57 protein-coding genes (2 of these 57 cut by a window edge) are annotated in these 55,406 nt (G+C 64.1%); 32 read left to right on the forward strand and 25 right to left on the reverse strand.

Annotated elements, in window-relative coordinates:
- The 4 genes in view from AC0L21_RS25765 to AC0L21_RS25780 are tightly spaced (at most 4 nt apart) and all read left to right on the forward strand, a layout consistent with a single transcriptional unit that may run on beyond the window.
- On the forward strand, positions 1-1,421 hold the 3' portion of the coding sequence (locus tag AC0L21_RS25765; RefSeq protein WP_473264546.1) for an extracellular solute-binding protein. The gene continues 460 nt to the left of window position 1, outside the view; the window shows 1,421 of its 1,881 coding nt (coding positions 461-1,881); the start codon falls outside the window, past its left edge; its stop codon occupies positions 1,419-1,421.
- Positions 1,418-2,527, forward strand: a complete 1,110-nt coding sequence (locus AC0L21_RS25770) for a microcin C ABC transporter permease YejB (protein WP_473264547.1) — start codon at positions 1,418-1,420, stop codon at positions 2,525-2,527. Before AC0L21_RS25765 ends, AC0L21_RS25770 begins: the two co-directional genes overlap by 4 nt.
- Positions 2,527-3,708, forward strand: coding sequence for an ABC transporter permease (locus AC0L21_RS25775; RefSeq protein WP_473264548.1), 1,182 nt, complete (start codon positions 2,527-2,529; stop codon positions 3,706-3,708). Before AC0L21_RS25770 ends, AC0L21_RS25775 begins: the two co-directional genes overlap by 1 nt.
- Positions 3,709-3,712: 4 nt before the next feature.
- Positions 3,713-5,350, forward strand: a complete 1,638-nt coding sequence (locus AC0L21_RS25780; RefSeq protein WP_473264549.1) for an ABC transporter ATP-binding protein — start codon at positions 3,713-3,715, stop codon at positions 5,348-5,350.
- A 6-nt stretch (positions 5,351-5,356) separates the two neighbouring features.
- On the opposite strand, the gene AC0L21_RS25785 is transcribed toward AC0L21_RS25780, so the two are convergent.
- Together AC0L21_RS25785 and AC0L21_RS25790 are read right to left on the reverse strand one after the other, a co-directional pair.
- Complete coding sequence (locus AC0L21_RS25785; protein ID WP_473264550.1) at positions 5,357-6,211, reverse strand: C40 family peptidase; 855 nt, start codon at positions 6,209-6,211, stop codon at positions 5,357-5,359.
- Positions 6,204-7,577 (reverse strand): leucyl aminopeptidase family protein, encoded by a 1,374-nt coding sequence (locus tag AC0L21_RS25790; RefSeq protein ID WP_473264553.1) that lies wholly within the window; start codon positions 7,575-7,577, stop codon positions 6,204-6,206. Before AC0L21_RS25790 ends, AC0L21_RS25785 begins: the two co-directional genes overlap by 8 nt.
- A 194-nt stretch (positions 7,578-7,771) precedes the next feature.
- On the opposite strand from AC0L21_RS25790, the gene AC0L21_RS25795 reads away from it, so the two are divergent.
- Together AC0L21_RS25795 and AC0L21_RS25800 are read left to right on the forward strand one after the other, a co-directional pair.
- Positions 7,772-7,975 carry a hypothetical protein gene (locus tag AC0L21_RS25795; RefSeq protein ID WP_018454690.1) on the forward strand — a complete coding sequence of 68 codons (204 nt, stop codon included), beginning with the start codon at positions 7,772-7,774 and terminating at the stop codon, positions 7,973-7,975.
- 267 nt (positions 7,976-8,242) lie between these two features.
- A complete protein-coding gene (locus tag AC0L21_RS25800) occupies positions 8,243-8,875 on the forward strand; it encodes a metallophosphoesterase family protein (protein ID WP_473264555.1) in 633 nt (210 codons plus the stop codon).
- A gap of 331 nt (positions 8,876-9,206) precedes the next feature.
- Here the strand turns inward: AC0L21_RS25800 and AC0L21_RS25805 are convergent, their stop codons facing one another.
- The gene (locus AC0L21_RS25805) at positions 9,207-9,401 is read right to left on the reverse strand and encodes a hypothetical protein (protein ID WP_473264556.1); all 195 of its coding nucleotides are present in this window, start codon (positions 9,399-9,401) and stop codon (positions 9,207-9,209) included.
- A gap of 55 nt (positions 9,402-9,456) precedes the next feature.
- Between AC0L21_RS25805 and AC0L21_RS25810 the strand changes: the two genes are divergently transcribed.
- Together AC0L21_RS25810 and AC0L21_RS25815 are read left to right on the forward strand one after the other, a co-directional pair.
- On the forward strand, positions 9,457-9,675 hold the full coding sequence (locus AC0L21_RS25810) for a hypothetical protein (RefSeq protein WP_473264557.1): 219 nt from the start codon (positions 9,457-9,459) through the stop codon (positions 9,673-9,675).
- A gap of 202 nt (positions 9,676-9,877) precedes the next feature.
- Positions 9,878-10,627, forward strand: a complete 750-nt coding sequence (locus AC0L21_RS25815; RefSeq protein WP_473264609.1) for a tetratricopeptide repeat protein — start codon at positions 9,878-9,880, stop codon at positions 10,625-10,627.
- Positions 10,628-10,687: 60 nt separating this feature from the next.
- Here AC0L21_RS25815 and AC0L21_RS25820 read toward each other — a convergent pair whose 3' ends face one another.
- From AC0L21_RS25820 to AC0L21_RS25865, 10 genes are all read right to left on the reverse strand, one after another.
- Positions 10,688-11,662 carry a type II secretion system F family protein gene (locus tag AC0L21_RS25820; protein WP_473264558.1) on the reverse strand — a complete coding sequence of 325 codons (975 nt, stop codon included), beginning with the start codon at positions 11,660-11,662 and terminating at the stop codon, positions 10,688-10,690.
- 10 nt (positions 11,663-11,672) lie between these two features.
- Positions 11,673-12,659, reverse strand: a complete 987-nt coding sequence (locus AC0L21_RS25825) for a type II secretion system F family protein (protein WP_473264610.1) — start codon at positions 12,657-12,659, stop codon at positions 11,673-11,675.
- A 22-nt stretch (positions 12,660-12,681) separates the two neighbouring features.
- A complete protein-coding gene (locus tag AC0L21_RS25830) occupies positions 12,682-14,145 on the reverse strand; it encodes a CpaF family protein (protein ID WP_473264559.1) in 1,464 nt (487 codons plus the stop codon).
- A 21-nt stretch (positions 14,146-14,166) separates the two neighbouring features.
- Positions 14,167-15,435 (reverse strand): CpaE/TadZ family protein, encoded by a 1,269-nt coding sequence (locus AC0L21_RS25835; RefSeq protein ID WP_007605389.1) that lies wholly within the window; start codon positions 15,433-15,435, stop codon positions 14,167-14,169.
- Entirely contained in the window at positions 15,432-16,169 is a 738-nt protein-coding gene (locus AC0L21_RS25840) for a CpaD family pilus assembly protein (protein ID WP_473264560.1), read from the reverse strand. The genes AC0L21_RS25835 and AC0L21_RS25840 overlap by 4 nt, the downstream gene beginning before the upstream one ends.
- A gap of 17 nt (positions 16,170-16,186) precedes the next feature.
- Positions 16,187-17,662 carry a type II and III secretion system protein family protein gene (locus AC0L21_RS25845; RefSeq protein WP_473264611.1) on the reverse strand — a complete coding sequence of 492 codons (1,476 nt, stop codon included), beginning with the start codon at positions 17,660-17,662 and terminating at the stop codon, positions 16,187-16,189.
- An 11-nt stretch (positions 17,663-17,673) separates the two neighbouring features.
- A complete protein-coding gene (cpaB, locus tag AC0L21_RS25850; RefSeq protein WP_473264561.1) occupies positions 17,674-18,471 on the reverse strand; it encodes a Flp pilus assembly protein CpaB in 798 nt (265 codons plus the stop codon).
- Between the two features lie 128 nt (positions 18,472-18,599).
- Entirely contained in the window at positions 18,600-19,124 is a 525-nt protein-coding gene (locus AC0L21_RS25855; protein ID WP_473264562.1) for an A24 family peptidase, read from the reverse strand.
- Positions 19,125-19,240: 116 nt separating this feature from the next.
- On the reverse strand, positions 19,241-19,387 hold the full coding sequence (locus tag AC0L21_RS25860) for a hypothetical protein (protein WP_473264564.1): 147 nt from the start codon (positions 19,385-19,387) through the stop codon (positions 19,241-19,243).
- Positions 19,388-19,454: 67 nt separating this feature from the next.
- On the reverse strand, positions 19,455-19,619 hold the full coding sequence (locus AC0L21_RS25865) for a Flp family type IVb pilin (protein ID WP_007599783.1): 165 nt from the start codon (positions 19,617-19,619) through the stop codon (positions 19,455-19,457).
- A 258-nt stretch (positions 19,620-19,877) separates the two neighbouring features.
- Between AC0L21_RS25865 and AC0L21_RS25870 the strand changes: the two genes are divergently transcribed.
- From AC0L21_RS25870 to AC0L21_RS25885, 4 genes are all read left to right on the forward strand, one after another.
- Positions 19,878-20,705 (forward strand): sterol desaturase family protein, encoded by an 828-nt coding sequence (locus AC0L21_RS25870; protein WP_473264565.1) that lies wholly within the window; start codon positions 19,878-19,880, stop codon positions 20,703-20,705.
- Positions 20,706-20,858: 153 nt separating this feature from the next.
- Positions 20,859-21,353, forward strand: coding sequence for a pilus assembly protein N-terminal domain-containing protein (locus AC0L21_RS25875; RefSeq protein WP_473264566.1), 495 nt, complete (start codon positions 20,859-20,861; stop codon positions 21,351-21,353).
- Between the two features lie 289 nt (positions 21,354-21,642).
- Positions 21,643-22,215 (forward strand): TadE/TadG family type IV pilus assembly protein, encoded by a 573-nt coding sequence (locus AC0L21_RS25880; RefSeq protein WP_473264568.1) that lies wholly within the window; start codon positions 21,643-21,645, stop codon positions 22,213-22,215.
- Between the two features lie 23 nt (positions 22,216-22,238).
- Positions 22,239-22,853 (forward strand): TadE/TadG family type IV pilus assembly protein, encoded by a 615-nt coding sequence (locus AC0L21_RS25885; protein WP_473264569.1) that lies wholly within the window; start codon positions 22,239-22,241, stop codon positions 22,851-22,853.
- A gap of 99 nt (positions 22,854-22,952) precedes the next feature.
- Here AC0L21_RS25885 and AC0L21_RS25890 read toward each other — a convergent pair whose 3' ends face one another.
- The 3 genes from AC0L21_RS25890 to AC0L21_RS25900 all read right to left on the reverse strand — a co-directional run bounded on the left by AC0L21_RS25890 (position 22,953) and on the right by AC0L21_RS25900 (position 25,287).
- Complete coding sequence (locus AC0L21_RS25890; RefSeq protein ID WP_007599788.1) at positions 22,953-23,165, reverse strand: cold-shock protein; 213 nt, start codon at positions 23,163-23,165, stop codon at positions 22,953-22,955.
- A gap of 269 nt (positions 23,166-23,434) precedes the next feature.
- Positions 23,435-23,722: a translation initiation factor IF-1 gene (infA, locus tag AC0L21_RS25895; RefSeq protein ID WP_007599789.1), complete on the reverse strand. Its 288-nt coding sequence runs from the start codon at positions 23,720-23,722 to the stop codon at positions 23,435-23,437.
- A 23-nt stretch (positions 23,723-23,745) separates the two neighbouring features.
- Complete coding sequence (locus AC0L21_RS25900; protein WP_473264570.1) at positions 23,746-25,287, reverse strand: DEAD/DEAH box helicase; 1,542 nt, start codon at positions 25,285-25,287, stop codon at positions 23,746-23,748.
- 480 nt (positions 25,288-25,767) lie between these two features.
- Here AC0L21_RS25900 and urtA point away from each other — a divergent pair, with 480 nt between their 5' ends.
- The 15 genes from urtA to AC0L21_RS25975 all read left to right on the forward strand — a co-directional run bounded on the left by urtA (position 25,768) and on the right by AC0L21_RS25975 (position 39,784).
- Complete coding sequence (urtA, locus tag AC0L21_RS25905) at positions 25,768-27,090, forward strand: urea ABC transporter substrate-binding protein (RefSeq protein ID WP_007599797.1); 1,323 nt, start codon at positions 25,768-25,770, stop codon at positions 27,088-27,090.
- Positions 27,091-27,174: 84 nt separating this feature from the next.
- Complete coding sequence (urtB, locus tag AC0L21_RS25910; RefSeq protein WP_473264571.1) at positions 27,175-28,782, forward strand: urea ABC transporter permease subunit UrtB; 1,608 nt, start codon at positions 27,175-27,177, stop codon at positions 28,780-28,782.
- Positions 28,779-29,957, forward strand: coding sequence for an urea ABC transporter permease subunit UrtC (gene urtC / locus AC0L21_RS25915; RefSeq protein WP_473264572.1), 1,179 nt, complete (start codon positions 28,779-28,781; stop codon positions 29,955-29,957). Before urtB ends, urtC begins: the two co-directional genes overlap by 4 nt.
- The gene (gene urtD, locus AC0L21_RS25920; protein ID WP_473264573.1) at positions 29,954-30,715 is read left to right on the forward strand and encodes an urea ABC transporter ATP-binding protein UrtD; all 762 of its coding nucleotides are present in this window, start codon (positions 29,954-29,956) and stop codon (positions 30,713-30,715) included. The genes urtC and urtD overlap by 4 nt, the downstream gene beginning before the upstream one ends.
- A 3-nt stretch (positions 30,716-30,718) precedes the next feature.
- Entirely contained in the window at positions 30,719-31,414 is a 696-nt protein-coding gene (gene urtE, locus AC0L21_RS25925) for an urea ABC transporter ATP-binding subunit UrtE (protein ID WP_473264576.1), read from the forward strand.
- A 31-nt stretch (positions 31,415-31,445) separates the two neighbouring features.
- On the forward strand, positions 31,446-32,276 hold the full coding sequence (locus tag AC0L21_RS25930; RefSeq protein ID WP_473264577.1) for an urease accessory protein UreD: 831 nt from the start codon (positions 31,446-31,448) through the stop codon (positions 32,274-32,276).
- 24 nt (positions 32,277-32,300) lie between these two features.
- Entirely contained in the window at positions 32,301-32,603 is a 303-nt protein-coding gene (locus AC0L21_RS25935; protein WP_473264578.1) for an urease subunit gamma, read from the forward strand.
- Positions 32,604-32,612: 9 nt separating this feature from the next.
- On the forward strand, positions 32,613-32,918 hold the full coding sequence (locus AC0L21_RS25940; RefSeq protein ID WP_007599812.1) for an urease subunit beta: 306 nt from the start codon (positions 32,613-32,615) through the stop codon (positions 32,916-32,918).
- A gap of 57 nt (positions 32,919-32,975) precedes the next feature.
- A complete protein-coding gene (locus tag AC0L21_RS25945) occupies positions 32,976-33,515 on the forward strand; it encodes an HD domain-containing protein (protein WP_473264579.1) in 540 nt (179 codons plus the stop codon).
- A gap of 37 nt (positions 33,516-33,552) precedes the next feature.
- Positions 33,553-35,268, forward strand: a complete 1,716-nt coding sequence (gene ureC, locus AC0L21_RS25950) for an urease subunit alpha (RefSeq protein ID WP_473264580.1) — start codon at positions 33,553-33,555, stop codon at positions 35,266-35,268.
- Between the two features lie 140 nt (positions 35,269-35,408).
- Positions 35,409-35,708, forward strand: a complete 300-nt coding sequence (locus tag AC0L21_RS25955; protein WP_007599815.1) for a putative quinol monooxygenase — start codon at positions 35,409-35,411, stop codon at positions 35,706-35,708.
- 14 nt (positions 35,709-35,722) lie between these two features.
- On the forward strand, positions 35,723-36,346 hold the full coding sequence (locus tag AC0L21_RS25960; protein WP_473264581.1) for an urease accessory protein UreE: 624 nt from the start codon (positions 35,723-35,725) through the stop codon (positions 36,344-36,346).
- The gene (locus AC0L21_RS25965) at positions 36,327-37,055 is read left to right on the forward strand and encodes an urease accessory protein UreF (protein WP_473264612.1); all 729 of its coding nucleotides are present in this window, start codon (positions 36,327-36,329) and stop codon (positions 37,053-37,055) included. The genes AC0L21_RS25960 and AC0L21_RS25965 overlap by 20 nt, the downstream gene beginning before the upstream one ends.
- 151 nt (positions 37,056-37,206) lie before the next feature.
- A complete protein-coding gene (gene ureG, locus AC0L21_RS25970; protein WP_473264582.1) occupies positions 37,207-37,830 on the forward strand; it encodes an urease accessory protein UreG in 624 nt (207 codons plus the stop codon).
- Positions 37,831-38,125: 295 nt separating this feature from the next.
- A complete protein-coding gene (locus tag AC0L21_RS25975; protein WP_473264583.1) occupies positions 38,126-39,784 on the forward strand; it encodes a CHASE domain-containing protein in 1,659 nt (552 codons plus the stop codon).
- Between the two features lie 28 nt (positions 39,785-39,812).
- Here the strand turns inward: AC0L21_RS25975 and AC0L21_RS25980 are convergent, their stop codons facing one another.
- The 5 genes from AC0L21_RS25980 to AC0L21_RS26000 all read right to left on the reverse strand — a co-directional run bounded on the left by AC0L21_RS25980 (position 39,813) and on the right by AC0L21_RS26000 (position 43,934).
- Positions 39,813-40,421 carry a TetR/AcrR family transcriptional regulator gene (locus AC0L21_RS25980; RefSeq protein ID WP_473264613.1) on the reverse strand — a complete coding sequence of 203 codons (609 nt, stop codon included), beginning with the start codon at positions 40,419-40,421 and terminating at the stop codon, positions 39,813-39,815.
- Between the two features lie 88 nt (positions 40,422-40,509).
- Positions 40,510-41,652, reverse strand: coding sequence for an OpgC domain-containing protein (locus tag AC0L21_RS25985; protein ID WP_473264584.1), 1,143 nt, complete (start codon positions 41,650-41,652; stop codon positions 40,510-40,512).
- 187 nt (positions 41,653-41,839) lie between these two features.
- Positions 41,840-42,295 carry a hypothetical protein gene (locus tag AC0L21_RS25990; RefSeq protein ID WP_473264585.1) on the reverse strand — a complete coding sequence of 152 codons (456 nt, stop codon included), beginning with the start codon at positions 42,293-42,295 and terminating at the stop codon, positions 41,840-41,842.
- Positions 42,296-42,371: 76 nt separating this feature from the next.
- Positions 42,372-42,743 (reverse strand): ElaB/YgaM/YqjD family protein, encoded by a 372-nt coding sequence (locus AC0L21_RS25995; RefSeq protein ID WP_473264586.1) that lies wholly within the window; start codon positions 42,741-42,743, stop codon positions 42,372-42,374.
- Positions 42,744-42,821: 78 nt separating this feature from the next.
- Complete coding sequence (locus AC0L21_RS26000) at positions 42,822-43,934, reverse strand: AI-2E family transporter (RefSeq protein WP_473264587.1); 1,113 nt, start codon at positions 43,932-43,934, stop codon at positions 42,822-42,824.
- 208 nt (positions 43,935-44,142) lie between these two features.
- Between AC0L21_RS26000 and AC0L21_RS26005 the strand changes: the two genes are divergently transcribed.
- A complete protein-coding gene (locus tag AC0L21_RS26005; protein WP_473264589.1) occupies positions 44,143-44,946 on the forward strand; it encodes a L,D-transpeptidase in 804 nt (267 codons plus the stop codon).
- A gap of 15 nt (positions 44,947-44,961) precedes the next feature.
- Complete coding sequence (locus AC0L21_RS26010) at positions 44,962-45,630, forward strand: DUF2865 domain-containing protein (RefSeq protein ID WP_473264590.1); 669 nt, start codon at positions 44,962-44,964, stop codon at positions 45,628-45,630.
- A gap of 160 nt (positions 45,631-45,790) precedes the next feature.
- Here the strand turns inward: AC0L21_RS26010 and AC0L21_RS26015 are convergent, their stop codons facing one another.
- The gene (locus AC0L21_RS26015) at positions 45,791-47,884 is read right to left on the reverse strand and encodes a methyl-accepting chemotaxis protein (protein ID WP_473264591.1); all 2,094 of its coding nucleotides are present in this window, start codon (positions 47,882-47,884) and stop codon (positions 45,791-45,793) included.
- Positions 47,885-48,155: 271 nt separating this feature from the next.
- Here AC0L21_RS26015 and AC0L21_RS26020 point away from each other — a divergent pair, with 271 nt between their 5' ends.
- Positions 48,156-48,311: a Thivi_2564 family membrane protein gene (locus AC0L21_RS26020; protein ID WP_007599832.1), complete on the forward strand. Its 156-nt coding sequence runs from the start codon at positions 48,156-48,158 to the stop codon at positions 48,309-48,311.
- A 165-nt stretch (positions 48,312-48,476) separates the two neighbouring features.
- On the opposite strand, the gene AC0L21_RS26025 is transcribed toward AC0L21_RS26020, so the two are convergent.
- From AC0L21_RS26025 to cysD, 3 genes are all read right to left on the reverse strand, one after another.
- Positions 48,477-50,642 (reverse strand): malate synthase G, encoded by a 2,166-nt coding sequence (locus AC0L21_RS26025; RefSeq protein ID WP_473264592.1) that lies wholly within the window; start codon positions 50,640-50,642, stop codon positions 48,477-48,479.
- Positions 50,643-50,935: 293 nt separating this feature from the next.
- Entirely contained in the window at positions 50,936-52,852 is a 1,917-nt protein-coding gene (cysC, locus tag AC0L21_RS26030; protein WP_473264593.1) for an adenylyl-sulfate kinase, read from the reverse strand.
- A 19-nt stretch (positions 52,853-52,871) separates the two neighbouring features.
- The gene (gene cysD, locus AC0L21_RS26035; RefSeq protein ID WP_473264614.1) at positions 52,872-53,666 is read right to left on the reverse strand and encodes a sulfate adenylyltransferase subunit CysD; all 795 of its coding nucleotides are present in this window, start codon (positions 53,664-53,666) and stop codon (positions 52,872-52,874) included.
- Between the two features lie 245 nt (positions 53,667-53,911).
- Between cysD and cysG the strand changes: the two genes are divergently transcribed.
- Both cysG and AC0L21_RS26045 read left to right on the forward strand, forming a co-directional pair.
- Positions 53,912-55,336 carry a siroheme synthase CysG gene (gene cysG / locus AC0L21_RS26040; protein WP_473264594.1) on the forward strand — a complete coding sequence of 475 codons (1,425 nt, stop codon included), beginning with the start codon at positions 53,912-53,914 and terminating at the stop codon, positions 55,334-55,336.
- On the forward strand, positions 55,333-55,406 hold the beginning of the coding sequence (locus AC0L21_RS26045) for a DUF2849 domain-containing protein (RefSeq protein WP_007605455.1). It continues 244 nt past the right edge of the window; the window shows 74 of its 318 coding nt (coding positions 1-74); it begins with the start codon at positions 55,333-55,335; its stop codon lies off the right edge, out of view. Before cysG ends, AC0L21_RS26045 begins: the two co-directional genes overlap by 4 nt.

A 55,406-nucleotide genomic window follows, 5' to 3' on the forward strand; every position in this document is an offset into this window, starting at 1 on the left:
CGGCGTTTTCGCTGACGTCGCTGAAGACGAAAGGCCATCCGCTGATCATCGTGCAGATGCGCGACATGGTCAGCGCGGAAGCCGTTGACGATGCAACACTTGTTGTGACCTTCGCCAAGGGACGCGCGCGCGACGTGCCGCTCTATGTGGCGAGCCTGCCGATCTTCTCGAAAGCCTACTATGCCTCCCGTCCGTTCGATGAAACGTCGCTTGATATTCCGTTGGGTTCGGGCCCGTACAAGGTCGGAAAGTTCGAGGTCAACCGCTACATCGAGTTCGAGCGGGTGAAGGACTGGTGGGCTGCCGATCTGCCCCCCTGTCGTGGCAGCTACAATTTCGACGTCGTGCGCTACGAATTCTACCGCGACCGGGATGTCGCCTTCGAAGGTTTTACCGGCAAGAACTATCTCTACCGCGAGGAGTTCACCTCTCGCATCTGGGCGACGCGCTATGACTTCCCTGCGGTGAAGGACGGTCGCGTCAAGATGGAAGTCGTGCCCGACGACACGCCGTCTGGCGCGCAAGGGTGGTTCATCAACACGCGGCGCGACAAGTTCAGGGATCCTCGCGTGCGTGAGGCACTGATCGACGCCTTCGACTTCGAGTGGACCAACAAGACCATCATGTACGGTGCTTATGCCCGCACGGTGTCGCCATTTCAGAACTCGGACCTCATGGCGAGCGACGGGCCTCCGCCGCCGGAAGAGCTGAAGCTGCTGGAGCCGTTTCGCGGTCAGGTTCCCAACGAGGTGTTCGTCGCGCCGTTCACGCCGCCGGTCTCGGACGGCTCGGGGCAGGACCGCAGCCTGTTGCGCAAGGCGCAGCAACTGCTCAGCGACGCCGGCCTGCCGATCAAGGACGGCAAGCGGGTGCTGCCGAACGGTGAGATATTCAGGATCGAGTTCCTGCTGGACGAGCCTTCGTTTCAGCCCCACCATGCGCCCTACATCAAGAATCTCGCGACGCTCGGCATCGAAGCGAGCGTGCGCCTCGTCGATGCCGTGCAACACAAGGCGCGCCAGGAAGATTTCGACTTCGACATCACGATCCAGCGCTTCAGCATGTCGGCAACGCCGGGCGACGCCATGCGCGCGTTCTTTTCCTCGCAGGTCGCGGCAACGAAGGGCTCGTACAATCTCGCGGGCGTCGCCAGCCCGGCGATCGATGCCATGATCGAGAAGATCATGGCGGCCGACAACCGCGAGGATTTGACCGTCGCCTGCCGCGCCTTCGATCGCCTGTTCCGCGCCGGCCGTTATTGGGTGCCGCAATGGTATAACAAGACGCACCGGCTTGCTTATTGGGACCAATTCGGCCGTCCGCAGAAGCTGCCGCGTTATGCCAACGGCGTCGGCGCCCCCGACATCTGGTGGTACGATGGCTGCAAGGCCGCCAAGCTCGAGCAGGCGAAACAGCCATGAGCGCCTATATCGCCCGCCGCATCCTGCTGATGATCCCGACCTTGCTCGGGATCCTCTTCGTCTCCTTCATCGTCGTGCAGTTCGCGCCGGGCGGGCCGGTCGAGCGCGTGATCGCGCAGCTCTCGGGCGCCGATACCGGCGGGACCTCGCGCATCTCGGGCGGCAGCGACTTTGCGCAGCGCGCCCCTGGGCAGCTAGGGGCCGGTGGTGATGCCATCAACTCGAAATATCGCGGCGCGCAAGGCCTCGATCCCGATTTCATCAAGAAGCTGGAAGTGCAGTTCGGCTTCGACAAGCCGGCCCCGGAGCGCTTCGCGCTGATGGTCTGGAATTTCGCCCGCTTCGATTTCGGCAAGAGCTATTTTCGCGACGTCAGCGTCCTGCAGCTCGTCAAGGAGAAGTTGCCGGTCTCGATCTCGCTCGGCATCTGGCTGACGCTGCTCACCTACCTGATCTCGATTCCGCTCGGCATCCGCAAGGCGGTCAGGGACGGGACGCGCTTCGACACCTGGACGTCGAGCGTGCTCGTGCTCGGCTATGCCATACCCGGCTTCCTGTTCGCGATCCTCCTGATCATCCTGTTTGCCGGCGGTTCGTTCTTCAACTGGTTCCCGCTGCGCGGACTGACATCAGACGGCTGGTCGCAGTTTCCATGGTACTGGAAGATCATCGATTACTTCTGGCATTTGGCGCTGCCGCTGATTGCCATGGGGCTTGGCGCGTTCACCACCATGACGTTCCTGACCAAGAACTCGTTTCTGGACGAGATCCGCAAGCAATATGTGATGACCGCGCGGGCGAAAGGCTGCAGCGAGAACCGGGTGCTCTATGGTCATGTCTTCCGCAACGCGATGCTGATCGTCATCGCCGGCTTTCCCAGCACCTTCATTCACGCCTTCTTCTCGGGCTCGCTTCTGATCGAGACCATCTTCTCGCTGGACGGGCTGGGACTACTCAGTTTCGAGAGCGTTCTCAACCGCGACTATCCCGTGGTGTTCGGTACGCTCTTCATCTTTTCGCTCGTCGGCCTCGTGATCAACCTGATCTCTGACCTGACCTATATGTGGATCGATCCGCGAATCGATTTCGAGGCGCGGGAGGTCTGATGACGCTGGCCGCCCCCACCACGCCGATCGAAACCACTGCGAAGTCGCCGCTCGGCAATGCCGTGCCGATCACGCGCAAACCGTTCGTGCCATCGCCGCTCAACAGGCGCCGCTGGCAGAATTTCAAGGCGAACCGGCGCGGCTATTGGTCGTTCTGGATCTTCCTGATCCTGTTTGTGGTGTCGCTGTTCGCCGAGCTGATCGCCAATGATCGGCCATTCCTGATCAAATATGATGGCCACCTCTATTGGCCGTCCGTCGTCACCTATTCGGAAACCACTTTCGGCGGCGACTTCGAAACGGCAGCCGACTATCGCGATCCCTATCTGCAGAAGTTGATCAGGGACAAGGGCGGCAGCATCGTCTGGCCGCTGATCCGCTATTCCTACGATACCCACAATCTCGATCTGCCGACGCCGGCGCCGTCGAAGCCGACCTGGATGCTGACGGAAGCGCAATGCAAGCCTGTCGTCGAAAAGAAAGGCCTCAAGAGCTGCCGCGATCTCGAATACAACTGGCTCGGCACCGACGATCAGGGCCGCGACGTGGTGGCGCGGCTGATCTACGGCTTCCGCATCTCGGTGCTGTTCGGCCTCTGCCTGACCATCGTCTCCTCCGTCGTCGGCATCGCGGCCGGCGCGGTGCAGGGCTATTTCGGCGGCTGGATCGACCTGTTATTCCAGCGTTTCATCGAGATATGGACTGCGATCCCTTCGCTCTATCTGCTGCTGATCCTGTCCTCGGTGCTCGTGCCCGGCTTCTTCGTGCTTCTCGGCATCCTGCTGCTGTTTTCCTGGGTGTCGCTGGTCGGACTCGTGCGCGCGGAATTTCTGCGTGGGCGCAATTTCGAGTATATCCAGGCGGCGCGGGCGCTCGGCGTGTCGAACAAGGTCATCATGTTCCGGCATCTGTTGCCGAACGCGATGGTCGCGACGATGACGTTCCTGCCGTTCATCGTGTCGAGTTCGGTGATGACGCTGACGGCGCTCGATTTCCTCGGGTTCGGACTGCCGCCCGGCTCGCCGTCGCTCGGCGAGCTGCTGTCGCAGGGCAAGTCCAACGTGCAGGCGCCCTGGCTCGGCTTCTCCGGCTTCTTCTCGGTCGCAATCATGCTGTCGCTCTTGATTTTCATCGGCGAGGCCGTGCGCGACGCGTTCGATCCGCGCAAGACGTTCAGGTAAGCCAATGGACGCGATCAACCAACCCCTGCTCAGCGTGCGCGAGCTCTCGGTGGCCTTCCACCAGGGTGGCGCCACCACGCTCGCGGTCGACAAGGTCTCGTTCCAGATCAGGCGCGGCGAGTGCGTGGCGCTGGTCGGCGAATCCGGCTCCGGCAAGTCGGTCAGCGCGCTCTCGATCCTCAAGCTCTTGCCCTATCCGAACGCCTCGCATCCCTCGGGCAGCATCCGCTTTAAGGGACAGGAACTGATCGACCGGTCGGAGCAGGAGATGCGGGTGATTCGCGGCAGCGACATCTCCATCATCTTCCAGGAGCCGATGACCTCGCTCAATCCATTGCACACCATCGAGGCGCAGATCGGCGAAATCATCCAGTTGCACAATCCGACCAACAATGCCGAGGCGCGCCGGCGGACGCTGGAGTTGCTGACGCAGGTCGGCATTCCCGAGCCTGAAACGCGGCTGAAGAGCTATCCGCACCAGCTCTCCGGCGGCCAGCGCCAGCGCGTGATGATCGCGATGGCGCTCGCCAACGAGCCGGACCTGCTGATCGCGGACGAGCCGACGACGGCGCTCGACGTCACCGTGCAGGCGCAGATTCTGACGCTGCTTGCGGAGATCCGCGGCCGGCTCGGCATGAGCCTGCTCTTCATCACCCACGATCTCGGCATTGTGCGTCGCATCGCCGACCAGGTCTGTGTCATGAAAGGCGGCGAGATCGTCGAGCAGGGGCCGGTCGAGCAGGTCTTCAAGAGCCCGAAGCATCCCTATACGCGCGACCTGCTCGCCGCGGAACCGAAGCCCGATCCAGCGCCGCCGCAGCCGGATGCGCCGGTGGTGATGTCGGCCGACGACCTGAAAGTCTGGTTCCCGATCAAGCGCGGGTTGATGCGCAAGACGGTCGGCCACATCAAGGCGGTCGACGGTGTCAGCATCGCCGTGCGCAAGGGCGAGACGCTCGGCGTCGTCGGCGAGTCCGGCTCGGGCAAGACCACGCTGGGGCTCGCATTGCTGCGATTGATCTCCTCGAACGGACGCATCGTGTTCCTGGGAAAGGATATCCAGGGCCTGCGCTTCAAGGAGATGCGGCCGTTCCGGCGCGACATGCAGATCGTGTTCCAGGATCCGTTCGGCTCGCTCAGCCCGCGCATGTCGGTCGCCGACATCGTCGCCGAAGGCCTCACCGTGCATCAGCCGCAGCTCTCGCGCGGCGAGCGTGAGGAGCGCGTCGTCAAGGCGCTCGAGGACGTCGGACTGAAGCCGGATACCCGCCACCGTTATCCGCATGAATTCTCCGGCGGCCAGCGCCAGCGCATCAGCATCGCGCGGGCGGTGGTGCTGGAGCCGGATTTCGTCGTGCTTGACGAGCCGACCAGTGCGCTCGACATGCTGATTCAGGCGCAAATGGTCGATCTGCTGCGTGAACTGCAGCGCCGCCGCGATCTCACCTACATGTTCATCTCGCACGATCTGCGCGTCGTCGCCTCGCTTGCCAGCCATCTGATCGTGATGCGTGGCGGCAAGGTGGTTGAGGAAGGCCAGGCCGCCGAGCTCTTCAAGAACCCAAAGACGGATTACACGCGCGCGCTGTTTGCGGCGGCGTTCCGGCTGGAGACGGCGGGGAACGGGTCGGCGGCGACGTAGCCTCCGTCAGAGCCGCTTGATCGCGGTGACCTCGCTGCCGGCTTGCTTAATCCGTGCAATCGCCGGCTCGATCGGCTCGACCACCGTCGCCATGTGATGCGCATTGGCGTGAACCATGGTGCTGCCATTGCGGACGATGGCGACATGCCCCTTCCAGAAAATGAGATCGCCGCGCAGCAAGCTGCTCTGCTCATGCGGCTCCAGCGCGCGACCGAGGCCGGCCTGCTGCATGTCGCTGTCGCGCGGGCAGCCGATGCCCGCTGATGTCAGCGAGACCTGGACGAGGCCGGAGCAATCGACGCCGAGGCTGCTCTTGCCACCCCAGAGATAGGGTGTGCCGACGAAACGCTCGGCGACTGCGACGAAATCCGACTCACGATGATCAAGCGGGGTGAGATGGGCCTTGGGCAGATATTGTCCGTCGCGTGTCACGGCGAAGCTGCCGTCCTCGCGTGCAACCGCGATCTTCGATCCCATCACCAGCGTGTCCGCCGGCGGCAGCTTGATCGAGGGACCGGGGAAGGCAAAGGTTCGTAGCGCACTGACCATGTGGGTCGGCGCGGCCGCGGGCTTCATCAGCGCTGCATCCGGCAGCCAGCCGACATAGCCGTCAAGGGAGAGCTGACCCCACGCCCAGCCTTCGCCGTTGCGGTCGTAGACCGTGACGCGCTCGCCGCGCAACGCTTGTGTCATCAGCATCGCATTCGGCGACGGCTGTTCGCGCACGGGCGCGATCGCCTCGATTATCTCGAATTCCTCGCCCGTGACGAAGCGATCCGCCTGCACCTTGCCTTCGAGATACTTTGCGGCAAGGTCGCCGCGCGCCGGTGTCAGCCTCGAATCGAGTCCCGGATCACGCATAGCGCTCGCTCAGCAATGTGTAGATCGCGCGCGCGGCCTGGCACTCGCCGCCCTCGGGGCGTGCGGGCTTCGCCGACGGCGTCCAGCCGTAGATGTCGACATGCAGCCAGCTCCTGGCCTGTTCGACGAAGCGTTGCAGGAACAGCGCGCAGATGATCGAGCCGGCAAAGCCGCCGGATGGTGCGTTGGTGATGGTGGCCGTCTTGGAGTCCAGCCACGCATCGTAAGGCGGCCACAGCGGCATGCGCCACAACGGATCGTTCTCGCTCACCGCGCATCGTGCGACGTCGTCGGCAAGCGTCTCATCATTGGTGTAAAACGGCGGTAAATCCGGCCCCAGCGCGACGCGTGCCGCTCCGGTCAACGTGCCGAGATCGATCAGCAGGTCCGGCTTTTCCTCGTCCGCAAGCGCCAGCGCGTCGGCGAGCACCAGCCGCCCCTCCGCGTCCGTATTGCCGATCTCGACCGTGATACCCTTGCGCGAGGTGAAGATGTCGAGCGGGCGGAAGGCATTGCCCGCGACCGCGTTCTCCACGGCCGGTATCAGCACACGCAGCCGCACCTTCAGCTTCGCATCCATCACCATGCGCGCCAGCGCCAGCACGTTGGCGGCGCCTCCCATGTCCTTCTTCATGATCAGCATGCCGCTCGACGGCTTCAGGTCGAGCCCACCGGTGTCGAAGCAGACGCCCTTTCCGACCAGCGTCACCTTGGGATGAGCCGGGTCGCCCCAGCCCATGTCGATCAGCCGCGGCGCGCGGTCCGAGGCCATCCCGACGGCGTGGATCAGCGGAAAATTCGTCTTCAAGTCGTCACCGATGGTGCAGGCAAAGCTTGCGCCGAATTCGGCGGCGAGATCCTTCGCGGTTGCGGCCAGCTCCTCCGGCCCCATGTCGTTGGCCGGCGTGTTGATGAGGTCGCGCGCCAGCATCGCGGCGTCCGCGATGCGGTTGATCTCGGTCGCGTCGACGCCGTCGGGCGGCACGAGCCGGACCTCGGGGCGATCGGCCTTGCGGTACCGGGCGAAGCGGTAGCTGCCGAGCGCGAAGGCGAGTGCGGCGAGCCGTGCATCGTGCGGCGCATTGGCGAAGCGATAAATGCCCGGCGGCAGCAGGCCGGGCAGGGCGCCCGGTCGGAACAGGTCGCGCGATCTTGCACCCTCGTCCTCGAGTCCGAACAGCACTTGCGCGATCGCGCCATCGGGCGCGGGCAGCGCGAGATAGCCGCCCGGCTTTGCGGTAAAGGCGCTCGCAGTGGCGAACTGGCGTTGCACCGCGGGTAGCCGCCCGGCGACCTGATCCCAGCTCGACTTGGTGACGAAGGTGATCGGAATGGCGGTAGTCGACGTCTCGAAGACAGAAGGCATTGGCGGGTCCGGATCGTCAGATCGAGCGGGTCATACGAACGGACGAGATTTCGCAGAGTTTTGCCGCCGCTGCAATCCGCTTTGCTGCCATCGTTCAGTGATCCGCTACTCGCAGCAAAGGGGCCATGCTAGGTTCCGGCAACGGCCGTCGGTGCGAAGACCTCCGACGACAAAGCCGGCTGGGAGGAAATGCAATGGAATTTGTGTGGAGCGTGGTCACATTCATCGGCCAGGCGGTGGAGGCGATTTTTGGCTATGTCGAGCATCATCATTGGATATTCGCGTTCCTTGCCGGTGGTTACGTCTTCTATCTCCACGACCGCTCCGTTCACGCGCGGTTCGATGCTTTAGACAAGCGCATTGACGAAATCCGCAAGCGGCTCGCCATCGAATATTGATCGGGTGAGCGAAACCATCATCGGGAAGGCTCCGTATCTCATGCTGAGAGCTGCCGTTCACGCGAGCAGCCGCAGGGCTTTTCTAGCGTTGCGGTTGTGGCATTATTGGCCAATATTTTAGATTGTGTCGTGCGGTTCTGCACGTGGCGAGAGTCGATTCTTACCCCAGCTCATCTCGTCGCGGGCTGATACCGGACTGAACCTTATCGTCGAAGGCATTTCTCTCATCGTTTGCGCGGCGCGGCATTCGCAAATAAGCGACGCAAAATGGATAGATCGTTCGTCATCGTACGGATTTCCGACCTGCATCTGGACGGGTCGGGTCGGCTGCTTGCGACGATCGAGACGCTCAATGCCGCAATTCGCGAGAGGATGGCGGACTTCGCGGGCATTCCCGATCGCATCCTGCTGATCACCGGCGATATCGTGGACGACCCGACGCCGCCTGCGCTCGAGGAAGCGCTCGCCGTCATTGCGTCCTTCCGGCAGACTGGGCTGTTCACCGACATCCAGGCAATTGCCGGCAATCACGACGTCAAGCGACCGAGCCAGCGTGCAGGCCGCCACGACGTCTATGATTACCTGCATTTGCCGCAGACCTCGAAGAGCGTCTACTACCGTCAGGCCGGCCTCGATCTGGTGCTGCTGGATTCGAACCGCGCGAGCCTCACGACGCTCGCGAGCGGCAACGTCGACCAGAGCGCCTATAGCGCCATGGTTTCGGATTCCGCGCGGCTGAGCGTCGAACTCGCGGGCAGCCTCGGGTCGGGCGGCCGCGCCCATTATGCCGAACCGGCGGAAAACCTCGTGCGCGTTCTGGCGCTGCACCATCATCCACTGCCGCAGGCGACCGGAGAAGGAAACCGGTTTCTCGGCGTACCCGACGAGCCGCTGATGTAGCTCGCGGCGCCCGCGACCTTCCTCGAAGCGGCGACATCGCTCAACGTCGATCTGGTTCTGCACGGACACCGGCATGTCGAAGGGCTGACGCGCTATTCGATTCCCGACCCGCGCGCCACGTCGAGCGAGAGCGATGAAGCATTCTGGCGCACGATCTACGTCTTGTCTTGTCCGTCATCGACCGGGCAGGCCGGTGACGACGCCGGCTTCAACGTCATCCATTTTCGGGCCGATGTCCCACCTGATGTCCCATGGCGGCCGCACCGAGTTTCGCTTCGCGATCGCCCGCTACTCACGTCCGCGCAAGGATGGTGTCTTCAGGCCGCTCGATTCAAACCTGCCGCACGGCGTCGTCGGGCTGCCGGCCGGGCGGGATCTTTCCCGAGATCCGGCCATCCAGTCGGGCATCGAGATCGACGTATGCACGACGCTGAAACGGGATCAGGTCGCGGCATTCGCCCGCCGGCTCCTGCTGCGCGGCGCCTTCTATGCCGATGGCGAGGTGGATTGGGCCGATTTGCTCCACGTCTATCTCGCGACCTCTCACGCCTGGGAGGATCTCGAAAGCAAGTTCTCGAGATATGCACGACGAGTTTCAGCTCGACGAGCTCCGCGCGAGGCGTCTGGTCAATCGGGACGATCTTCTGCGCGAATTGCCGGGGGTCGTGCGCCCGGGCATCGATGTCGAGATCGAGACGCGGCAACGACTGCAATTGCTGCGGGACCTCAACGAGCAGGCGAAGACGCTCGGCTTCGATCCGGGTCTCGGCGGCGAGATGCCGCCGCGGACGCCGCAGTGACGGGCGCGGATCGGGAGCATTAACCGGCCGTTAGGGTTAACAGTCTATTGCTGGCGCGTTCGGCTCGATCAATCGGCTCGAGAGTCATAGCGTCATGCGTCAACGGTTCAGTCGTGAACGGTTCAGTCTTGGACGGCTCAGCCTTGGAAGGCTCAGCCTTGGACGGCTTCTTGCGTCCACGTCGCTGGTGGCGGCGGTGGCCATGGGCCTCGGCGGCTGCACGGCGATGTCGAAACTCTCCGACGTTACCGGCTCGGTCGGGTCGCGGGCGGAAGCCGCTCCCACCGATCCCGCGCGGGCTGCCGAAGTCTATGGCGAGCGCTATCGTGCCAATCCCAAGGACGCCGACGCGGCGCTCGCCTACGGCCAAGCGCTACGCGCCAACGGCCAGCGCGCCCAAGCCGCCGCCGTGCTCGAGCAGGCGACCATCGCCAATCCCGGCAACAAGGCGCTGATGGCCCAATACGGCCGCGCGCTCTCCGACAACGGCAATTTCCAGCAAGCCTTCGACGTGCTGTCGAAGGCGCATTCGCCCGATAACCCGGATTGGCGCCTGCTCTCGGTGCAGGGTACCGCGCTCGATCAGATGGGCCGTCACGAGGAAGCGCGCTCCTATTATGCGAGTGCCCTCAAGATCGCGCCTGGCGATCCCGGCGTGCTCTCCAATCTCGGCCTGTCCTACATGTTGTCGAGAGATCTGCCGAAGGCCGAAGACGCGCTGCGGCAAGCCTATGCCTCGCCGCACGCAAGCGCGCGGGTGCGGCAGAATCTCGGTCTGGTCGTCGGTCTCCAGGGCCGCTTCGCCGAAGCCGAGACCATCGTGAAGGCGGACCTACCGCCCGACCAGGCTGCGGCCAATGTCGCCTATCTCAAGGAAATGCTGACCCGCAGCGACGTCAGGCGGGGTGCGCCGAAGCGGACCCCGGTCGCCTCGCTCGGCCAGTCCGACTGATCAGACGTGATCTTCCAATCTTGAGGGCAGCCGCGGACCGTATGCGGTCCACGTCTAATGTCATTGCATCTCGGTGACCTTGATGCCGGTCGGTCCGAGAATGACGACGAACAGCACCGGCAGGAAGAACAGGATCATCGGTACCGTCAGCTTCGGCGGCAGTGCAGCTGCCTTCTTCTCGGCTTCGTTCATGCGCATGTCGCGGTTTTCCTGCGCCATCACCCGCAAGGAGTGGCCGAGCGGGGTGCCGTAACGCTCCGCCTGCTGGAGCGCGAGACATACCGACTTGACGCCCTCGAGTCCGGTGCGCCGCGCGAGGTTCTCGTAGGCGACCTTGCGATCCTGCAAATAGGACAGCTCGGCCGTGGTCAGGGTGAACTCCTCGGACAGCGCGATCGACTGGCTCACGATTTCGACCGCGACCTTCCGGAACGCCATTTCGACTGACATGCCGGATTCGATGCAGATCAGGAGCAGGTCGAGCGCATCGGGAAAGGCGCGCTTGATCGAGAGTTGGCGCTTGGAGATCGCGTTCCTGAGGAACAGCATAGGGGCCTGAAGTCCGAGATAGGCCGCACCGACGCAGATGCCGATTTTGATCGGCATCGACTGCTGCATATGCGCGATCAGGAACACGTAGACGACCGAACCGACGAACAGCACGATCGGGGCAACCAGGCGGGCAAACAGGAAGGTGATGTAGGGCGCCTGGCCTCGATAGCCCGCCATGATGAGCTTGTCCCGCGCAGCTTCCTGCGCGAGCCATTTGGTCAGGTTGAAGTCATCGACGACCTTCGAGACGAGCTGCTTCGGCGTCTGACGCAGCGAGACTTTTTCACTCTTGTGGAGGCGCTCGCGCTCGCGCTGCCGAATGCGCTCACGTTCGTTCGCCACCGCCTTCATGCGCTTGGAAAGGCCTTCGCCGGCGAACAGCGGCATCACCAGTGTATAGACGGTGGCACTGGCGGCAATGGCCGCCAGCAGCATCGTCATGAAGTGGACGTCGTGAAGTTTCGCAACGAGGAACTCTACCATTGAGGCACCATCAGAAGTCGAAATTGATCATCTTCTTCATCACCATGATGCCGATCGACATCCAGACGACGCAGCCGACCAGCATGAGCTGGCCGGTGGGATGAGTCCAAAGCATCGAGATGTATCCCGGCGTCGTGAGGTAGACGAGGAACATCACGATCGGCGGCAGCGAGCCGATGATGCCGGCCGAGGCCTTGGCTTCCATCGACATCGCCTGGATCTTCTCTTTCATCTTCTTGCGGTCGCGCAGCACTTTGGAGAGGTTGCCGAGCGCTTCGGAGAGGTTGCCGCCCGATTTCTGCTGGATCGAGATGACGATGCCGAAGAAATTGGCCTCGGGCAGCGGCATGCGATCGTAGAGTCGCGTGCAGGCCTCGCCGAGCGGCATGCCGATTGCCTGCGTCTCGATGATGGACAGAAACTCGGAGCGCAGCGGCTCTGGCGCGTCGGCGGCGACGACCTTGATCGATTCGAACAGCGGCAGGCCCGCCTTGATGCCGCGGACGATCACGTCGACAGCGTCGGGCAGCGCCTTCAGGAATTTGGCCTCGCGGCGCTTCTTCAGGAACCCGAGCGCCCAGCGGGGCAGACCCAAGCCGCCGGCAAAGGCGAAGCCGGCGGCACCGAGCAGGCCACCGCCGACGAACAAGGCGACTGCAAACAGCACGCCCGCCACGACGGCGGACACGATCCAAAATTTCTGCGGCGTCCAGTCGAGGCCGGCCTGCGACAGGCGAACACTGAGCGGTACGCTCTTCTCCTGCTGGCGCCGCGCCTCGAGATCCTTGAGCGAGGTTTCGACCTGCTCGCGCCGCGAGCGCTGCGTCTTCTCGGCCGCGCGGGCCGTGGGCGCCTCGGCCCGCGAGATCGAGGCGCGGCGGCTCTCGGCCTTCCGTTCCCCGGACAGCATTGGATAAAGGAAGACCCAGGCGAGGCCGCCGACGGTGGCGGTGGCAAGGAAGGCGAGGGCAAGGACTTGCATGTTAAGGACTTGCATGTTCATGGCTGCGCTGACCTGCTCACGTCGGGGGCGCCACTTCCGCGGCGTCTAGCGCCGCGGCAAGGCGCTTCTCTTCGCCGTAATAGCGGGCGCGTTCCCAGAATTTCGGGCGGCCGATTCCGGTCGACCGGTGCCGGCCGATGATCTTGCCGTTGGCGTCCTCGCCGACCATGTCGTAGAGGAAGACGTCTTGGGTGATAATGGTGTCGCCTTCCATGCCCATCACTTCGGTGATGTGGGTGATGCGGCGTGAACCGTCGCGCAGGCGTGCGGCCTGGACGATGACGTCGATCGAGGCGCAGATCATCTCGCGGATGGTGCGTGAAGGCAGGGAGAAGCCGCCCATCGTGATCATGGATTCGCAGCGCGATAGCGCCTCGCGGGGATTGTTGGCGTGCAGCGTGCCCATCGACCCGTCATGGCCGGTATTCATGGCCTGGAGCAGGTCGAACGCCTCGGGTCCGCGGACTTCGCCGACGATGATGCGCTCGGGACGCATACGCAGGCAGTTGCGCACCAGCTCGCGCATGGTGACCTGGCCCTCGCCCTCGATGTTGGGCGGGCGGGTTTCCAGTCGCACCACGTGCGGCTGCTGGAGCTGGAGTTCGGCGGCGTCTTCGCAGGTGATGACGCGCTCGTCGTGTTCGATGTAGTTGGTCAGGCAGTTGAGCAACGTGGTCTTGCCCGAGCCGGTACCACCGGAGATCAGCACGTTGCAGCGAACGCGGCCGATGATCTGGAGGATTTCCGCGCCCTCCGGCGAGATTGCGCCGAACTTGACGAGCTGATCGAGCGTCAGCTTGTCCTTCTTGAACTTGCGGATCGTGAGCGTGGGGCCGTCGATCGACAGCGGCGGCACGATGGCGTTGACGCGGGAGCCGTCGGCCAGGCGCGCGTCGCAGATCGGCGAGGATTCGTCGACGCGTCGGCCGACCTGGCTGACGATACGCTGGCAGATGTTGAGGAGCTGCTGATTGTCGCGGAAGCGGATACCGGTGCGTTGGATCTTGCCGGCAACCTCGATATAGACGGTGTCGGCGCCGTTGACCATGATGTCGGCAATATCGTCGCGCGACAACAGCGGCTCCAGCGGACCGTAGCCGAGGACGTCGTTGCAGATGTCGTCGAGCAGCTCTTCCTGCTCGGCGATCGACATCACGATGTTCTTGATCGCGATGATCTCGTTGACGATGTCCCGGATTTCCTCGCGCGCGGACTCCGAATCGAGCTTGGCGAGCTGGGCGAGATCGATGGCCTCGATCAGCGCGCCGAAGATGGTCGCCTTGACCTCGTAATAATTGTCCGAGCGGCGGGCTTCCATGGTCGGCGCAGGCCTCGCCGGGGCGAGCGGCGGCGAGGAGACTGCCGGCGGCGGCGGCACGCGCGACACGGCGGGCGCCGGAGCCTGGGCAGGCTCTGGCGACACGGCACCGGGCTTCGGGGCCCGGGTGTCGGCGTCTGTTCCGCTACGCTTACCGAACACTTAAAAACTCCATGCGGCGACCTATTTTCCCCGCAACTTGTCAATCAGGGGTGAAAGCAGAGACGACTTTTGCTTCTTCGTTTCGCTGCGGCCGGTCAGGCGCTGGGCGATCTGAAGGAACATCTCGATCGACTTATGGTTGGCCGAGATCTCCGCGATCATCTGGCCGTTATTGGCCGCCGAGCCGAAGATCTGCGGCTCGAACGGGATCGAGACGACCGGCTGGCTCTCGATCGCCTTGGCGAACTCCGCCGCGGCGATTTCGGGCCGTTTCGGCACGCCGACCTGGTTCAGGCAGTAGAGCGGCGGCCGGTCGTTGGGGCGCGCGGCCTTCAGGAGATCGAACATGTTCTTGGTGTTGCGCAAATTGGCGAGGTCGGGCGCCGCCACGATGAGGATGTCGTCCGCTCCGATCAGGGCGCGTTTGGTCCAGCCCGACCATTGGTGCGGAACGTCGAGCACGATGCAGGGCATGGTGGAGCGCAGCGTGTCGAACACGGCATCGAAGGCATCGGCGCCGAAATCATAGACCCGGTCGAGCGTCGCCGGCGCCGCCAGCAGGCTGAGGTGGTCGGTGCATTTCGACAGCAGGCGGTCGATGAAGGCGGTATCGACGCGATCCGGCGAGAACACGGCATCGGCAATACCCTGTGGCGGATCCTGGTTATAGTCGAGCCCGGCAGTGCCGAAGGCGAGGTCGAGGTCGGCGACGACCGCGTCCATCGCGAGATCGCGGGCGATCGCCCAGGCGACGTTGTGGGAGATGGTTGACGCGCCGACGCCGCCCTTGGCGCCGACCACGGCGATGATACGGCCGACGGCCTTGGCTTCCGGCGCCGAGAACAGGTTGCAGATCGAGCGCACGACGTCGATCGCGCCGACCGGCGCGAGCACGTAGTCGCTGACGCCGCGGCGCACCAGCTCGCGGTAGAGCATGACGTCGTTGATGCGGCCGATCACGACCACGCGGGTGCCGGCGTCGCAGACGGTCGCGAGATGGTCGAGCCCGCCCAGGAGGTCGTTGCGGCCGTCGCTTTCGAGCACGATCACGTTCGGCGTGGGTGCCGACCGGTAGGCTTCCACCGCAGCCGCCATACCGCCCATCTGGATCTTCAGATGGGCCTTGCCGAGACGGCGATCTTCGCCGGCCGACTGCACGGCGGCCGCCGTTTCCACGGTCTCGCAGAAAGCCTGGACGGAAACGCGGGGCGCAGGCGCAATATGCTCCTCGACCGGCGGGAGCGATGCCTCGGACTGTTCTTCTTGGGGCTGGCGAGCGTAGCTGATCATTTGCCGGTGTCGCTGAGTTTGGCCCTGTCGGCCTCAGGATAGGCGACCGCCGTCGGCATTCCCTTGCGATACTTCTCGAACGCGGCGGTGCGCCGCGGCGTGTAGGACGGCGTTTCGGGCCGCGGCTGCTCGAGATCCGACGGATTGTCGACCATCGCCGCAAGGTTGCGCTGATAAGCGCAGCCGTAATTGTAATAGTCCTTGTTCTCGAACCAGCTCTTGTTCTTCATCGAAGGGCCGATGTCTTCCGGCCACAGGCCGCAGGGACCCGCGACCGCGGCGATCTTGGAATAGGTGAGCCGGATCGGCGGCAGGAATCGCTTGTCTTCCGGTTGGTAAGAGCGGGCGCTGATACCGCGCGGCGGAACGCCCGCCGCCGACAGCATTGCCTGGATTTCGCGCATGGTGTCCGCGACCGGACGCGCGTTGGGCGTGCCGGACGGTACGTCGATCCGGATCGCGCCGGTGCCTTCGTGCATCCAGGCCGACGCGACGCCCATCACGTCGGCGCGCTGGGCCGCGGTCAAGCCGCCGCGGGCGTGGCCGACGAAGACGACGATGGAGCGATTCTGCTCCTCGATCGCGATCGGATGGCGCTGCTTGTAGTCGTCGGGAATGGAGGCCGTGACCGCTTCGTCGTGCTGGCAACCGCCAAGGGCGAGCGCCATGCCGACGAGCGCGCCGCCGAGGTGGATGGCGCGTCTGCGAATCTGGGGTGGTCTAGTGATCTTCATGAAGTCCCCGTTCCGCCTCAGTCGGTGATGAAGCCGTAGGTGCCGCGGTAGTTCTTGGTCGGTTCGGTCCGGCCGGGCACGCCGTAGATGCGGTTGATGTTGCCGAGCAGCTCGGCCTGCGGATCCGCGGGCGCGGAGAAGCCATCATCCGGCCGCGACAGATCCTTTTGTGCAACTGCGCGAACGATGTAGGGCGTCACGATCACGACCAGCTCGCTCGCGTTGTTGACGAAGTCGCGGCTACGGAACAGCGTGCCGAGGACCGGGAGCTGCATCAGACCCGGCAGTCCGCTGACCGCCTGCTTGGTCTGCTGCTGGATCAGGCCGGCCATCGCCATCGCGCCGCCTGAGGGAATTTCCAGCGACGTTTCTGCGCGGCGGGTCTTGATCGAGGGCACCGTGAGCGAGTTGACCGAGGTCGAGGTCACGGCCTGGGACAGCGTGATCGCGTTTTCGTTCGAGAGCTCGGACACCTCGGTCATCACCCGCAGGCTGATCTTGCCTTCGGTGAGAACGACGGGGGTGAAGTTGAGCGAGATGCCGAACTTCTTGAAGCTGATCTGGGTGGTACAGACGTGCGTGGTGGGGTCGCACGCATAGCCCGCAGGCACCGGGAATTCACCGCCGGCGATGAACGTTGCCGATTCACCGGAGATCGCGGTCAGGTTCGGTTCGGCCAGCGTTCGGATCACGCCCGCGGTCTCCATCGCACGCAGCGTGGCCTGCACCGACGGGGCCCCGCCGAACTTCGTGGTCAGGTTGTTGCCGTCGACGAGGTTGTGGCCGAGAGCCGTGAACGGATTGGAGTTGCTGAAGCTGACGACCGAGGTGCCGTAGCTGAGGTTGGCGGTGAGGTCGATTCCGAGCTGCTTGACGATGCTGCGCTGCACTTCGGCGACAGTCACCTTGAGCATGACCTGGTCGCGGCCGCGGACCACGATCGAGTTCACGACCTTCTCGGGGCCGCCCGCGAGGCGCACGGCGAGGTCGTTGGCCTGCTGGGCTTCGGCTGGATTCGCGGCCGAGCCGGTCAAGATGATACCGTCGCCTAGCCCGTCGATCTGGATGTCCGAGTTCGGCAGGACCTGTTTCAGCGCGGCCCGCACGCCGTTGAGGTCGCGCTTGACCGCGATGTCATAGGCCGCGATCTGCTGGCCGGCGGAATCGAAGAACACGATGTTGGTCTGCCCGATCGAGGCGCCGATGATGTAGGCGCGCTGCGCCGAGCGGACGACTGCATTGGCGATCTTAGGATCGGCGACAAGCACGTCCTTGATGTCGCGCGGAAGGTCGATCACGATCGACTTGCCGATGCCGAGCGAGAGGAATCGCGCGTTCATCTGACCGTCGGCCGCAGCCTGCGCCACCGGGCGATAGTCGGCGGCGACCACAGGGGTCAGCACCGGGTTGAGCGCGAGCGCGACGGCGGCCGAAAACGACAGGGCGCGGACCACAGGGGTTCGCATCGTCGCCAAATTCGCCCTGCATTTCATGTCGACAGTCCTCATCGTGCCTTCGCCGTCGAGCTTGGGATACCGTACCGAATGATCGAGATGCCATCGCGCTTCTGCGTGGAATCATCGAGCGTGATCTCGCTCAGCTTGACGTCGACGATGCTGCGCAACGCGAGCGACAGCGTGCCGCTCTGACGTGCGGAGGAGAGCGTCGCAGTCTGCGCGGGATTGAGCTCGAGGGTGACGGTCTTGCCAACCACCGCGTTCTGGCCGTCCTTCTCCTTGGGAGCCTGGTCGATGGCCAGGACGCGGATATTGGCCAGGATGATCTCGGACGTGATGACATCAGGAGCGCCGCTGCTCTGGTCCGGGTTCTTGAGACGGCGCGTCAGAAGCACGTCGACGCGATCGTTGGGGAGGATGAAGCCGCCTGCGCCGGTTTCTGGCGAGATCTCGGTCGAGATCGCCCGCATGCCGGTGGGCAGGATTGCCGCCATGAAGCCGGAGCCTTCGGCCTTGACCAGCTTCTGGTCGCGGATCGGCTCACCCTGGATGAAGGGGGATCGTGCGATCGAGCCGGTGACCTGGGTTACCCCCTCGGGGCGCTCGTTGCGGCGGATGAAGGTGGTGCTGGCGGTCGCGGACGGCCAAGTCTGCCATTGCACGTCTTCCGGCTTGACGGTCTGGCCGAGGCCGATGTCGTTCTTGGCGACCAGGACGTCGACGGTGGGAAGCTGCGCGACTGGAGCCGGAGGCGGTGCAGAATTGTCCGAACCGCTCGCCAGATACGCGGCGACACCGCCGGCGCAGATGGCGACCGTCAGGACGACAATGCGTGCCCTATTCATACGCTTCACTTTCCAACAAACGCCGCGACGCTGACGCCGCCGTAATCGGCAGTTGACCAGCTATTCGTCAAAGCATGGTTAATGAGGCGTATCTAAATCGCCTTAACGCCGGGTTGACCCCGATGCGTTCAGCGCAATGCGAGGTGAGCGAGATCGATCGCCTTCACCCATTCGGTCTCCGGGTAGACCATCAGCGCGCTCAGTGCGAGCGCGATGCCGTAGGGAATGCCGCTCTCCTTGGCGTGCAGTCGCGCCAGCCAGGTCTGGCCGGCCAGCCCGTAAGGCAGCGGCCACTGCCGGAACTGGAGCAGGAGCAGCGTCAGCGCCCCGCCAATCAGCGAGGCGTAGAGCAGGAAGTTCATCAGCTGTGGGAACCCGAACCAGAGTGCGACAGAGGCCGCGACCTTGGCATCGCCGCCGCCAACCCAGCCCATCGCAAAACAGGAGAAGGCCACGACCAGGACGAGCGCGCCGGCCCCGACATGGCTCAGCATGTCGTAAGGTGCCATGCCACCGGCGAGAGCGAGCGCGAAAAAGCCGGCGACCAGCGCCAGCGATACGCGGTTCGAGATTGTCATCGTGAAGAGATCGCTCGCGGCGGCAAACGCCATCAGGGCCGGGAAGAGCAGAAGGCGCGCAAGGTCGAGGATCATGGGCTGCGTCTTGAGGTTTGCCGCGGAGCTGGCGTCGCCGGATTCTAGCCGGCAGTGCTAAACAAACCGAAAACGGCGGCAGCGGTCCCGATGGGCGGAACCAGCCGAAGGCGTGCTCACCAGAGGAACGCGATGCGTGCGGCGAGCGCGACCGTTGCAAGCAGCAGGGCCAGACAGACCCAGTAAGCCGGCGAGCCGGTCTGCGCGGCCTCCGCCGCGTTTGCCGCGACTGCGGCATCGGTTCTGTACTTGCTGAACGCCACTGGAACTCGCCGTCTGAAAAACAAAGGCCCCGGAGACCCGGGGCTTTTGCCGTCGTTCGTCGATGGCTTACTTCAGCGAGCTGCTGATCGAGGTGAACTTGGCGTTCAGCGTGGTGCCGAGATTGTTGACGACGGTGATGATGGCCAGCGCGATGCCGGCGGCGATCAGACCGTATTCGATGGCGGTGGCGCCGGATTCATCTTTCGCGAAACGCGCAATCAGGTTCTTCATGAACAAAACTCCATCTGGTGGGATCGCCTCGTTCGGCGTGTGCTTGACGCAACGACCATGAGATCCGAGCTCTTTCGGGAGAGTTAATTCGATCGGGCAAACCCGCTTGCCGCCGGCCAGAGTGAATTTCGCCTTAAGGCAGCCAGCTGCAATTCGTTCCGGTTCCGGATGTGCAGCAGGCTCAGCACCGGCTTCACCGTCCCTTAAATTTGGGGGAGTACGCGTAGGCGGGACCAGCAATTCGCAAGAGAGGCGACAATGTCGAGCCTGCCCATGGAAATCGCCCTGATGCTCGGCGAGACCATCGCGAAGGTGATCCCCACGACCTTCGCGCTCGCGGTGGTCTTCACCGTGCTCGAGCATGTCTGGGCCTGCAATCCCGGCGTGCCCTGGTGGCGCAAGCGGGAGATCGTCACGGACATCTGCTACTGGTTTGTCGTTCCGGTGTTCGCACGCGTCATGCGGATCAGCCTTCTGATCGTCGGTGCGAGCTTCGTCTTCAACATCCATGATGCCGACGGGCTCATCGCCTTCTACGACAATGGCCACGGCCCGCTGGCGCTATTGCCGCTCTGGGTCCAGGCCATGCTGTTCCTGGTGCTGTCTGATTTCATGCTGTACTGGCTGCACCGGCTGTTCCACGGCGGCGGGTTCTGGAAGTACCACGCGATCCATCACTCCTCGGAGGAGATCAGCTGGATTTCTGCGGCCCGCTTCCATCCCGTCAATCTCGTGCTCGGTACCATCGCGGTTGACGTCGTGCTTCTGATGGCCGGCATTTCGCCGAACGCCATGGTCTGGCTCGCCCCGTTCACGACCTTCCATTCGGCCTTCGTGCACGCCAACCTGAACTGGACCTTCGGGCCGTTCAAATATGTGCTGGCGACGCCGGTGTTCCACCGTTGGCACCACACCGCGCTAGCAGAGGGCGGCGACACCAATTTTGCCGGCACGTTCCCGATCTGGGACTTGCTGTTCGGCACTTTCCGCATGCCCGAGGGGCAACTGCCGCAGGATTACGGCAAGGATGAAGCCACCATGCCGAAGGAAATCGGAGGGCAGCTTGCCTATCCGTTCCGCCGCTAGGTTCTCGAGGGCCGCGAAACGCCAGTCCGTTCAAACAATAGTCGGCGAATTTGCGGAACGTTCACGAATTGAGAGCAGGTTAGCCGGGTCGGGCACCGGCTCGGCTGTTATCTGATCGCTTCTGCCGGTTTGTGACGTCCCGGGGGTAAGAGTATGCGTAAACAACTGCTGCGCCGTCATGCGCGCGTCTGTCTTCTGGTTGCAGCCGCGGTGCTGGCATCGCCGGCTGCCGTCGTTGCCGAGTCCGCCGATACCATCGCCGTCAATGTCGACCAGGCCAAGCTGGTGCGGTTGCCTGGCAAGGTGGCAACTATCGTGGTCGGCAATCCCCTGATCGCCGACGTCACGCTCCAGCCCGGCGGCATGATCGTCGTCACCGGAAAGGGCTATGGCGCCACCAATTTCATCGCGCTCGACCGGGGCGGCGAGATCCTGGTCGACCGCCAGATCCAGGTCGAAGGTCCGACCGATCGGCTCGTTACCGTCTATCGCGGGATCGAGCGCGAGTCCTATAGCTGCGCGCCGCTTTGCCAGCGCCGCGTGACGCTCGGCGACAGCGACACCTACTTCAACAGCGCGATGAGCCAGGCCGGTTCGTTGAGCAGCTCGGCCAGCGGCAGTGCCGGTGCGGGTGCCAAGACGAATTGACCAAGACGAACTGACCAAGACGAACTGACCAAGACCAGCCAGCGAGTTTGATTTGCGGGTTTGGCGGGGCAAGGATCGTCCCCACCCGGCGCACGCGCGCGAGTCTCACTCTCCGTGTCCTCGTCTCCATGCCCTCGTCTGCATGTCCTCGTCGCCATGGCCTGGGTCGTTTGCGGTTAACCCGCCCTTAACGGCCCGGGCCGCCGGGTGCGGATCGCCTGAAACACTTAAACAATCAGTTTCCGCTATTGAACATGGCAGATGATTGCTGCTGCTGCTGGGGAATTTGATGCCTTCGCCTGCACCTACGAGATTCACGCTCCTCGCCATGCTGCGTCGGTTTCGCGTCAGCCGCCGCGGCTCCGCAGCCGTCGAGTTCGCGCTCGTCGCGCCGATGTTCTTCGCGTTGCTGTTCGCCATCATCGAGTCGGCGCTGATGTTCTTGGCGAGCCAGGTGCTCGAGAGTGCCTCGCAGAATTCTGCGCGCGTGCTGCTGACCGGGCAGGCGCAAGGCGGCACGCTAACGGCCTGCGCGGTCTCCGGCGTCAGCACACCCTGCTCGCAAACCACGTTCAAGGCTTACGTCTGCAGCCAGATCCCGGCTCTGTTTGATTGCAGCAAGCTCTACGTCGACGTCGTGAGTACAAACTCGTTCGGAGCGCTAAGCCTCACCAATTATGGCAATTCCTGCAGCTTCAATCCAACCGGCGTGCAGTACAGTGCCGGGGCCGCCAACCAGGTCGTCGTGGTGCGGCTGTTCTATCAGTGGCCGCTCTTCGTCACTGGCCTTGGCTTCAACATGGGCTGCGGCAACAAGCGGCTGCTGATTGCGACCGCGGCCTTCAAGAATGAACCCTTCTGAGACAGATGGACCCGAGCGGACAGATGCAGGCGATCGCGAATATCTGGAGGAATGCCCGTAGCTCCGTGCGCGACTTCGTCGCCGACAGGCGTGCGATCGCGGCGACCGAGTTCGCGGTCATCGTGCCGCTAATGCTGGTGATGTTCTTCGGGACCGTCGAGTTTTCATCGGCCGTCGCGATCAATCGCAAAGTCACAATGATTGCACGGACTCTGTCCGATTTGACGTCGCAGTCGACGGGGGTCGACGATCCTGCCATGCAGGACACGTTCACGGCAAGCATATCGATGATCATGCCGTACGACGCTACCCTCGTGAACGGCACGGTCCTTCAGATCCAAATCGACTCAAGCAAAGTCGCCAAGATTCAATGGAGCAAGTCCGCCACCATTGCGAACGGGGCGACGCAGGCCACGCTGACGGCTCCGCCTCCGACTCTGACACCTGGTACCACGGTCACCTCGATGATTCCGCCAACGCTCTTGATCGCGTCCACCTACCTCATTTTCAGCCAGGCGAGCTACGTGTACACACCTTCTGTCAAGTTCGTCCTGAAGTCGGGCATCACGCTGAGCGATGTCTCCTACACGCGGCCGCGCCAGGTCACCTGCGTTCGTTACAACAATGCAGCGTGTTGAGATCTGCGAGCAAATAGCGGGATGAAAAAGGCCGGGCATCGCGCCCGGCCTTTTTGTTATTTGTTCGCTCGAGCCGATCGGGGCCCGTAAGCGGTAGGCTCAGCCGGCGGAGCGAAGGTTGTCCGCTGCCGACTTGCCGGAACGGCGGTCGGCCACGATCTCGTACGAGATCTTCTGACCTTCGCGCAGCGTGCCGAGGCCTGCACGCTCCACAGCACTGATGTGAACGAACACGTCTTGGCCGCCATCGTCGGGCTGGATGAAGCCGAAGCCTTTGGTCGCGTTAAACCACTTCACGGTTCCCATGCTCATGGGGGTAGTCCCTTCTCAGATAACACAATGTCAGAGCCCGCTTGCGCGGACAGGTTAGATCGAATTTTTGGAAGGGTCGTCAGCGTGTCTGAACCGGCTGTACCGGTGGATGCTAATGTCGTCCGGCCGAAAATCGATTAATTCATTTTATTGGAAACAGACCCCCAAAACAATGCTGACGTGCACGATTTTTTGATCCGCCGTGATGCTCACGGCGGATCAGCATACAGGTCGGAATTTCGGGTCTGCGCTCGCGCGCTGAGCCCCGACTAGCGGCGGCGGAACTGCCCGCCACGCTGCCCGGGACGCGGAGGTCCGCCCATCCCGCTCGGACGTTCGTCCTTGTGGCGGAAAATCAGCCGGCCCTTTTCGAGGTCATAGGGCGACATCTCCACCGTCACGCGGTCGCCCGCCAGAGTCTTGATGCGGTTCTTCTTCATCTTGCCGGCGGTGTAGGCGACGATCTCGTGTCCGGCGTCGAGCTGCACGCGGTAGCGCGCGTCGGGGAGGATTTCGGTGACCAGTCCTTCGAACTGGATCAGCTCTTCCTTAGCCATGAATTTCTCCAGGTCGTGGACGGCTAGTGCGAATGGGGTTTGCGGTTCGGTTGGCCATTCGGCCGACTCTCGCGGCGTAAAAAGGCAACGCCTTGTATCCCATCAGACGCTCCGGCGCTATGCGCGGAACGCTGTTCCGGACGGCCGTTTGGCGAAGAATGCGCCTTGCCTCCGGAGCGGCCGCGAGGAGCTGCCTTCGGGCCGCTGCCGGGCCTTCCGTCGCCCTGCTTGGCGGCACTGTGGTGGCGCCCGTCCGCATGCCTTTCGTCGGCACGTCGAGCGTCACCGTGGCGTCCCTCACCATGCCTTGCGCCTTGCTGACGCTGGCCCGGACGGCCCGGCCGACCCTGTCGTTGCTGCTGCGGGGGAGGGCCCGCATCGCGGCGCCCGGCGTCGGTGCGGCGATCCTCACGCGGCAGCGCCACTTTGATCAGCCGCTCGATGTCGCGGAGATAGCTGAGTTCCTCGCCGCCTGCGACCAGCGAGATCGCGGTGCCCTCGGCACCCGCGCGCGCGGTGCGGCCGATGCGATGCACATAGGTCTCCGGCACGTTGGGCAGGTCGAAATTGATGACATGGGTGATGCCGTCGACATCGATGCCGCGCGCGGCGATATCGGTGGCGACCAGCGTGCGGATTTCACCGGTGCGGAACTGGGCAAGCGTCCGTTCGCGATGGTTCTGCGACTTGTTGCCGTGGATGGCGCTGGCGGGTATGCCGGCCTTCTCGAGCGTCTTCACCACTTTGTCTGCGCCGTGCTTCGTGCGGGTGAAAACCAGTGCGCGATTGACCTGCTCCTGCTTCAACAGCTGGGCGAGGAACGCCGGCTTGGCGGAGAAATCGACCTGAATGATCCGCTGCTGGATGCGCTCCACGGTCGAGGAGACCGGGGTTACTGCGACGCGGGCGGGGTCGCGCAGCATGGCGTCGGCCAGCTCGGCGATGTCCTTCGGCATGGTGGCCGAGAAGAACAGCGTCTGCCGCTTGATCGGCAGCTTGGCGACGATTTTGCGGATGTCGTTGATGAAGCCCATGTCGAGCATGCGGTCGGCTTCGTCGAGCACGAGGAATTCGACGCTGCCAAGCTTCAGTCCGTTGCTCTGCACGAGGTCGAGCAAACGGCCGGGGGTGGCGACCAGCACCTCGACGCCCTGCATCAGCGAGCGGACCTGACGGCCCATCGGCACGCCGCCGATGGCGAGGGTCGAGGACAGGCGGATGTGGCGGCCATAGGCGTTGAAGCTGTCGAGGATCTGGCCGGACAGCTCGCGGGTCGGCGACAGCACCAGGACGCGGGCCGTCTTCGGCTGCGGCTTGATGCGATTCTCGAGCAGGCGGTGCAGGATCGGCAGCGCGAAGGACGCAGTCTTGCCGGTTCCGGTTTGGGCGATGCCGACGACGTCGCGGCCGGTCAGCGCGGTCGGAATCGTCTGGGCCTGGATGGGGGTGGGGGTGACGTAGTTCTCTTCGGTGAGAGCACGGGCGATGGGCTCGGCGAGGCCGAAATCCTGAAACGAAGTCAAAAGATGGGTTCTTTCCATGTCAAAAGCGGGCGCCCGGCGCATTCGGCGCGGCGCGCGCAAAAGGGTGTCGAGAGGGACACCTGCGTGTTTGGGGTGTCGGATGGCTTGATGGGATGGGGCAAGCCAGACGCCCGTAAGGGCTTAAGAACACGCGGCTCGCAACGGTCGCCTGATTCGCAAGAGACCTCAGCCCCCATATGGAACATTGAGGCGGCGCTTTCAAGGCACGCCCCACACAAACGGCGATCGCGGTGCAGAAATAGTTATGCCGGAAATTTAGCCAGAGGGAGAAATTTGCTCAGAAAATAACCTGCCTGCCGCATTCGCATACATTTGAATTGCTCAATGTTTAGGCGGTACCGTCGTGGCGACACTTCGTTTTCCGTCTATTTCTTCAACACACTCAAGTGCTTAGTAGGTGTCAAATCCATGGCACGGTTCTTGCGAATGCGTTAATCGCAGGCGGCCGTTGGGGCCGTTTCGCAGCGTTTTTCACGTCTGCGTCAGGGAGATGAGACACTCATGCATAGCAAATCCACTCACGATATAGCGGCGCCATTTAGCCGCCGTGGCGTTCTCGCCGCGACCGCCGGACTGATGCTTGGTCTGGCTTCCATTTCTGGTGCGAAGGCCGCGGACGACACCATCAAGGTCGGCGTACTTCATTCCCTCTCCGGCACCATGGCCATCAGCGAAACCACGCTGAAGGACACCATCCTCTTCCTGATCGACGAGCAGAACAAGAAGGGCGGCGTCAACGGCAAGAAGCTCGAAGCCGTCGTCGTCGATCCCGCTTCCAACTGGCCGCTGTTCGCCGAGAAGGCGCGCGAGCTCATCACCAAGGACAAGGTTTCGGTCGTGTTCGGCTGCTGGACCTCGGTGTCACGCAAGTCGGTGCTCCCGGTGTTCAAGGAGCTGAACAGCATCCTGTTCTACCCCGTGCAGTACGAGGGCGAGGAGAGCGAGCGCAACGTGTTCTACACCGGCGCCGCGCCGAACCAGCAGGCGATCCCCGCCGTCGACTATCTGATGAAGGACGAGAAGGTGAAGCGCTGGGTGCTCGCGGGCACTGACTACGTCTATCCGCGCACCACCAACAAGATCCTGGAAGCCTATCTGAAGTCCAAAGGTGTCGCCCAGGAAGACATCATGATCAACTACACGCCGTTCGGTCATTCCGATTGGCAGACGATCGTGGCCGACATCAAGAAGTTCGGCTCGGCCGGCAAGAAGACCGCAGTGGTCTCGACCATCAACGGCGACGCCAACGTTCCCTTCTACAAGGAGCTCGGCAACCAGGGCATCAAGGCGAAGGACATTCCGGTCGTCGCGTTCTCGGTGGGTGAGGAAGAACTCGCCGGCATCGACACCAAGCCGCTGCTCGGCCATCTCGCCGCCTGGAACTACTTCCAGTCGATCAAGTCGCCGGAGAACGAGAAGTTCATCAAGGCGTGGCAGACCTACACCAAGAATCCGAAGCGCGTGACCAACGATCCGATGGAAGCGCACGTGATCGGCTTCGACATGTGGGTCAAGGCGGTCGAGAAGGTGAAGTCGACCGATCCGGACAAGGTGATCGATGCGCTCCCGGGCATCGAAGCCAAGAACCTGACCGGCGGCACCTCCAAGATGCTTCCGAACCATCACATCACCAAGCCGGTGTTCATTGGCGAAATCAAAGCCAACGGCCAGTTCGACGTGGTGTGGAAGACCCCGGGTCTTGTCGCGGGCGACGCTTGGTCGAAGGAGCTCGACGGTTCCAAGGACCTGGTCGGCGACTGGGTCGGCAAGAAGTGCGGTAACTTCAACACCAAGACCAACAAGTGCCTCGGTTCGGGCTCCTGATCCGGATCTGACGCTCCATTGCACGATCGGAGAAGGCGGCGATCCCGCCGCCTTCTCCACCCTTTTCTGCCGGGGTCTTTCACAGTGCCAGCCAATCTGTCCGCCCGCCTCTGTTCGCTCGTGCTCTCGTTGTTCCTGATCGCGTTCGCAATGCCGGCCTTGGCCGGCCCGTTCGAGGATGCGGTCGCAAAATTCGCCAACGACGATTATTCCGACACGGAAGAGGCGATCGGCGTGGTCGCAAGCAGCGGCAATACGCTGGCCTTTCCGATCATCAGCGCGCTCCAGGACGGCCGCCTCATGGCCGATCCTGACAGCAAGAAGGTTTACGTCACCGGCACCGACGGCAAGTCGATCGATGCCGCGACCGGTCAGGCCGTGGCCAGCGTGCCCGACAGTGCGAGCGCGGTCCGCCTCAACAACCGCCTGCGCCGCAGCGTCGATGCCGCGATCGGCAGCCTGACGCTGCAGTCACCCGATATCGGAGCACGTCTTCAGGCCGCGCAATCCGTCTTCAAGTCGCATGAGGAGACATCGCTCGAAGCCGTCGATGGCGCGCTCGCCAAAGAAACCAACCGATCCGTCAAGGCTGCGCTGGGCGACGCCCGCGCGGCGATCCTGTTGTTCAAGCCTGATGCCACCGAGATCGAGAAGCTCGAAGCCGTTGCCACCATCAAGGCGCGCGGTGACCAGGAGGCGATGGCGCTGCTGACGGGCATGGGCGACCAGCCGGCCTCGGTGACCAAGGCTGCTGCGAGCGCAATCGGCTCGATCCAGAGTTCGCTCGCGGTCTGGTCGATGGTGCAGAATGCCTGGTATGGCCTTTCGCTCGGTTCGGTGCTGCTGCTTGCCGCAATCGGCCTTGCCATCACTTTCGGCGTGATGGGCGTCATCAACATGGCCCATGGCGAGATGGTGATGATCGGGGCCTACACCACCTTCGTGGTGCAGGAGGTGATCCGCACCCGTTATCCCGGCCTGTTCGACTGTTCGCTGCTGATCGCGGTGCCGCTTGCCTTCCTGGTGGCGGGCGCGCTCGGCGTCGTGATCGAGCGCAGCATCATCCGCTTTCTCTATGGCCGTCCGCTGGAGACGCTGCTGGCGACCTGGGGCCTGTCGCTGGTGCTCCAGCAGGCGGTGCGCACCATGTTCGGCCCGACCAACCGCGAGGTCGGCAACCCCTCCTGGATGAGCGGCGCGTTCGAGCTCGGCCAGATCACCATTACCTATAACCGGCTCTGGATCCTGGTCTTCACGCTCGCGGTGTTTGTCATTCTGCTCGCGATGCTGCGCTACACGGCGCTCGGGCTGGAGATGCGCGCGGTGACGCAGAACCGCCGCATGGCGGCCTCGATGGGCATCGCGACTTCGCGCGTCGACGCGCTCACCTTCGGCCTCGGCTCGGGCATTGCCGGCATCGCCGGTGTGGCGCTGTCGCAGATCGACAATGTCAGCCCCAATCTCGGCCAGAGCTACATCATCGACAGCTTCATGGTCGTGGTGTTCGGCGGCGTCGGCAATCTCTGGGGCACGCTGGTCGGCGCCTTCACGCTCGGCATCGCCAATAAATTCCTGGAGCCGGTCGCCGGCGCCGTGCTCGGCAAGATCGCCATCCTCGTTCTCATCATCCTGTTCATTCAAAAGCGGCCGCGCGGCCTGTTCGCGCTCAAGGGCCGTGCGGTGGAAGCATGACCCCTCACATGCTGACGCGATCGCTGGACCGCGGCGCCACGATCTTCCTTGCCGTCGTCGTGGCCTGCGGCATCCTCATCCCGCTCTCCAACCTGCTGCTGCCCGCGGGCTCGTTCCTGCAGGTGCCGACCTATCTCGTCGCGCTCTGGGGCAAATATGTCTGCTACGCCATCCTGGCGCTCTCGATCGACCTGATCTGGGGCTATTGCGGCATCCTCTCGCTCGGCCACGGTGCCTTTTTCGCGCTCGGTGGCTACGCGATGGGCATGTACCTGATGCGGCAGATCGGCAGCCGCGGCGTCTACGGCAACCCGATCCTGCCCGACTTCATGGTGTTCCTGAACTATTCGAAGCTGCCCTGGTACTGGTACGGCTTCGACATGTTCTGGTTTGCCGCGCTGATGGTGCTGATCGTGCCGGGGCTGCTCGCCTTCTGCTTCGGCTGGCTCGCCTTCCGCTCCCGCGTCACGGGAGTGTATCTGTCGATCATCACCCAGGCGATGACCTATGCACTGCTGCTTGCCTTCTTCCGCAACGATTTCGGCTTCGGCGGCAACAACGGCATGACCGACTTCAAGGACATTTTGGGGTTCAACGTGCAGGCCGAGGGCACGCGTGCTGCGCTGTTCGCGCTGAGCTGCCTGGCGCTGATCGCCGGCTTCCTGATCTGCCGCGCCATCGTCTCGTCCAAGCTCGGCAAGGTGCTGATCGCGGTGCGCGATGCGGAATCGCGCACGCGCTTCCTCGGCTACCGCGTCGAATCCTACAAGCTGTTCGTGTTCACGGTGTCGGCCTGCATGGCCGGCGTCGCCGGCGCGCTCTATGTGCCGCAGGTCGGCATCATCAACCCGAGCGAATTCGCACCGGGCAATTCGATCGAGGCGGTAATCTGGGTAGCGGTCGGCGGCCGCGGTACGCTGGTCGGCGCTGCGCTCGGTGCCGTCGTCGTCAACTACGCAAAGACGTTCTTCACCTCCGGCATGCTCGCGCCCTACTGGCTGTTCATGTTGGGTGCCATGTTCATCCTGGTAACGCTGCTGCTGCCCAAGGGCATCGTGGGCACTTTCAACGCCTGGTGGGACTCGTCGAAGGAAAGGCGCGACGCCGCGACCGTTGCGAGTGCTGCGGCCGAAGACGGCGTCGCCGAACCCAAAATGGCGGAGGAGGTGCAATGAACGTCATGGACACCCGCGCGACCTCCGCAATGCTGTATCTCGACGGCGTGCACGTCTCGTTCGACGGCTTCCACGCCATCAACAACCTCTCGCTGACGCTCGAGCCCGGCGAGATGCGCGCCATCATCGGCCCGAACGGCGCCGGCAAGACCACGATGATGGACATCATCACCGGCAAGACCAAGCCCGATGAAGGCACCGTGCTGTTCGACGGCGTCACCGATCTGACGCGGCTGGACGAAACCCGTATCGCCGAGCTCGGCATCGGCCGTAAATTCCAGAAGCCGACCGTGTTCGAGAGCCAGACCGTGCAGGACAATTTGCTGCTCGCGCTCAATGTCGACCACAGCGTCAAGGGTACGCTGTTCTGGCGCGGCAGCCGGGCGGAATCCGAACAGATCGACAAGGTGCTGGAGACGATCCGCCTCACCGATGCCCGCCACCGTCTCGCCGGCAGCCTCAGCCACGGCCAGAAGCAGTGGCTCGAGATCGGAATGCTGCTGGCGCAGGATCCGAAACTGCTCCTCGTCGACGAGCCCGTTGCTGGCATGACCGACGTCGAGACGCATCTCACCGCCGAGCTGCTCAAGGAAATCAACAAGACCCACACCGTGATGGTGGTCGAGCACGACATGACGTTCGTGCGCGAGCTCGGCGTCAAGGTCACTTGCCTGCACGAGGGTACCGTGCTCGCTGAAGGCACCATCGACCAGGTCTCGTCCAACGAGCGGGTCATCGAAGTGTATTTGGGGCGGTGAGCGATGCTTGAGGTCAAGGACATCAACCTGTTCTACGGCGCGGCGCAGGCGCTGCGCGGCGTGTCGATCGCGGCCGAGCCCGGCAAGGTCACCTGTGTGCTCGGGCGCAACGGCGTCGGCAAGACCTCGCTCCTGCGCGCCATGGTCGGGCAGTACCCGATTTCCTCGGGCGCGATCGTGCTCGACGGCAGCGATATCACCGGCCTGAAGCCCTATGAGCGTGCGCGCAAGGGCATCGGCTTCGTGCCGCAGGGGCGCGAGATATTTCCGCTTCTGACCGTCGAGGAAAATCTCAAGACCGGCTTCGGCCCGCTCAAGCGCGAGGACAAGCACATTCCGGACGACGTGTACTCACTGTTCCCGGTGCTGCAATCCATGCTCGGCCGGCGCGGCGGCGACCTCTCCGGCGGTCAGCAGCAACAGCTCGCGATCGGGCGCGCGCTGGTGATGCGACCAAAGCTGCTGCTGCTCGACGAGCCGACGGAGGGCATCCAGCCCTCGATCATCAAGGACATCGGCCGAGCCATCTCGTACCTGCGCAACCTCGGCAACATCGCCATCGTGCTGGTCGAACAATATCTCGACTTTGCCTGCGAACTCGGCGACAGTTTTGCGGTGATGGATCGCGGCGCGGTGAAGTTCACCTGCGACCGCTCCAATCTCGACGCGAGCGAAATCAGCCGCCAGATGGCGCTGTAGGCCATTCTGCCGCGACCGGCTGGGGAGGCGGATGCGCAGCGACGTTTCAGCGACATCTTCAGTGTTCGACGCCAACCGGGCCCGCGGCGCGGTGCGCTTCGAGGTCCACGCGCGCGACGGTGTGACGCGTCGCGGGATCTTGCATGAGTCCGGCTCCCTGCGCGTACGCTTCCCTTCGCCGGAGGACGAAGGGCTCTCCGGCGTGTTCGTCAACACCGCCGGCGGTGTCGCCGGCGGCGATCGCTTCGACATCGAGATCGCGGCCGCGGATCGTGCGAAGCTGACGCTGACCACGGCGGCCGCGGAAAAGGTCTACCGCGCGCCAGGGCAGGCGGCGGAGCTCAATATAGCGCTGAAGGTTGCTGCAGGCGCGCATCTCGGCTGGCTGCCGCAGGAGACGATCCTGTTCAACCGGGCGCGCGTGCAGCGCCGCTTCGACATAGACCTCGATGCGACTGCCTCGCTCCTGCTGTGCGAGATCGTGGTGTTCGGCCGTACCGCGATGGGCGAACGGATGGAGCAGGGCGAGTTCGTCGACCGCTGGCGGCTGCGTCGCGGGGGCAAGCTAGTATTCGCCGAGACCGTCAGGCTCGACGGCAATATCGGCGCAAAGCTTGCGCGATCGGCGGTGGCCAAGGGCGGCGCTGCGATCGGCACGGCGCTGATCGTGCCCGGCGACGAGGCCCTGATCGAGCGTCTCCGCGAGGTCTCGGAATCCTTCGCCGGCGAGGTCGGGATATCCGCCTGGAATGGCTTTGCAATGGCGCGGTTCTGTGCCCAAGATGCGGCGCGGTTGCGCGGCGACATGATGGCCGTATTGGCGCGCACCGGTGCGGCGCTGCCGCGGCTCTGGCTGAATTGACGAAGTGAACGGAAGAGATTTCGTATGAACCTGTCTCCGCGCGAAAAGGACAAGCTTCTGATCTCGATGGCGGCGATCGTGGCCCGCCGCCGGCTGGATCGCGGCGTCAAGCTCAACCATCCGGAGGCGATCGCGCTCATCTCCGATTTCATCCTCGAAGGCGCACGGGACGGCCGCACCGTCGCCGAGTTGATGCAATCGGGTGCGCAGGTTCTCACCCGCGAGCAGGTGATGCCGGGCATTCCCGAGATGATCCACGACATCCAGGTCGAGGCGACCTTTCCGGACGGGACCAAGCTCGTCACTGTGCACGAGCCGATCAGGTAGGAGAGAAGCATGATCCCCGGCGAACTCTTCATCCAGGACGGCGAGATCGAGCTCAATGCCGGCCGCAAGACCGTGACGCTGACGGTCGCCAACACCGGCGACCGCCCGATCCAGGTCGGCTCGCACTATCATTTCTTCGAGACCAACCCGGCGCTGAAGTTCGATCGCAAGAAAGCCCGCGGCATGCGCCTCGACATCGCCGCCGGCACCGCGGTCCGCTTCGAGCCGGGCCAGACCCGCGACGTCCAGCTCGTCGCGGTGGCAGGCAAGAAGACCATCTACGGCTTCCGCGGCGACGTGATGGGGAAGCTGTGAAATCCACAGGAACGAGCGTGGCGCGCCACGGTTGAGGCGAAAACGGAGGACTTTGCCATGCTGTCACCTGTCCGCCTCGTCTCCGAAGCCGCCGAACTCGCCGCGCGCCGCCACAACGGCATGGCGCGCAAGGGCCGCGGTCATGAGCCTTACATCAACCACCTCGCCGAGGTCGCGAACCTGCTTGCGATCGCGACCGACGGCGCCGACGCCGAACTCGTTGCCGCCGGCTGGCTGCATGATGCGATCGAGGACACCGACACCACGCGCGAGGAGCTCGTGCAAAAATTCTCCGACCGTGTCGCGTCGCTTGTCGAGGAATGCACCGACGATATGAGCCTGCCGAAGCCGGAGCGGCGGCGGCGCCAGGTGCTCGACGCACCGGAAAAATCGGATGGCGCCAGGCTGATCAAGATCGCCGACAAGATCAGCAATATCGGCGCGCGCGTGCATTCCGATCCGACGGCCGAGGAACGTGACGACCTGGTCGATTACACCGACTGGGCCGAGCAGGTTGTCGCCGGTTGCCGCGGCGGCAACTCTTGGCTCGATACGACATTCGACGACATGGTGCTCACAGCGAGGACCTCGCTGTGAACACCGATCCAGAATTCAAACGCAAACGGGGCTTGTGATGTCCGTCAAAATAAAGCGTTCCGTCTATGCCGACATGTTCGGCCCGACCACCGGCGACAAGGTGCGGCTGGCCGACACCGACCTCATCATCGAGGTCGAGAAGGATTTCACCACCTACGGCGAGGAAGTGAAGTTCGGCGGCGGCAAGGTGATCCGCGACGGCATGGGGCAGTCGCAGGTCACCAACAAGCAGGGCGCGGCCGACACCGTCATCACCAATGCGCTGATCGTCGATCATTGGGGCATCGTGAAGGCCGACGTCGCGATCAAGGACGGTATGATCGCCGGCATCGGCAAGGCCGGCAATCCCGACATCCAGCCGGGTGTCACCATCATCATCGGCCCCGGCACCGACGTGATCGCGGGTGAAGGCAAGATCCTCACCGCCGGCGGCTTCGACAGCCACATCCATTTCATCTGCCCGCAGCAGATCGAGCACGCGCTGATGTCGGGCGTCACCTCGATGCTGGGGGGCGGCACCGGTCCCTCGCATGGTACGTTCGCCACCACCTGCACGCCGGGGCCTTGGCACATGGGGCGGATGATCCAGTCGTTCGACGCCTTCCCGGTCAATCTCGGCATCTCCGGCAAGGGCAACGCCTCGCGGCCCGCCGCGCTGGTCGAGATGATCAAGGCCGGCGCCTGTGCGCTGAAGCTGCACGAGGACTGGGGCACCACGCCGGCTGCGATCGACACCTGCCTGTCGGTCGCCGACGACTACGACATCCAGGTGATGATCCACACCGACACGCTCAACGAATCCGGCTTCGTCGAGGATACGATCAAGGCGTTCAAAGGCCGCACGATCCACGCCTTCCACACCGAGGGCGCCGGCGGCGGTCATGCCCCTGATATCATCAAGGTCGCAGGGCTGAAGAACGTGCTGCCGTCCTCGACCAACCCGACGCGGCCCTTCACGCGCAACACCATCGACGAGCATCTGGACATGCTGATGGTGTGCCACCACCTCGATCCCTCGATCGCGGAAGATCTGGCGTTCGCCGAAAGCCGCATCCGCAAGGAGACCATCGCGGCCGAGGACATCCTGCATGATCTCGGCGCGCTCTCCATGATCTCCTCGGACTCCCAGGCCATGGGCCGCCTCGGCGAGGTCATCATCCGGACCTGGCAGACCGCCGACAAGATGAAGAAGCAGCGCGGGTCGCTGCCGCAGGACAAGGGCAAGGACAACGACAATTTCCGCGTCAAGCGCTACATTGCCAAATACACGATCAATCCCGCGATCGCGCATGGCGTTTCGAAGCTGATCGGCTCGGTCGAGAAGGGCAAGCTCGCCGATCTCGTGCTGTGGTCGCCGGCCTTCTTCGGTGTCAAGCCGGATTGCGTCGTCAAGGGCGGCATGATCGTCGCGGCTCCCATGGGCGATCCCAACGCCTCGATCCCGACCCCGCAGCCGGTGCATTACCAGCCGATGTTCGGCGCCTTCGGCAAGGCGATGACCGCGTCCTCGGTGGTGTTCACCTCGAAGGCCGCGATCACCGGCGGCCTCGCGCGCAAGCTCGGCATCGACAAGAAGCTCTATGCGGTCCAGAACACCCGCGGCAGGATCTCGAAGAAGAGCATGATCCACAACGACGCCACGCCCAATATCGAGGTCGATCCGGAGACCTATGAGGTCCGCGCCGACGGCGAGCTTTTGACCTGCGCCCCCGCCGAGGTGCTGCCGATGGCGCAGCGATATTTCATGTACTGAAATAGCGCCTCAACGCATGTCCCAGGACCATGTCGTGGTCGCATATCGGAGACAGCTTTTCCGGTTTTGCGTTCGATCCCGCCTGGTCTAAGGTCCCGCCGGGTATCTGAAGCCCAGAAGAAAAGCCGGGAGGATTTCTCGTGATCTATGTCGTCGCCACCTTGACCATCAAGCCTGAAACGCGCGCCGAATTCATTGCAGCCGCCACCGCCTGCATCAAGGAGACGCGGAAAGAGCCCGGCAATATCGCCTATGATCTGCATGAGAGCGTCACCGATCCCGCCAAGATGGTGTTCGTCGAGCAGTGGGAGAATGCCGAGGCGCTGGTGCCGCATCGCGCCATGGAGCACATGAAGACGTTCGGCCGCGTTGCGGTGAAGTGTTTTACGGCGCCGCCAAAGATCGAAGTGATCACGCCCGAGAAGGTCGAGACACGGTAACGGGGTAAAAGCGCATGATCCGGGCGACGCAGGTCAGGGGACAACACCGTTTCGCGGAAGCGCCGGCGGATACGGTCGTGCTCGATTTCGACGATCGACACCGCCGCCGCATGGCGATGACGGGAACGCGGGGGCTCGAGTTCCTGCTCGACCTGGAGAATGCCGTCGCACTGCGCGGCGGCGATGCGCTGGTGTTGGAGGACGGCCGGCTGGTCGAGGTGGTCGCAGCGCCCGAGCCGCTGCTCGAGATCCGCGGCCACGATCCGCACCACCTTATTCGCGTCGGCTGGCATCTCGGCAATCGCCACCTGCCGACGCAGATCATGGCCAAGGGCCTGCGCATCCGCCGCGACCACGTCATCGCAGCCATGGTGAAGGGCCTCGGCGCGCGCGTGATCGAGATCGAGGCGCCGTTCGATCCCGAGGGCGGCGCCTATGCCGATGCCGGTCATGCGCATGGACATGACGACCACGCGCATCACGATCACGGCCATGATGATCATCATGATCATCATGGTCATGATCACCACCATGATCATGCCGCACATGGCGACGGTCACGATCACCATCACCACGACGAGCATTGCGATCACCCCGACCATCACCATGGCCACAAGCATGCTCATGACCACAAATGAGCCGGTCGCGGCCCGCGACCTCGCGGAGCGCGAGGCGGCGGCGCTGTACCGGCTGATGACCTGGCTGTCACCCGCGTTTCCCGTCGGCGGCTTTTCCTACTCCAGCGGCATCGAATGGGCGGTCGAGGCCGGCGACATCACCGAGACCGCGTCGCTGGCGGACTGGCTCGATGCGATGCTTCGCGATGGCTCCGGCTTCTGCGATGCGACGTTTCTGGTCCACGCCTATCGCGCCACTGAAGCGGGCGAGGGCGACAACTTGGGCGATATCGCCGAGCTCGCCGCGGCCTTCGTGCCGTCGCGCGAGCGGCAGCTGGAGACGACGTCGCAGGGCCGTGCCTTTATCGATATCGCCCGCGCAGCGTGGGATGCCGACGGGCTGGATGCGATGGTTGCGGCATGCCGCACGCAATTGGTCTATCCCGTTGCTGTTGGCGTGGTCGCCGCGGTGCACGGCGTGCCGCTGGGGCCGACGCTGCACGCCTTCCTGCATGCGCTGGTCTCGAACTGGATCTCCGCGGCCAGCCGGCTCATTCCGCTCGGCCAGACCGACAGCCAGCGCGTGCTGGTGAGGCTGGAAGCCGCGGTTGCCGCGACGGCGAATCGTGCGCTGGGTGCGATGTTGGACCATCTCGGTGGCGCGACGTTTCGCGCCGACCTCGCCAGCCTGCGGCACGAGACGCAATATACGCGGCTGTTCAGATCTTGAGCACGAGCCTCACTCCGTCGTCCCGGCGAAGGCCGGGACCCATAAGCACGAATCTTTGTGGGGATGGAGGGATGTGGCCACAGCCCGCCACATCAACTGAGTTCGGTGGCTATGGGTCCCGGCCTTCGCCGGGACGACATTAGGAGAGAGCATGTCGAAATCTCACGGCCCCTTGCGTGTCGGCATCGGCGGTCCGGTCGGATCGGGCAAGACCGCGCTGATGGACCTGCTCTGCAAGACCATGCGCGAGCGCTACGACATCGCCGCGATCACCAACGACATCTACACCAAATGGGATGCGGAATTCCTCGTGCGCTCGGGCTCGCTGACGCCGGATCGCATTGCCGGAGTCGAGACCGGCGGCTGCCCGCACACCGCGATCCGCGAGGACGCCTCGATGAATCTCGCCGCGGTGGCGGATATGCGCGCCAAGTTTCCGGGGCTCGATCTCGTGCTGATCGAATCCGGCGGTGATAACCTCGCTGCCACTTTTTCCCCGGAGCTCGCCGATCTCACCGTTTACGTCATCGACGTGGCGGCCGGCGACAAGATCCCGTCCAAGGGCGGGCCAGGCATCACCCGGTCCGACCTCCTTGTGATCAACAAGATCGACCTGGCGCCCTATGTCGGCGCCTCCCTGGAAAAGATGGAGACGGACGCCAGGCGCATGCGGGGCGAGCGGCCGTTCGTCATGACCAACCTGAAGAAGAGCCAGGGGCTGGACCACATCATCGGCTTCATTGAGGCCAAAGGCGGCTTGAAACGGGCCGGCTGACCGGCGCGACGACCTAACGCAGGCGTTTCCCCCGTTAACGCGTTGGGCAGAGCCGTGTCCGCGGAACAAATTTCGGTCACGGCAATTGATTACCTCCGGTGCCCGGAGCAAATCCACCCGGCCCGACCATCGGCGGGCCGATTTAAGCTTCTCAGGCGACCAAGTTGCGTACCGATGCCTCCTCCTTCATTATCCCGGCCATTGGGGTCCACCCTGTTTCGGCACGTGCCCGTTCGAGCGGCGTCCATATGCTCCGTGTTTATTGCCGACCTCCAGCTTTCGCCTGAGTAGTCGCGTGGTCCGGCTGGGTTTCATCATCGGCTTCATTGCTCTTCTCGGAGCCCTGCTCTCCGGGCTCGCGGCTTATCGCGTCCACGACCAGGAGCTGGCGCTGGACCGGATCGCGCTGGCGCGCGCGATCGATGTCCATGCAAGCCTGGTCCAGGACCGGCTCACCGAGCGCGAACTGCTCGCGCGGGTTGCCTCCGGCCTGTTCCGGGCGCCGTCGGTGCTCAAGCCTAACATGCTCGAGCCGCTGCGCTCGGCCATCTACGCCTTCAAGACCGATTTCGTGGTGGCGGGCTGGGTCGCCCGCCTGAAGCCGAACGAGCTTGCCGCAGCGCAGGCCGCCATCGCGAGCGCCGGCTTCCCCAATCCGCGAATCCGCAGCTATGACGACAAGCCGATCGATCCGGCAGGTGTTACCCAGCCGATCGACGTGCTGATGGATCTCGAGCCGCGCAGCAACGAGACCAAAGGGCTGCCCGGCCGCAGTTACGACCAGGACCAGGTGCGCGGCGCCATGCTGGCGCGCGCCAGAGTGGAGAAGAGGTCGGTTGCCTCGGAACCGGTTGCCCTCCTGCGTAGCGGCGGCCCGATCGGCATCATTGTGGCCGCTCCCGTCATCCCAGAGGGCGCGACGGAGCCGGCGGGCTTCATCACATTTTCCTACGAGCTTTCCTCCCTGATGCTGACCAACGACGACATGTCGTTGTTCGCGGTCGCGTTGAAGGATCCGCGCCGCGAGGGTGGTGAGCTCGTCGCCAACGATCAAGGCGTGGTCTCGGCCCGCACGACGGCGGCCGATGGGCCGGCCCCGTCGGCGACGCGCACGGTGAGCTTCGGTGGTCGCGACTGGCAGCTCGGCTATTACGCCAAGACCAATTCGGCGCGCCGCGCCGAGCAGACTGCGATCATCGTGGCGGCAATCGGCCTTGCGATCACCGCGATGGTGTGCGGCCTGTTCGGCTATGTCGCCTACAACAATTTGCGGCTCAGCCGGGAAATCCAGGTCAGAATCGGCTTCGAGCGCCGGCTGACGGCTGTCATCGACGAGCTCAACCACCGGGTCAAAAACATCCTGGCGGTGATCCAGTCGATCGTGACCCGTACGCTGCGCCATGGCTCCGACATCGATGTCGCGCGCGAGCTCCTGATCGGTCGCATCCATGCCATGTCCAACGTCGTCTCGCTGCTCAGCGAGAGCCAGTGGCAGGGCGTCAAGCTGAAGGGCCTGTTCGAGGCGCGCGCCATCCCGCATGCCGACCGCATCGCCGTTACCGGTCCTGACATCGCAGTCAGCGCGCGCGCGGCGCAGAGCCTGTCGCTGCTGTTCTTCGAGCTCGCCTCGCACTCCGACGAGGGCCTATCGCTGGTCGGCAAGCATCCGCACATCACTGCCAATTGGACGGTGACCAACGAGGGGGCCGGCGAGGTCTTCTATTTCCGCTGGGAGGAGTTCAACACCAGCGAAGCGACGCGCCGCCCCGATTCCGATTTCGGCCTGATCCTGCTCGACCGCGTCGCGCCCGAGGCGCTCGGCGGCACCGCCAAGCGCTATTTCACCGACGTCTCCTATGTCTACGAGCTGACCGCGCCGATGGAGACGGTAGAGGACATGACCGAGCGCGACCGTACCGACAAGCTGTCAGCACCGATCCGGCCGGCGCGGTAATTCGAGGCTGGAGTTCGCTCGAAAACGCCTAGCTCTTCGGCCGCAGCACGAGGTCAACCAGAGTCCGCGCGTAAGCCGGCGTGATCGGCGCGATGCCGAAGACGTAGCGGTAGAACAGGCCGCCATAGATCGCGTCGTAGAGATCCTGGGGCGGAGCTTTCGCCAGAATGCTGCCGTCGCTCTGGCCCGCGGCGATCATCTCGATCAGCGCGTCGCGCCGGAATTGCAGATAACGGGCGTAGAACAGCTCCGCCGAGCCGGTCTTGGAGATGCATTCGGAGATGACGGCGAGCTGGACTTTGCCGAACTCGCCCTGGAGCGCTTCGGCATAGGCCGCGGCATGGCGGCGTGCGCGCGCGGCGGGGCTGCCCGAGCTTGCAGGCGGCAGCGGCAGCATCTGCGCGGCATGGTGAAGGAAGGCGTCGATCAGCAAGGCTTCGCGGGACGGCCACCATTTGTAGATCGTCATCTTGGAGACGCTGGAGTGGCGTGCGATCGCGTCGATGGTGGTGGCGGCAAGCCCGGTGGTGGCCATCAGCGCATAGGCGCTTTGGAGAATGGCGTTGGTGGTCTCGATCGACCTTGGCCGGCCGCGCCGGGGCGCGCTGTCGGCTCCCTCACTCCCGCCATTCGCCATCACCACGCCCGGCCTCCTCGCGCAATCCGCTGCCGCTCCGCATAGCCCAGCCGTGATGGCCGGCCTAGCGGAATCGGAAGGTGCGGGGTTAGGCCTGCTGCCGCAAGGCCGCGGGCAGGTCCTGCCGCTTCGACCAGGCGATGTAATATGCGACCGCGGCCATCGCCGCGAAGCCCGCCAGACTCACGGCGATCTGCATCACCACCAGATTCGCGCCGGTAATCAGGATGAGATGGCCAGCAAGTGACAGGAACACGCCGACGCAGAACACCGCGAGCCACTCCTCGCCGCATCGGATGACCGCCCGTAGCGATCTCCATTGCAGGCCGGGATGATCGGCCGGGACGAGATGTGTAGCGATGAAAGCGAGCGCGAGGAAGTGGACCACGCGATAGGGTGCGAGGTTTTCCTTGTCGGTCGGCGTGATATTGTCCAGCACGATGTCCGGCAGGTAGGCGGCAAGCGCCGGCGAGTGGCGCATTAGCGTGATCGCCAGTGCGAATACGAGATAGGCGCCCGCAAGCACGCGCAGCCAGGACAAGCCGTGCAGCGCGCGGCCCGACGCACCCGTCACGGCAAACCAGCCGCCCAGCACCATCAGCATCTGCCAGCAGAACGGGTTGAAGGTCCACTCCTGGTCCGGATAGACCCGGAAATTCCAGTCGAACCAGCGCGCCGCAACGTAGAGCGCGACCGATGCCGCAAGCGTCAGGTTCGGCCGCCGCAACAGCCCCCACAGCGCGAACGGAAAGAAGGCCATCAGCGGGATCATCAGCTGCAACAGGTCGAGATTCAGCGGCTCCTCCTGGAGCACGAGGCCACGCACCAGGATGCGCAGCGGGTGCTCGAGAATTCCCGATATGTTGTATTCGTGGATGATCTCGGGCGCCATCGATTGCGAGGCGACATAGGCGATGGTGTCGATATAGATCACGAACAGCACGACATAGGCGGCATACAGCCGCCAGACGCGGCGAAAGATGCGCGTCGCCGCGACGACGTAGCCGCGCTCCAGTGCGATCCTGCCGTGAATAATCGCGACGCCATAGCCCACCACGAACACGAACAAGTCTGCGGCGCCGCTGAAGCCGAAGTTGCGCAGCGTCAGCAAATTGACGACGTTGTTCGGGATGTGGTCGACGAAAACCGACCAGTTGGCGATACCGAGCGTCAAATAGAGCCGGGGGTCATGATGGAATGCGGCGAGGTTCGCCTGGACGGACGGTTTCATCGAGAAAATGGCTTTTGGAATCAGGGGCGCTGCTTTTAGCGGCAACCGCCTGCCTGTCCGAGTAGCGTTTGCGTGATGGCGCAGGCAAACGGCCGGACGGCGCCAAATCTGACGCCGGGCCGCCGGTACCTATTCGATAGATGCGTTCGCGCGACTTCTGACGAAATATTCTAACCCGCGGTAGCTGCTACTCGGCAGGTTCGGCCGAGGCCTCGTCGGGTGCGCCGGCGCGGCTCGCCATGATTCCGAGCGCGACGCCGCCGATCGCCAGGATCGGCAACAGCCGCTTGATCCCGACGGCGCGAACGATCTGGAGTCCGGTGGCGAGCAGCATGGGGTCCGCGAGCATGTTCGAGGCCGCCGACTTCGTGGCGCGCTCGGCTACGATATGAGCTTGCTTGCGCAGCTGCCGTTTGGAGACCCAATAGCTTACCGCCGCGGTCAGGGTCAGCAGAAAGAAAATGCCTGCACCGGCGAGGCAGGCCTGCACCGGACCATATTTGTTGAGCACCGAAATGAATGCCGCCGCGCACAGGAAGCAGGTGGTGATGAAGAGCGCGAACGCCGCGCCTGCTGCCAGCGAGGTCAGCCGCACGGTGGTGCCGGTGGATGCACTGATCCCGTCGATGATGCGCTGAAACATGGTCTTGCTCCTCAGATCCCCACAAGCCGGCACCGGCGGCGCCGCTGCGCCACCGTCTCGATACAAGTTCGCGACCTCAGCGGCGCCAGGCCGCGCCGATCAGGAAGCCGATGCCGAGCGCGAGCCCGACGGTCGCGAGCGGCCGCTGGCTGATCGCGTCCTCCAGCGTCTCCTCGATCGAGCCGTAGGCCTCCTGTGCGGCGTCCATCATCGCGCTGCCGCGCTCCGACATGTCGTCGATCGCGGAATCCACGTTCTCGCGCGCCTGGCGATAGCCGCGGCGGGCCTGCTTGCCGGAGGAGTTGGCAAAAGTATTGAGCGCGTCGGTGATCTGATCGGTGAGGGCGGCGATATCGCTTTTCACGGCTGCTACATCCTTCTCGAGGCGTTCTCGGGTGGCTTTGTCGGTCCAGTCTCTCATCCCGGCTTCGGCGTTGGTGGTGGACATCAGGGGCTCCGAGCTGTTGACGGTTGAGACAGCCGGGAAACGTTTCGTCGTCGGGTAAGTTCCGTTCACGGAAACCGCTCAGTCCTGCGGGAGCTGCGGCGAATCCTGCGGCAACAGATGCTCCTTCAGGATCAGGGCGACGATCAGCAGCGGCGACGACAGGAACGCGCCCATCGGGCCCCACAGCCAGGTCCAGAACGCCAGCGCCAGCAGCACCGCCAGCGCATTGAGCGCCAGCCGCCGGCCGATGATGGTGGGCGTAACGAAATGTCCCTCCAGGAAGGTGATGCCGCCAAAGGCGAGCGCCGCCATCAGGCCGCCGCTGACGGTCGGGAAGGTGACCAGTCCCACCACGACCAGAATGGCGAACATGGCGACCGGTCCGATGATCGGAATGAAATTGAGGGTGGCCGCGAGCGCGCCGAGGCCAGCCGGATTGGGCATTCCGGTGAGGGCGCAAACGAGGCCGGCGGCGACGCCGACGCCGACATTGATGAGGGTCACGGTCAAGAGATAGTTGCCGAGATGGACCTCGATCTCGTTGAGGATGCGAAGGGTGCGCAGCCGTGCCTCATGATCGCTGAAGGTCATGATCATTGCCCGTCGCAGGTCTCGCCAGCTGGCGATGAACAGGATCAGGGTGACGAAGAACAGCAGGAATTCGGTAAAGGTCGGTGACAGGAATTCGATCGTCGGCTGCACCCAGTCGAACTTCGGCATCTCGAAGCTTGGCAATCCCTCCGAGCCGCCGAGCATCATCTGCAGCTCTCGCCACAGCGCCAGCGGCCGGTCGAACACGTGGACTTTGTCTTTCAACTGCGCGCCGAGTTCGGGCAGGCGCGAGCTCCATTCCATCGCTGGCGAAGCAATGAGCGCTACGATGAACCCGACTACGGCGGTCACCGCGAACACGATCAGCGCGGCCGCGAGGCTCCGCGGCACTTTCCGTTTCTCCAGGAAGGTCGCTGCCGGCGAGAGCATCGTGCCCGTGACGAACGCCATCACGACCGGCAGGAAGAACGCCTTGCCGACATAGAGCACCGCGACGATGGCGATGAGGAGCAGTCCGGCGAGCGAGAAGGCGACGAGTTCGGTGCGGCGGATCACCGGCGGAAGCTCGCCGTGGCTCTCGGGAAGCGGAGTGCCTTCGCCGTTGCCGGAAGTCATACGTTCACTGGGAAGGACGCGCACAATACCTCTCCGGCACGGAGTCTTCGGTCCGCGCGCCCATGACGAGGGGAGAACGTCCAAGCACCCTCCGGGTTCCATCGCGGCTTCGTGAAGAAATGCTCGCTTGACTGTGACGTCGCTGCTGCATCGCTGCGCGGAACTTGTATCGGCTCGGCCGCGTTGATCGAACAGCGCATCACCCAGATGCGGGCATTCAACGGGGCAGCACATGACAAAGTTCTCTGCAGTCCGACGCCGCTTATCGCCGCGCCGCATCACCGCATTCGCCTTCGCAACCGCTTTGCTGGCAGTGCCGTTCGGCGCCGCAAGCGCACAGACGCTGGGCTACACCTATCCGCAGGATCAGGCCTACCCGCAGGGCCAGGGCTATTCGCAGGGCTATGCGAGCCCAGGCTATGCGAACCAAGGCTACGCAAGCCAAAACGCGCAGGCCGCTGACGAGGATGCCGCGCTACCCGATCGCCTGCGCAAGCAGATTGTCAGTTTCGACCGCAGCGAGCCGGCCGGTACCATCGTCATCGATACCAACAATACTTATCTCTACTACGTACTCGGCCAAGGCCGCGCCATCCGTTATGGCGTCGGCGTCGGGCGCGAAGGTTTCACCTGGTCGGGTGTGCAGAGCGTCAGCCGCAAGGCGGAGTGGCCGGACTGGCATCCGCCGGCCCAGATGATCGCGCGCCAACCCTATCTGCCTCGCTTCGTCGCTGGTGGCCCCGGCAATCCGCTCGGCGCGCGTGCGATGTATCTCGGATCGAGCGAATACCGCATCCATGGCACCAACGATCCCACCACGATCGGCAAGTTCGTTTCGTCCGGCTGCATCCGCATGACCAATGAGGACGTCACCGACCTGTTCAACCGCGTCAACGTCGGTGCCAAGGTCGTTGTGCTGCCGAAGAACGCGCCGCTGATGGCAAAAGGCGGGGATTCCGTGCGCAAGCGTCCGGCTGTGACGGCGCTGCCCTCCGGCCGGCAGGCGCTGAACATTTCGAATTCGGCCGTGAACTAAGTTGAGTGAGGTCACATGAAGAGACGTTCGATCGGCAAACTCGCCGGTGGCGTGGCGGCATTCGTCGCCGTTGCCTCCTTCGGCCTCGCGCTTACGCCATCTGCCCATGCGGAGGACTTTTTCTCGGCCCTGTTCGGCGGCTTCCGCGGGCGGGCGGCGCCCGAGATCCGCATGCCGTTCCAGACCGATGACGCGCCGCGCTACGACACGCCGCGCTATGACACGCCGCGCCAGCGGGCCTCCTATGGCGGCGGCACGGCCTATTGCGTGCGCGGCTGCGACGGACGGTATTTCCCGGCGCAGGGAAACGATTCCGAGAGCAAGGCGCAATCCTGCAAGAGCTTCTGCCCGGCCTCGGAGACCTCCCTGGTCTACGGTGGCAACATCGACGACGCGACGACGGACAAGGGGAAATCCTATTCCGACCTGCCGAACGCGTTCCGCTATCGCAATGAGATTGTCGCAGGCTGCACCTGCAACGGCAAGGATCCGGTCGGGCTCGCTCAGGTCAAGGTCGACGACGATCCCACCTTGCGCAAGGGGGACATCGTTGCGGGCGCCGACGGCTTGGTGGTCGCCAGCCGCAGTGCCAACGACCGCCGCGGCGTCGCGATGAATTTCTCCCCGCTGCCCGATTCGGTGCGCGCAAGATTCCGCCAGGTGCCGGTGGTGGCGAAGGAGTAGCGTCAACGTCGTCCTGGCGGAAGCCAGGACCCATTGCCCCAAATGCCGATCTTGCCCCCACACGGCTGACCACCGGCCTGCCCCTTGCAGAGTGCGGTGGCTATGGGTCCTGGCTTTCGCCAGGACGACACCGAAGCCTGTGTGGCTCTAGATACCCGCCCTATGCCGCGCGGATCTTGCCGAGGAAGTCGCTGACCTCATGGCCGAGCTGGCGGCTTTGGTTCTCCAGCATCTCGGAGGCGTGCTTCACGTTGTCGGCGGCAGCGGCAGCAGCGTCCGCATCGGATTTGACGCCGGTGATGTTGTCCGAGACGTTCTTGGTGCCCTGCGCCGCAAACTGGGTGCTGCGGGTGATTTCTTGCGTGGCCGCTCCCTGCTCCTGCACGGCGGCGGCAATTGCGGTTGCGACCTCGTTCACTTCGCCGATGATGCCGCCGATGGTCTGGATCGCGCTGATGGCGTCGCCCGCGACCTTCTGGATGTCGGCGATCTGCTCGGAGATCTCCTCGGTCGCCTTGGCCGTCTGGCTCGCCAGCGACTTCACCTCGGAGGCGACCACGGCAAAGCCGCGACCGGCTTCGCCGGCGCGGGCCGCCTCGATCGTGGCGTTGAGCGCGAGCAAATTGGTCTGCTGCGCAATGGTGTTGATCAGACCGACGACCTCGCCGATGCGGCCGGCCGATTTCTGAAGTCCCTGCACCGTGCCGTCGGTCTCGCGCGCCTGGGTCACGGCGCGGCTGGCGATGCCTGCGGCATGCGCGGCCTGCTGGCTGATGTCGTTGATCGAGGCGCTGAGCTCTTCCGCGGCGGCGGCGACGCTGTCGACGCTCATAGAGGCGTCATTGGAGGCCTTGCCTGCGACCTGCACGCGGTCGTTGGTCTGCCGCGACACCGCGGAGAGATCGCCCGAGGTCTTGCGCATTTCGCCGGAGGCTTCGCTCAATTCGCCGAGCGTCTTGCGCACCGCGCCCTCGAACTCGCCGACATAGGTCTCGACCGCGCGCTGGCGCGCGGAGGCGCCCGCATTGCGTTCGCGCTCCTGCGCCTCGATCGTGAGCTTCTCGTTGGCCTGCTGCTTGAAGGTCTCCAGCGCGCCGGCAAGCGCGCCGATCTCGTCGTTGCGATCGAGATAGCCGCTGTCGACGGCAAGGTCGCCGCCAGCGACCTTCAGCATGGCGTCCCGAATGGTGTTGAGCGGAGTGATGACGCGGCGGCTGACCAGCATGATCGCGCCGACGGCAAGCCCCACGGCGAGCGCCAGCAGCGTCAGCTGCACGATCAGTGCGCGCTGTGCGGTGCCGCGCTGCTCCTGCGTGTGGATCTTGGCAGCATCGAGCGCACCTTCTGCCACTGCGACCGCACTCGCCATGCGGCCGACCGTGAGCGGGCTCCATTGGTTCGCCGTCATCTCGGGCTTTTCACCCTTGACCAGCGCGTCCGCGAGACGGTCGCGCAAGGCCAGATATTGCGGCTCGAAATAGGAGGTCTTGGCGGAGGCCATCGCGGAGGCGAGCCCCGCCGGCAACTGCATGCCGGACGTCGACAACTCCAGCGCCTTCCACATTGCGCTCGTGCCGCCGACATGCTGGGTATAGGCGTAGCGGCCTTCCGGCGTGACCTTGCCGGCGGCAAGCCCGGTCGAGACGATCAGCGACGCCTCGCCTGCGGTATTGCGGAGCAGCCAGGCATTCTGCTTGATCGACAGGAGCTGGTCGATCGTGGCGTCCAGGTGATTGACCGTGGCTGCCAACGTGTTCGAGAGCTTGTCGAGCGTGTCGAGCAGGCCCTGCGTCGTCTCCATGTATTCCTTGGGCAGGCCGGCGCGGCGCTGGTCCTTCGGCTTGGCCACATCCTCCCAGAACTGCTTCTGCTCTTCGGTCAGCAATTTGAATAGACGCGCGAGCTCCGGCACCAGCGTACCCGATTGCGGAAAGTCCATGGCCGGCAGCAGCTCGATCGCGCGCGCCATGGCAGGCATTTGGGCATCGCGCAGGGCGCGCAGATATTTCTCGATCTCGCCGTCCATCGGCTCGGTCGCGTTCAGGAGGCGGACCGTGGTCGAGCGATCGGTGCGCAGATTGTGCATCGCCTTGAACAGATCGGCGGATGTGACGGCGATCTGCGAGATGCGGTTGGCGGTCTTCAGGCGATCCCAGGACTCGTAGGCGGTGAGCGAGAGTGCGATCACCACGCAGATCGATGTGATCGCGATCACCGCCTTCAGCAGCGCGGATACGGTCAGACGATTCAGCATCGAAGTCCCCAATTCCCATTACAAAGTTCGTGAAGTCGCCCCGGCAACATCGGAAAAAGGGGCACGCAAGACCAGGCAATCGCATGCCGTTTGTGGCTCAGGGCCCAAACGGCGACTGCATCTGAAAGGAAAAGGGTAAAGTTTTAGGCAGGCCGACTGACGGTAGAAGTACGGAATTACTAGAAGTTGCAGAGGGTTGCCTCAATGGAACCGGCACGAGAGTTGTGCGTTAAGAGAGCGTCAGCAACTGCCTAAAAGGGGGGTCCTAGCAATGTTGGTCGGCGTCCTCGTCACCTTTCTCGTCGTCATTCTCGTACTTTACCTCATCAACATGCTGCCGATGGACGGCCGCGCCAAGCAGATCGCGCGGGTGGTCGTCATCATCATCGGCATCGTCTCGCTGCTGAAATATCTGGCAGTATTCTAGCCCGCTTCGTAGCCCGGGTGGAGCGCAGCGCAATCCGGGTCTTGCCCCAAGCGATAGCGGCCCCGGATTACGCTTCGCTCCATCCGGGCTACTGCGCGAACAAAAAAGCCCCGGCGCGAGCCGGGGCTTTCGGTGTTGACTGGCTGGCCTCAGCCGGTCGCCTTTTCAGCCAGCCGCTTTGGCCTCGCGGCGGCGGGCGGTGAGGATGTATTCGGTGTAGCCGTTGGGCTGCTCGCGCCCCTTGAAGATGAGGTCGCTCGCCGCCCTGAAGGCCGTGCCGTCGAAGGCGGGCGCCATCGGCTTGTAGACGGGATCGCCGGCGTTCTGCTTGTCGACCACGACCGCCATGCGCTTGAGCGATTCCATCACCTGCGCCTCGGTGATGACGCCCTGGTGCAGCCAGTTGGCCAAGTGCTGGCTGGAAATGCGCAGGGTGGCACGGTCTTCCATCAGGCCGACGTCGTGGATGTCAGGCACCTTGGAGCAGCCGACGCCCTGGTCGATCCAGCGCACGACATAGCCCAGGATGCCCTGGCAGTTGTTGTCGATCTCCTGCTTGACGTCGTCGGGCGCCCAGTTCGACTTCGACACCGGGATGGTGAGGATGTCCTCGAGCTTTGCGCGCGGGCCGGCCTTGGCGAGCTCTTGCTGGCGCGCGGCGACGTGGACCTGGTGGTAGTGCAGCGCGTGCAGCGTCGCGGCGGTCGGCGAGGGCACCCAGGCGGTGGTGGCACCGGCCTGCGGATGGGCGAGCTTCTGCGCCAGCATGTCCGCCATCTTGTCCGGCGCGGCCCACATGCCCTTGCCGATCTGGGCATGGCCGGGCAGGCCACAGATCAGGCCCATGTCGACATTCCAGTCCTCATAGGCCTTGATCCAGGCCTGCGCCTTCATCTCGTTCTTGCGGATCATCGGACCCGCCTCCATCGAGGTGTGGATCTCGTCGCCGGTGCGGTCGAGGAAGCCGGTGTTGATGAACATGATGCGCTTGGAGGCGCGCTGGATGCAGGCCTTGAGGTTGACGGTGGTGCGCCGCTCCTCGTCCATGATGCCGACCTTGAGCGTGTTCTCGGGCAGCGACAGCATCTTTTCGACGCGATCGAAGATCTCGCAGGTCAGCGACACCTCGTCGGGGCCGTGCATCTTCGGCTTGACGATATAGGCAGATCCGGTGCGGCTGTTCTTGACGTTGGAGTTGCCTTTCAAGTCATGCACGGCAAGAAGTCCGGAGACGGCGGCGTCGAGCAGGCCTTCCGGAATCTCCTCGCCCTTGTCGTCCAGCACCGCGTCGGTGAACATGTGGTGACCGCAATTGCGCATCAGCAGCAGGCTGCGGCCGTGCAATTTCACTTCGCCCTTGCCGTCAGGCGTCTTGTAGCTGCGGTCGGCATTGAGCGAGCGCGTCAGCGTCTTGCCGCCCTTCTCGAAATCGGCCGACAGCGTGCCGTTCATCAGGCCGAGCGTGTTGCGATAGACCAGCACCTTGTCCTCGGCATCGACGGCCGCGACCGAGTCTTCCATGTCGAGAATCGTGGAGACCGCGGACTCCATGACCATGTCCGCGACGCCGGCCGGATCGTCCTTGCCAATCGCGCTGCTGCGGTCGATCTTCACCTCGACATGCAGGCCGTTGTTGGCGAGCAGCACCGCGCTCGGTGCGGCCGCATCGCCCTGGAAGCCTGCGAATTGCGCGGCGTTCTTCAGCGCGGTGGCATTGCCGCTCTTCAGCTTCACCGCGAGCTGGCCCGCGACCACGCTATAGGCGGTGACGTCGGTGTGACTGCCGGTCGCCAGCGGCACCGCGGCATCGAGGAACGCTTTCGCTTTTGCGATGACCTTGTCGCCGCGTGCCTTGTTGTAGCCCTTGCCGCTCTCGGACGGATCGTGCGGGATCGCGTCGGTGCCGTAGAAGGCGTCATAGAGCGAGCCCCAGCGCGCATTCGCCGCGTTCAGCGCATAGCGTGCGTTGGTCAGGGGCACGACGAGCTGAGGGCCGCAGATCGTGCCGATCTCCTCGTCCACATTGGCGGTCTCGACCGTCTGCGTCGCCGGCTCCGGGACCAGATAGCCGATCTCCTTCAGGAAGGCGGTATAGGCGTTGAGGTCGAACGCCTTGCCCTTGTTGGCGCGGTGCCAGTCGTCGATCTTGGCCTGCAGCGTGTCGCGCTCCGCCAGCAGCGCGCGGTTCTTCGGGCCCAGCTCCTTGATGATGGCGGCGAGCCCGGCCCAGAACGCATCCGGCGCGATTCCCGTCTTCGGGGCCGCTTCCTTGGCGATGAAATCGAACAGGACGGGAGCGATCTTCAATCCGTGGGCGTCGACGCGTTTCATGATGGGCTTTCTCGTTGGAAATGGCTGTTTTTGGCTGCTTTTGATCCGACAGCAGCAAAATGCGCTCCAAGGAGCGGCTTTCAGGGCCCTATTAGCCCCAAAATCGGGGCCGTGAGAAGGCCCCCAAAAGTTGTCAAAATGTCAAGGCGGGGTGGGCGGCCGACGCACGGTGTCATTCCCCGCGAAGGCGGGGAATCCAGTACGCCGCGGCCTCTCGGCTGAATCACTGCTCTCGGTGGAATACTGGGTCGCCCGGTCAAGCCGGGCGACGACAGCGGGGCAGCAGCCCGGCTTCAAATATTCGCGGCGAGGTCCACGAGTTCGTCGAACAGCACGCCGGTCGTCTTGAGCATCTGTTCGATCTCGTCCGCCGCCTCGGCGACCGTCCGCGTCGAGGTATCGATCACGAGCTCAGCGGCTTGCGGCGTCTCGTAGTCGTTGAGAATGCCGGTGAACGACGCGAGCGTGCCGGCGCGGGCCTTCTTGTAGTGGCCCTTGGGGTCGCGCTCCTCGCAGATTCCCGCCGGCGTCGCGACGTGGATCTCGCGGAACGAAGTGTCGGCGATGCGGCGCGCGGTGGCGCGGTCCTCGCGGGCGGGCGAGACGGCGGCGACAATCGCGATGTGGCCGTTGCGGGCGAGATGCGTCGCGACTTCGGCGAGACGCCGGATGTTCTCGCTGCGATCAGCGGCCGAGAAGCCGAGATCGCTGTTGAGCCCGGCACGCAGCGTGTCGCCGTCGAGCAGGATCGGCGAGCCGCCATTGCTGAACAGCCGCCGCTCCAACGCTTTTGCGAGCGTCGACTTGCCGGAGGCGGGGAGGCCGGTGAGCCAGATCACGGCGCCGTTGTGACGATAGCGCGCGGAGCGTTCGTCGGGCCGCAGCGCCGATTCCACCGGCACGATGTCGACGGGCAGGGCGCGCTGGCCGGCATCGACCGACAGCACCAGACCGCCGCCGGCGATGCGCCCGGACACCTCGATCACGAGACGGCCGGTGCGCGGATTTTCCGTGTAGGGGTCGGTGGCAATCGGATTCGAAAGGGAAATGTCGATCTCGCCGACATGGTTGCGCCCGATCGCCTTGTTCTCGACGCTCGACAGCTCGCCGGGATCGACCGCCTTCTCGATTGCGACGACGGTGGCGCGGCTTTCCTTCGGTCCGCAGCGAACCAGGAGCTGGTCGCCCTTGGCCAGCGGCTTGTCGTGCAGCCAGAATATCCGCGCGCGCAGCCGTCGCGTCTCGCGCGGCGCGCTGCTGGTATGCGCGATGATATCGCCACGTTCGAGGAACAGCTCGCGGTCGAGCGTGATGCCGACCGAGCGGCCCGCACCCTGTCGGCCCGCGACCGGCGTCACCGGCCAGCTCTCGACCGTCTTGATCCTGGCGATCTTGCCGGCGGGCATGATCACGATTTCGTCGCCGGCAACCAGGCTGCCGGATTCGATCCGGCCCGCGACGATGCGGCGGTCGTCGAACTTGTAGATCGCCTGCACCGGCAGGCGCAGCGCCAAGGCTTCCAGCGGCCGCGCCGGCTCGAGCCTGTCGAGCGCTTCGACCACGGTGGGACCCTTGTACCAGCCAATGCGGTCGGTGCGCTCGGCGACGCCGTCACCGTCGCGGGCGGAAATCGGGATCACGGCCGTGGGCTTCACGCCAAGGCTCTGCAGATGCGCCGAGATCTCGTCGCTGATCGCCTTGAAGCGCTCGGCGGCGAAGTCGACGCGGTCCATCTTGTTGACGACGATCGCGACCTGCTTCACGCCGAGCAGATGCAGGAGATAGCCGTGCCGCCTCGTCTGGTCGCGCACGCCTTCAAGCGCGTCGATGATCAGCACCGCGCCGTCGGCCTGCGAGGCGCCGGTGATCATGTTGCGCAGGAATTCCGCGTGGCCGGGTGCGTCGATCAGCACGATGTCGCGCGAATTGGTGCGGAAGCGGATCTGCGTGGTGTCGATGGTGATGCCCTGGTCGCGCTCGGTCTGGAGTGCGTCGAGCAGGAACGACCATTCGAACGGCATACCGCGCCGCGCGCTGACGGCCTTGAGCATGTCGAGCTTGCCGTCGGGCAGGCTGCCGGTCTCGTGCAGCAGGCGGCCGACCAGCGTCGACTTGCCATGGTCGACATGGCCGACGATGACGATGCGGACCTGCGGACGCGTGGTGCCGTTCGGTGTGGCGGGCGATGCGGGGGTGACGATCATGTTCATACGACGCTCGCGTCCTTGATCAGAGATAGCCGGCGACGCGCAGGCGCTCGAAAGCGTCCTCGGTCTCGTGGTCGAGCGCGCGGCCGGAACGTTCCGGCACCTTGGTCTGCTCGAGCTCGATCAGGATCTCGTCGATAGTCGACGCGTTTGAGGCGACCGGGTTGGTGATGTCCTGATCACCCAGCGAGCGATAGCGCTTGCCGTTTTGCGACAGATACAGCGGGATGATCGGGATGTTCTCGCGCTTGGTGTAGGCCCAGATATCTGACTCGGTCCAATGCAGGATCGGATGAATGCGCAAATGCGCGCCTTGCGGCGGCGAGGCGTTGAAGTGATCCCAGAATTCCGGCGGCTGGTCACGCACGTCCCAATTGCCTTCGAGCCCACGCGGCGAGAACACGCGCTCCTTGGCGCGCGTCGCCTCCTCGTCGCGGCGAATGCCGGCGATCAGACCGTCGAAACCGTATTTGGCGAGTGCCATCTTGAGGCCCTCGGTCTTGCGCGCGGCGGAACGGGCGGCGGGCGGCAGCGTTGGGTCGACGGCATCAATCGGCGGGCAGGGCTCGACGCGCAGATCGAGATCCCATTCCTTGCCGTAGTGATCGCGGAAGCGATACATCTCCGGAAATTTCTTGCCGGTGTCGACATGGAGGGCCGGGAACGGCAGGCGGCCGTAGAACGCCTTGCGCGCCAGCCAGATCATGACGTTGGAGTCCTTGCCGAGCGACCACAGCAGGGCGATCTTCTTGAGGCGGCCGAAGGCTTCGCGGAAGATGTAGATGCTCTGGGCCTCGAGCTGGTCGAGATGGTCCATGCTCGGGGCAAGGTCAGCAGAAAATTCTTGCGTGTGCGCGCGCTCGGCCGCGGCCGGGCTGCTCAGCCCGCCAGCAGGGGAATTGTCCTTGAGAAGATGCATCTCTGCCACTTTGCGTTTGGAGGCGAAAATTCTATAGTTGCGGTGCAAGAGAGAAGAAAAAATTTTCTCTTTGCGCGCTCGAAACGACACATATATAGAAAATAATTCCAGTCAACCCCGGATGTGGGGGAAGCGAGTATCGTATGCGGTTCTTGCCCGTGTTCCTCGATCTCAAGGCCGGTCCGGTGGTCCTCATCGGCGCGGGTGAGCTTTTGCGCGCCAAGCTGCGCGTGCTCACTGCGGCCGGTGCGCGCATTCGCGTGCATGCGATCGACGGCAATCAGGACCTGGGTCTGAGCTCCGAGGACGCCGCGCGTATCGACATTGCGGCGGCCGATCCGCTGACCGCCGATCTCTCGGGAATCATCGCGGTCGTTTGCGCCGGCGCAGGCGATGTCGGCGTGGCGATGTCGGTCCGCGCCAAGGCGCTCGGCCTGCCCGTCAATGTCATGGACGATCTCGAGCATTCGAGCTTCATCTTCCCGGCGATCGTCGATCGCGGCGATGTCGTGGTCGCTATCGGCACTGGCGGCACGTCGCCGGTGGTGGCGCGGCGCGTGCGCGAGAAGATCGAGGCGCTGCTGCCGGCGCGCATCGGCGAACTCGCCGAGTTCATCGGCGGCTTCCGTAAATCCATCAACGAACGTATTGCCGAGTTTCCGCTGCGCCGCCGGTTCTGGGAGCGCGTCATCGACGGCCCGATCGGCGCCGCCGTTCTGGCCGGCCGCAAAGGCGAGGCGGACGCGGCGCTCAAGGCGATTTCCGATCCATCCGCGTTCGCACGGGCCGACAAGCCGGAAGGCTCGGTCGCGCTGGTCGGCGCCGGTCCGGGGGATCCGGATTTGCTCACCATCAAGGCGCTGCGCGCGCTCCAGGATGCCGACATCGTCTTCCATGACGAGCTGGTCTCGCCTGAAATTCTCGACCGCATCCGCCGTGACACCACGCGCGTGCCGGTCGGCCGCCGCGTCGGCAAGCCCGGCATCGGGCAGGACGCCATCAACAAGCGCATGATCGAGGCCGCCCAATCCGGCCAGCGTGTGGTGCGGCTGAAGGGCGGCGATCCGTTCGTGTTCGGCCGCGGCGGCGAAGAAGTCGAAGCGTTGCGTGCCGCCGGCGTTGCCTATTCGATCATTCCCGGCATCACCGCAGGGCTCGGCGGTGCCGCCGATTTCGAGGTGCCGCTCACCTATCGGAACGAAGCGACCCGCATCACCTTCCTCACCGCGCACAAGGCGCGCGACGCGGAAGTCGTGGACTGGTCGACACTGACCGACGCCAGGATGACCGTCGTGGTCTACATGGGCATGACGGCTGCGCCGGCGATACGGGCCGGCCTCTTGGCCGCCGGTCGTTCGCCGGAGACGCCGGTCGGCGTGTTCGCCCGCGTCACGCGGCCCGATGCGCAAGGCGCGATCGGCACGCTGCGCGACCTGCCTGAGCTGGTCCGCCGGACCAACGGCGGTCCCGCCATTCTCATCATCGGCGATGTGGTCCGGCATGCCGGTTCGCTTCGTCGCCAAACCCCAAAACAAATCATCTCTGACCTATTGGATGCAGCCGAATGACCTCCCCGCTTGAACAGAAGAAGATCAAGATCGCCGGCCCCTCGGTCGTGACCGCCAACCGCACCTGGGA

The sequence above is a fragment of the Bradyrhizobium sp. WSM4873 genome (genome assembly GCF_055811355.1).

What these genes read in the sequence shown, in the direction of transcription:
- AC0L21_RS25870 (WP_473264565.1), top strand. Translation starts at nt 19,878, where the DNA reads ATGTCGAGCCTGCCCATGGAAATCGCCCTGATGCTCGGCGAGACCATC.
- AC0L21_RS25825 (WP_473264610.1), bottom strand. Translation starts at nt 12,659, where the DNA reads ATGCAAGTCCTTAACATGCAAGTCCTTGCCCTCGCCTTCCTTGCCACC.
- AC0L21_RS25930 (WP_473264577.1), top strand. Translation starts at nt 31,446, where the DNA reads ATGCGCAGCGACGTTTCAGCGACATCTTCAGTGTTCGACGCCAACCGG.
- ureC (WP_473264580.1), top strand. Translation starts at nt 33,553, where the DNA reads ATGTCCGTCAAAATAAAGCGTTCCGTCTATGCCGACATGTTCGGCCCG.
- AC0L21_RS25775 (WP_473264548.1), top strand. Translation starts at nt 2,527, where the DNA reads ATGACGCTGGCCGCCCCCACCACGCCGATCGAAACCACTGCGAAGTCG.
- AC0L21_RS25885 (WP_473264569.1), top strand. Translation starts at nt 22,239, where the DNA reads ATGCAGGCGATCGCGAATATCTGGAGGAATGCCCGTAGCTCCGTGCGC.
- AC0L21_RS25820 (WP_473264558.1), bottom strand. Translation starts at nt 11,662, where the DNA reads ATGGTAGAGTTCCTCGTTGCGAAACTTCACGACGTCCACTTCATGACG.
- AC0L21_RS25770 (WP_473264547.1), top strand. Translation starts at nt 1,418, where the DNA reads ATGAGCGCCTATATCGCCCGCCGCATCCTGCTGATGATCCCGACCTTG.
- AC0L21_RS25800 (WP_473264555.1), top strand. Translation starts at nt 8,243, where the DNA reads ATGGATAGATCGTTCGTCATCGTACGGATTTCCGACCTGCATCTGGAC.
- AC0L21_RS25810 (WP_473264557.1), top strand. Translation starts at nt 9,457, where the DNA reads ATGCACGACGAGTTTCAGCTCGACGAGCTCCGCGCGAGGCGTCTGGTC.
- AC0L21_RS25965 (WP_473264612.1), top strand. Translation starts at nt 36,327, where the DNA reads ATGCTCATGACCACAAATGAGCCGGTCGCGGCCCGCGACCTCGCGGAG.
- AC0L21_RS25865 (WP_007599783.1), bottom strand. Translation starts at nt 19,619, where the DNA reads ATGAAGAACCTGATTGCGCGTTTCGCGAAAGATGAATCCGGCGCCACC.
- AC0L21_RS25835 (WP_007605389.1), bottom strand. Translation starts at nt 15,435, where the DNA reads ATGATCAGCTACGCTCGCCAGCCCCAAGAAGAACAGTCCGAGGCATCG.
- cysD (WP_473264614.1), bottom strand. Translation starts at nt 53,666, where the DNA reads ATGGACCATCTCGACCAGCTCGAGGCCCAGAGCATCTACATCTTCCGC.
- AC0L21_RS25960 (WP_473264581.1), top strand. Translation starts at nt 35,723, where the DNA reads ATGATCCGGGCGACGCAGGTCAGGGGACAACACCGTTTCGCGGAAGCG.
- AC0L21_RS25990 (WP_473264585.1), bottom strand. Translation starts at nt 42,295, where the DNA reads ATGTTTCAGCGCATCATCGACGGGATCAGTGCATCCACCGGCACCACC.
- AC0L21_RS25815 (WP_473264609.1), top strand. Translation starts at nt 9,878, where the DNA reads ATGGGCCTCGGCGGCTGCACGGCGATGTCGAAACTCTCCGACGTTACC.
- urtD (WP_473264573.1), top strand. Translation starts at nt 29,954, where the DNA reads ATGAACGTCATGGACACCCGCGCGACCTCCGCAATGCTGTATCTCGAC.
- AC0L21_RS25790 (WP_473264553.1), bottom strand. Translation starts at nt 7,577, where the DNA reads ATGCCTTCTGTCTTCGAGACGTCGACTACCGCCATTCCGATCACCTTC.
- ureG (WP_473264582.1), top strand. Translation starts at nt 37,207, where the DNA reads ATGTCGAAATCTCACGGCCCCTTGCGTGTCGGCATCGGCGGTCCGGTC.
- AC0L21_RS25795 (WP_018454690.1), top strand. Translation starts at nt 7,772, where the DNA reads ATGGAATTTGTGTGGAGCGTGGTCACATTCATCGGCCAGGCGGTGGAG.
- AC0L21_RS26015 (WP_473264591.1), bottom strand. Translation starts at nt 47,884, where the DNA reads ATGCTGAATCGTCTGACCGTATCCGCGCTGCTGAAGGCGGTGATCGCG.
- AC0L21_RS26010 (WP_473264590.1), top strand. Translation starts at nt 44,962, where the DNA reads ATGAAGAGACGTTCGATCGGCAAACTCGCCGGTGGCGTGGCGGCATTC.
- AC0L21_RS25890 (WP_007599788.1), bottom strand. Translation starts at nt 23,165, where the DNA reads ATGAGCATGGGAACCGTGAAGTGGTTTAACGCGACCAAAGGCTTCGGC.
- AC0L21_RS25845 (WP_473264611.1), bottom strand. Translation starts at nt 17,662, where the DNA reads ATGAAATGCAGGGCGAATTTGGCGACGATGCGAACCCCTGTGGTCCGC.
- cpaB (WP_473264561.1), bottom strand. Translation starts at nt 18,471, where the DNA reads ATGAATAGGGCACGCATTGTCGTCCTGACGGTCGCCATCTGCGCCGGC.
- AC0L21_RS25880 (WP_473264568.1), top strand. Translation starts at nt 21,643, where the DNA reads ATGCCTTCGCCTGCACCTACGAGATTCACGCTCCTCGCCATGCTGCGT.
- cysG (WP_473264594.1), top strand. Translation starts at nt 53,912, where the DNA reads ATGCGGTTCTTGCCCGTGTTCCTCGATCTCAAGGCCGGTCCGGTGGTC.
- AC0L21_RS25875 (WP_473264566.1), top strand. Translation starts at nt 20,859, where the DNA reads ATGCGTAAACAACTGCTGCGCCGTCATGCGCGCGTCTGTCTTCTGGTT.
- AC0L21_RS26005 (WP_473264589.1), top strand. Translation starts at nt 44,143, where the DNA reads ATGACAAAGTTCTCTGCAGTCCGACGCCGCTTATCGCCGCGCCGCATC.
- AC0L21_RS25945 (WP_473264579.1), top strand. Translation starts at nt 32,976, where the DNA reads ATGCTGTCACCTGTCCGCCTCGTCTCCGAAGCCGCCGAACTCGCCGCG.
- urtA (WP_007599797.1), top strand. Translation starts at nt 25,768, where the DNA reads ATGCATAGCAAATCCACTCACGATATAGCGGCGCCATTTAGCCGCCGT.
- infA (WP_007599789.1), bottom strand. Translation starts at nt 23,722, where the DNA reads ATGGCTAAGGAAGAGCTGATCCAGTTCGAAGGACTGGTCACCGAAATC.
- AC0L21_RS26025 (WP_473264592.1), bottom strand. Translation starts at nt 50,642, where the DNA reads ATGAAACGCGTCGACGCCCACGGATTGAAGATCGCTCCCGTCCTGTTC.
- AC0L21_RS25780 (WP_473264549.1), top strand. Translation starts at nt 3,713, where the DNA reads ATGGACGCGATCAACCAACCCCTGCTCAGCGTGCGCGAGCTCTCGGTG.
- AC0L21_RS25980 (WP_473264613.1), bottom strand. Translation starts at nt 40,421, where the DNA reads ATGGCGAATGGCGGGAGTGAGGGAGCCGACAGCGCGCCCCGGCGCGGC.
- urtE (WP_473264576.1), top strand. Translation starts at nt 30,719, where the DNA reads ATGCTTGAGGTCAAGGACATCAACCTGTTCTACGGCGCGGCGCAGGCG.
- AC0L21_RS25840 (WP_473264560.1), bottom strand. Translation starts at nt 16,169, where the DNA reads ATGAAGATCACTAGACCACCCCAGATTCGCAGACGCGCCATCCACCTC.
- cysC (WP_473264593.1), bottom strand. Translation starts at nt 52,852, where the DNA reads ATGAACATGATCGTCACCCCCGCATCGCCCGCCACACCGAACGGCACC.
- AC0L21_RS25940 (WP_007599812.1), top strand. Translation starts at nt 32,613, where the DNA reads ATGATCCCCGGCGAACTCTTCATCCAGGACGGCGAGATCGAGCTCAAT.
- AC0L21_RS25785 (WP_473264550.1), bottom strand. Translation starts at nt 6,211, where the DNA reads ATGCGTGATCCGGGACTCGATTCGAGGCTGACACCGGCGCGCGGCGAC.
- urtC (WP_473264572.1), top strand. Translation starts at nt 28,779, where the DNA reads ATGACCCCTCACATGCTGACGCGATCGCTGGACCGCGGCGCCACGATC.
- AC0L21_RS25995 (WP_473264586.1), bottom strand. Translation starts at nt 42,743, where the DNA reads ATGTCCACCACCAACGCCGAAGCCGGGATGAGAGACTGGACCGACAAA.
- AC0L21_RS25855 (WP_473264562.1), bottom strand. Translation starts at nt 19,124, where the DNA reads ATGATCCTCGACCTTGCGCGCCTTCTGCTCTTCCCGGCCCTGATGGCG.
- AC0L21_RS25935 (WP_473264578.1), top strand. Translation starts at nt 32,301, where the DNA reads ATGAACCTGTCTCCGCGCGAAAAGGACAAGCTTCTGATCTCGATGGCG.
- AC0L21_RS25900 (WP_473264570.1), bottom strand. Translation starts at nt 25,287, where the DNA reads ATGCGCCGGGCGCCCGCTTTTGACATGGAAAGAACCCATCTTTTGACT.
- AC0L21_RS25985 (WP_473264584.1), bottom strand. Translation starts at nt 41,652, where the DNA reads ATGAAACCGTCCGTCCAGGCGAACCTCGCCGCATTCCATCATGACCCC.
- AC0L21_RS26020 (WP_007599832.1), top strand. Translation starts at nt 48,156, where the DNA reads ATGTTGGTCGGCGTCCTCGTCACCTTTCTCGTCGTCATTCTCGTACTT.